Below are 45,817 nucleotides of genomic sequence, written 5' to 3' on the forward strand. Positions count from 1 at the left end.
GGTAGGGGCGCATTATAGGGATCTTCGACATGCTTGCAAGGCTTTAAAGCTTTTAAATTGCTAAAAAGTGCGATTTATTAGTTATTCATATCAACGCACAGCTTTTATACAAACTTATCCACAGAATCTGGTTCTGGATTGCTAGAATGGCCGAAAACAAGGAGGCCAAGATGGACTTGCGACTGAGACCCTACAAGGGAAAACGCCCACAACTGGGCAAACGGGTATATATAGATCCCTGCGCAACACTGGTGGGTGATATCGAGCTGGCCGATGATGCCAGCATCTGGCCCATGGTAGCGGCGCGGGGCGACGTGAATCATATCCACATCGGCGCCCGCAGCAATATTCAGGACGGCACAGTGCTGCACCTGACTCGCAAGAGTGCCAGCAACCCTGATGGTTATCCGCTGCTGATCGGTGAAGATGTCACGGTCGGTCACAAGGCGATGCTGCACGGCTGCACCATCGGCAACCGGGTACTGGTCGGCATGGGGGCCATTATTCTGGACGGGGTAGTGGTCGAAGATGATGTGATGATTGGAGCAGGTTCGCTGGTACCACCGGGCAAACGACTCGAATCGGGCTTTCTATATATAGGCAATCCTGTCAAGCAGGCTCGCCCCCTCAAACCCGCCGAAATCACCTTTCTCAAAACCTCGGCCGACAACTATGTCCTGCTCAAGGATGAGTATCTGCAAGAGGCTTGATGGCAGGGGCAGAAACAGGAAGCCCGGCAGGGTGCCGGGCTTCTCTTCTTATATAGCTATATATAGCAACCGAACATGGCGGATCAGTGGGCCTGATCCCAGTTATCGCCAGAGCCCGCTTCGACCAACAGCGGCACATGCAGATCGGCCGCCGCTGACATCTTCTCCTTGATGATGGCGGTGTACTCCTCCAGCTTCTCTGCGCGGATCTCGAACACCAGTTCATCGTGTACCTGCATCAGCATACGGATCGACTCATCCTCGATGCCGCGGATCCAGCTGTCCACGTTGATCATGGCGCGCTTGATGATATCGGCGGCGGTGCCTTGCATCGGGGCATTGATGGCTGCCCGCTCGGCGCCCTTGCGCAGACCAGCATTGCGGGACTTGATATCCGGCAGATAGAGGCGGCGACCAAACAGGGTCTCGACATAACCCTGGGCTTCCGCCTGCTGGCGGGTGCGCTCCATATACTCCAGCACCCCCGGGTAGCGTTCGAAGTAGAGATCCATGTACTTCTGCGCTTCGGCGCGACCGATCCCCAACTGCTTGGCCAGACCAAAGGCACTCATGCCGTAGATAAGGCCGAAGTTGATCGCCTTGGCACTGCGACGCATGTCGGTAGTGACCGCATCGAGCGCCACGCCGAATACCTCGGCAGCCGTCGCCTTGTGGATGTCCTTGCCCTCGGCAAAGGCAGTCAGCAAGCCCTTGTCACCGGAGAGGTGCGCCATGATACGCAGCTCGATCTGGGAGTAGTCCGCCGCCACCAGCTTGTAACCAGCGCTCGGAATGAAGGCCTGCCGGATCCGGCGCCCCTGCTCGTTGCGCACCGGAATGTTCTGCAGGTTGGGATCAGACGATGACAAACGACCCGTGGCCGCCACCGCCTGATGATAGGAGGTATGCACCCGCCCGGTCTGGGGCTTGATCATCAGCGGCAGCTTGTCGGTATAGGTGGACTTGAGCTTGGCCAACCCACGATGCTCCATCAGGAGACGCGGCAGCTCATAGGTCTCCGCCAGCTCGGCCAGCACCTCTTCTGCGGTGGATGGTGCACCCTTGGGAGTCTTTTTGATGATCGGCAGCCCCAGCTTGGTGAAGAGGATCTCCCCCAGCTGCTTGGGCGAGGAGAGGTTGAACTCCTGCCCGGCCAGCTCATGGGCCTGACGCTCCAGCTCCGCCAAGCGCAGCTCGATCTCCTGACTCTGCTGGTGCAGCAGCTTGGGATCTATGGGGGTGCCGAGCAACTCCATCCGCGCCAGTACCGGCAGCAGCGGCAACTCTATTTCACTGAATACCTTGGCGAGGCCCGGCACGGCCTCCAGCTGACCCCACAGGGTCTGGTGCAGACGCAGAGTGATATCGGCATCTTCTGCCGCATAGGGAGCGGCCTGCTCCAGCTCGATCTGGTTGAAGGTGAGCTGTTTCACCCCTTTGCCCGCGATATCTTCAAAGGAGGTGGTCTCTATCCCGAGGTAACGCTTGGCCAGCGAATCCATGTCGTGACGACTGGCGGTGGAGTTGAGCACGTAGGATTCAAGCATGGTGTCGTAGGCGATACCTTGCAGGTCGATGTCGTGGTTGAGCAGCACATTGCGATCGTACTTGAGGTTCTGCCCCACCTTGAAACGGGTCGGATCTTCCAGCAGCGGCTTGAGCTTGCCCAGCACCACGGCTTCGGTCAACTGTACCGGCGCCCCGAGATAGTCGTGGCCAAACGGCACATAAGCGGCTTTGCCCGGTTCTACCGCGAAGGAGACACCGACGATGCGCGCCTCCATATAGTCAAGACTGGTGGTTTCGGTATCGAAGGCGAACAGCGGCGCGGCCTGCAGTTGGGCCAGCCAGCCGTCAAACTCGGCTTCGTCCAGAATGCAGCGGTAGTCGGTTTCGATGGCGACAACCGGAGCGGCGCTGTCATCGCCAGCCTCGTCCTGTCCGGCGCTCTCGCTGCCCTCTTCACCACCGGAATCCAGCTCCTTGATCAGGTTGCGCAGCTCATATTCGCGGTAGACCGCCAACAACGACTCCTTGTCGACCGGTTTGAGCAACAGCTGTTCCAGATCCTGCTCCAGCACCACATCAGTCTTGATGGTCGCCAGTCGGTAGGAGAGGCGAACTTGCTCTTCCTGCTCACGGAACTTGTCGGCGAACGCCTTGGAACCACGAAAGCCGAGTGCAGCCACCTTGTCGAGGTTGGCGGCAATTTCGTCGATGCTGCCAATCCCCTGCAGCAGAGCCAGTGCGGTCTTTTCGCCAACACCGGTCATGCCAGGAATGTTATCGACCTTGTCACCCATCAGGGCCAGATAGTCGATGATGAGCTCGGGCGGTACGCCGAACTTCTCGATCACCCCTTCCCGATCGGTCTTCAGATCTTTCATGGTGTCGATCAGGGTGACATGGTCGGAGACCAGCTGCGCCATGTCCTTGTCACCGGTACTGATCAGCACTGGCAGCTGCTTCTCGGTCGCCTGACAAGCAAGAGTGCCGATCACGTCGTCCGCCTCAACCCCCTCAATCATCAAAAAGGGGAAGCCCATCGCCTTGATCATTTGATGGATCGGACCGACCTGGCTGCGCAGATCTTCCGGCATGCTGGGGCGATTGGCCTTGTACTCGGGATAGATGTCGTCGCGGAAGGTCTTGCCCTTGGCATCAAATACCACAGCCACATGACAGTCAGGGTATTGCTTGCGCAGGCTGCGCATCATGTTGGCCATGACACGGACGGCGCCGCTTGGCAAACCGGTCGAGGTGCGCAGATCGGCCTGCTGGGAGGCAAAGAAAGCGCGGTACAGATAAGAGGAGCCGTCGACCAGAATAAGGGGATTGCTAGAGGCCATGAAATCGTCCTGCCAAAGATAAATAGCCGCTAGGATGCCACAGGGGCCCCTTCACACCAAGGGGCGTAATACCACCATAAACGGGTGCTTCAAACGCCCAAGACTGTGGATAACTCTGTGTTCAAAAATAGCCACTTGGATGTTCATCAGTGATCAAGCTGTGCACAAAAATATAAAAAACAATATAAAACAACAGGTTGCAATCTAATAAATAGACCACAACACCGTTAGAATGATCTCGATCAATGTGGAAAAAGATTTAAGGGAGTAGGTAAGGCAGGATCCAAAACGAAACAATCCTAGCACAGCGAGATGACTTGACCAGCGGATGGCGAGCGATAACCATACAAAAGTACAACAATCTATCTTGGCTCACATTTTCAACAACGAGGAGTTTGCCATGAAAAAAGTGGCCGTGATTTTGAGTGGCTGTGGCGTCTTTGACGGGGCCGAAATTCACGAAGCCGTCATCAGCCTGCTGGCGCTGGCCCGTCAGGGCGCTGCCGTACAGTGCTTCGCACCGAACGTGACGCAGCTCCATGTGATCAACCACCTGACCGGTGAAGTGAGCGAGGGAGAGAGCCGCAATGTGCTGGTCGAGGCGGCCCGCATCTGCCGTGGCCAGATCCGCGATGTGGCAGAGTTAGATGCACGCGATTACGACGCCCTGCTGATACCCGGTGGCTTTGGCGCCGCCAAGAACTTGTGCGACTTCGCCATCAAGGGGGCCGAGTGCCAAATCCAGCCCGATGTGCTGAAAGCGTGCCAAAGCTTTGCCAACGCCAACAAGCCAGCCGCCTATATCTGCATTGCACCGGCGATGATCCCGCTGATCTATGGTGCCGGAACGCTGGCGACCATAGGTCATGACGAGGGGACTGCCAACGCCATCGAGGCGATGGGCGGCAGCCACCTCAACTGCCCGGTCAACGAGTTCGTGGTGGATCAGGAGCGCAAGGTGATCTCCACCCCCGCCTACATGCTGGCCAACAATATTGTTGAAGCGGCAGACGGCATCGAGAAAACAGTCAGGCAGCTACTGGCCTTGTAATCCCCAACTCGCCAAAAACAGACGGGCCGCTCATAGAGCGGCCCGTTTTCAATTCTGCCTGATGGCAATGAATTAGATGGTTTCGCCCATCTGCTCCATTTTGCCCAGCAGGGCACGCAGACGCTCCTGCCATGCAACATGTTCGTTGCGCAGCTGATGGTTCTCGTCTTGCAGCTTGCCATTCTGCTCTTTCAGCTCGTCCAGCTCCATTTTCAGCAGGGAGATGTTATCGACGGCGGATTGTACTTTGGATTCGAGTTGCTCAAGGACTTCTAGTGACATATGCATACCTGTTTGTTCAATTGCGATGCCCCACAGAGGGCGATTCAAGCGCGTGAAGCCAGCATACCTCGACCGCATTGGCACAAACAAGCCAGTGCGCTGCAAAATGCGCCTTCCAAAGATGTATTGTCTAAATATGCGTCTATTTTTCTCGCATCCTGCGCCCGATCCGCTACAAGAGTCTGATAACCAGCAAACAACCCCCTGCCAACAGGCCGGCCAAGGGTGAGATCAGTATCGATTCCCCCTCATCCATACAAGGCGCTATAAGCCCCCAACAACAGGCTGGCGATAGCGTACATCATCAGCCCGTAACACAGATTCCAACGCAGGATCAGGGCAGCACTCAAGTTGTAGCGGGAGGCCAACGCGAGGTTGGAGCCCGAGAGCGGACTGGTGCCAGTGGCGAGCCCCCATCCCAGCAGGAAGCACATGCCAAGCAGACTGGGGTCTGGCGACAGCGGCCACAGCAGCGGTGCCACGGCAGAAATAGTGATCAGCGGATGAACCCCGACAATGGCCACCAGCAAAATGAATAGCAGCGTCAGGGAAGCTTCGAGCCAGCCAAAGTGGTTGAACAGCGGTAGGCCGTGACCCATATCGAACTCGACCACCGACAGCGCACTGTTAATGCCCGCCGCCAGCAAACCGGCCCCCAGAAACAGCACCAGCTGACCGCCGATAGCGGGGAAGCGCTCCACCACCTGCCGCTTGAGGGCCGCCTTGCGCCCGACCTTTGGCATAAAGATCAGCGCCAGCAACGGGGCCACCAGCGCGATCACCGCCAGAATGCCAAGCTGAGGCCAGATCTGCTTGATCAGCAGCACCAGCAACGCCAGCGTGACCGGCAACCCCAGCGTCTGCAGTCGCAGCGGATAACCGGCAAAGTCAGCCACCCCGAGGCGCTCCACCTGCCAGGCGGTCAATCCCATCGCCAGCAGCGCAGCGAGGATCCCGAACGGCAGAATATGGGAGAGCTGCAAGCCAGGGGCATAGGTGAGCGCCACCGCCATGGCGACAAAGAAGGGTGACCAGAAAGCGGCGGCACAGAAGATCCGGCTCAGCACCATCACCTGACGCCGCTCCAGCGTCCCGTTACGCTCCAGCCGATCGCCGATGATGAACAGCACCGAGAGATTGATGACCGCCCCCAGCAGATTGAGGCTGGCCATGGTGCTCCACAACCCCTTGCGTCCGGTCCAGGAGGTAGTGCCAGTGAGCAGGCCGGAGGTGGCGAGATTGAGGGTGCTCACTGCGGCAAACATGGTGAGCATATTGATGTTGGGCAGCAGCCAGTCACCGGCAGCGAGGCTAGCCCCCCGCCACCAGGAGAAGATGAGCAGCAACAGGGCCGCACCATAAAGGGCCAGTGCCTGCCGTTTGGCGGCCCCCACCAGCCAAGGCCAGGTGAGCAGTGACGCCCCCCATGCCGCGATGGCCGCTGGCCAGGGGGATAACCCCAGATAGAGATGAAGCAGGTTGAGCAGCCACATCCCCAGGATCAGGTAACCTGACCAGCGCTTGGCCATCGAATTGTCTCGGTCAGGGGATCAGAGGCACTGATCCATATCCAGTGAAGGCTTGTCGCAATCCGGCCGGCCAACGATCTTGGCCGGCACCCCGGCGACTGTGGTGTGGGGGGGCACCGGGTTGATCACCACGCTGCCAGCGCCGATCTTGGCGCCCATGCCCACTTCGATATTGCCGAGCACCTTGGCACCCGCCCCTATCATCACCCCTTCGCGGATCTTGGGGTGGCGATCGCCGCTCTCCTTGCCGGTACCGCCGAGGGTCACGCTCTGCAGGATAGAGACATCATCTTCAATCACCGCGGTTTCACCGACCACGATGCCGGTGGCATGGTCAAACATGATCCCCTTGCCGATGCGGGCGGCCGGGTGCACATCGACCCCGAACACCACCGAGATCTGGTTTTGCAAATAGAGCGCCAGCGAGCGGCGCCCCTGCCGCCACAACCAGTTGGCGACCCGATAGCCCTGCAGGGCATGGAAGCCCTTGAGATAGAGCAACGGGGTGGAGAAGAGATCGACAGCCGGGTCACGCTCCTGCACCGCACAGATGTCAGCCGCGACAGCTGCCAGCAGTTGCGGCTCACTGTGCAGGGCCAGCTCGATCACTTCGCGCAAGACGATGGCCGGCATGGTGGCACTGTCGAGCTTGTTGGCAAGCTGGAAGCTGAGGGCCGACCGCAAATTCTTGTGATTGAGAATGGTGGAGTGGAAAAAGCTGGCCAGCATGGGCTCTTCGGTCACCATGCACTGTGCTTCTTGCTGAATTTTCTGCCAGGTTTTGGCAACCAGTTCATCCATGTTGCAGCCTACTGTTGTTCGGGGTGGGGGCTCTGTTGTTCTTTTGTCAGCACCGAGATGGGGTCCATGTGGATGATGACATCCATCCGCTCGAATGCCTGGCGCACCGCCAGTTCCGCTTCATCGGCGATCTGATGGGCCTGGACCAGCGGGATCTGATCATCAAGCTCCAGATGCAACTGAGCGAAGCGAGTCGGCCCGGATTGACGGGTACGCAGATCATGCACACCATGCACACCTTCTACGGCGCAGCAGAGGGCCATTATTCTCGCTTGTTCTTCGGCTGGCAACTGACGATCGAGCAGCGCCTGCACCGACTCGTAGCCGATGTGTCCTGCTCCCCACAACAGGAACAACCCGATCAGGATGGCAAACAGGCCGTCGGCCCAGTACCACCCCTGCCCCGCCAGCACCAGCGCCAGCAAGACACCGGCATTGAGCAGCAGATCTGAGCGGTAGTGCAGCATGTCGGCCTTGATGGCCACGCTGTTGGTCTTGCGGATGACAAAACCCTGAAAACTGACCAGCAGCAGGGTCAACACGATAGACCCGCCACTGACCCACAGCCCCGCCTCCAGTCGATGGATCGGAGCCTGATTGAGCAGCGACGAGATGCCGTGCATCACCAGCAGCAGCGCCGAGCCCGAAATGAACGCAGACTGGATCAGCCCCGCCAGCGACTCCGCCTTGCCGTGACCAAAGCGGTGCTCGTCATCGGCAGGGGCCAGCGCATAGCGGATGGCAAACAGGTTGATGATGGAGGCACTGACATCCATAAAAGAGTCGGTGAGTGACGCCAACAGAGTCGATGAGTCAGTCATCAACCAGGCGATCAGTTTGCCGATAATCAGCACGGTAGCAGTGGCGACCGCAGCCACACTGGCAAAGGTCACCCAACGGGAATATTGTTGATGGCTCAAAACCGACTTTCCTATGACGGTGAAAAACTTATTATACCCTGACCCCGGCGCCAGTTTGGCGCGAAAATCTGCGGAATAACTCCAGATGAACAGAATACTCCTCGTTGATGACGACCTTGAATTGACCCAGTTGCTTACCGAAATTCTGACCCTTGAGGGATTTCAGGTCACGGTCGCAGAGGATGGTGAAGAGGGACTGCTGCGGCTGACCGAGCAGACTTTTGACCTGGTACTGCTGGATGTGATGATGCCCAGACTAAACGGTTTTGCCATGCTGACCAAGCTGCGCAAGACCCACGACACCCCGGTGTTGATGCTGACTGCGCGCGGCGACAGCCAGGACCGGGTCAACGGTCTGGAGGCGGGGGCTGACGACTATCTGGCCAAGCCTTTTGATGATCGGGAGCTGCTGGCCAGAGTACGTGCCATCCTGCGCCGCACCCAGAGCGCCCCACCCCAGCGTGGCAACGCCTCCGACGAAGTTCACTTCATGGATATAGTGCTGCAACCCGGCTTGCAACAAGCCCGCTGCGGCGAACAGCTGCTGGAGCTGACCGCCACCGAGTTCGGGCTGCTGGAGTGCCTGCTGCGCAACCCCGGCCAGATCGTCAGCAAGAGCCACCTCTCGGAGCAGGTGCTGGGCAAAAAGCTGGAGCCCTTCGATCGCGCTATCGACATGCACCTGAGTAATTTGCGCAAGAAGCTGCCCGATCGTACCGATGACCAGCCCCGCTTCAAAACCGTAAGGGGGCGCGGTTACCTGTGGCTAGAACAAGAATAAAGAGCCCCCGCTCCCTCAACAGCATTTCGACCCACATCTTCCTCTGGTTCTGGTTCATGCTGCTGGCGATGCTGGCCGCCGTGATCAGCCTGCCAACCCTGGATCCCCGCAACCAGATCCCGTTGCCGACCCATGAAGCGGCGCGGATGCAGAATAACGTGCAGGCCCTGCTCAACGCCGCCGAGCCGGATCGGGATTTCGACCTGAGCAGGGTGATGGACAAAATCGCCATGCTGCCGGTGGATAACGTCTACATCCGCGATGAGAAGGGGCAGATCCAGTCCACCGCCCATCCCCGCAAGTTCGTGGTGCGCTTTATGGTGGATGCCGATGACCCGGCCAACCCCATGCTGGGCAACGAGGATCGCAAGGCGATCGCCGGCCCCTTCCTGATGGAGCATCACGGCCACAACTACCACGTCTATTTCGGCCTCAATGCCGAAAACCCTTACCTGTTCCTGTTCATTCAGGTGCTGGACCACCCGATCCGCATTTTGGGCATCTCTATGCTGGTCAGTACCCCGCTCTGCCTGCTGCTGGCCTGGCGGCTGACCCGCCCCATCCTGCAACTGCAAAAATCGGTCTCCCAGCTGGCAGCCGGTAATCTGGAGGTGCAGATCCCCAACCTGGGACGGGGGGACGAGATTGGCCAACTTGCAGATAACGTCAGCCGCATGGTGGAGACGCTCAAGAGCATGATCCAGAAGCAGAAACAGCTGCTTTCTGATATCTCCCACGAGCTGCGTAGCCCCCTCACCCGAATGCAGCTGGCGCAGGCGCTGATCCGCCGCAAGCAGGGGGACAGCGCCGAACTGGCACGGATCGAATCGGAGATAGGGCGGCTGGACAAGCTGATCGGCGATCTGCTGGATCTGTCGCGGGTGCAACAGCACGTAGAGGCGCCGGTGATCCATCCGCTGGCAGCGCTGCTGGAACCCATCCTCGAGGATGCCATGTTCGAGGCGAACCAGAGTGGCAAGCAGCTCAGATTGCAGCCGCTGCCTGCCGAGTCAATCCAGATGTGGCCCGAGCTGCTGGCGCGAGCGGTGGAGAATCCCCTGCGCAACGCCCTCAAGTATGCCCGCGAGTTCATCAAGGTAGACTGGTATCGGGAGGGGCTGGAGTGGGTAATGATCATTCGGGATGACGGGCCCGGGGTACCCGATCAACAACAAGCGCTGTTGTTTCAGCCCTTCTTCCGGGTCGATGATGCTCGCAACGCCAAGACCGGCGGCACCGGGCTCGGCTTGGCCATCGCCGCAGAGGCCATTCAGCGCCATGGCGGCACCATTGCGGCCAGCAACAATCACCCGACCGGGCTGACCATCACCATCCGCTTGCCCATCGCCTGATCCTTTTCATCTGAACGGGCGCTGGGTATGCTGGCGCCCCTTCTTGGCTTTACATCCCTTTGCAGGAGCTCGTCATGCTCGATATCGTCCTCTACCAACCTGAAATTCCGCCCAACACCGGCAATATCATCCGGCTCTGCGCCAATACCGGTTATCGGCTCCATCTGATCGAGCCGTTGGGATTTGAGTGGGATGACAAGCGGGTGAAGCGGGCGGGACTCGACTATCACGAATTTGCCGAGGTGAAGCGCTGGCCGAGCTATGAAGCTTTTCTGGCAGCAGTGGCGCCCAAACGGGTGTTCGCCTGCACCACCAAGGGCCGCACCGCGCACTCGGCGGCACAGTTTGCCCTCGGCGATGCCCTGTTGTTTGGCCCGGAGAGTCGCGGCCTGCCCATCGAGATCATCGAGAGCCTGCCGTTCGAGCAGCGGCTGCGCATCCCTATGGTGCCCCAGAGCCGCAGCATGAACCTCTCTAACGCGGTGTCGGTGTTCGTCTACGAGAGCTGGCGCCAGCTCGGTTACGACGGCGCCATGTAAGCGCCATCACGGATCAGTGGCGGGCGTCGAGCAGTTGCCCGCTGCACTCCAGCCGCCAGCAAGTGACCCCCAGCGACAAACCGCGCCCCACCATCAGCGCCGCCATCGCCGCCCACAAGGCGGCTACACCCCACGACTGACAGAGCCACCAGATCGGGAAGAAGCCGCCAAATGCGGCCAGCATCATGCTGTTACGCATCTCCCGCGCCCGGGTCGCCCCGATAAAGACCCCGTCCAGCAGGAAGCACCAGACCGCCAACAGCGGCATGGCGATCAGCCAGGGGAGTTGGCGGTTCGCCTCTGCCACTACCGCCGGAATGTCGGTGATCTGTTCCACCAGCCAGCTGCCCAGCAGGGCAAACCCCAGGGTAAATGCGGTCGCAATCAGCGCGGCCCAGCCCAGATTGAGCACTATGGCTTCCCGCAGTTTCTGCCGATCCCGCTGGCCGATCGCTCGCCCCACCATGGCCTCCACCGCATAGGCAAAGCCATCTAGCCCATAGGAGATCAGCATCAGGAAGTTGAGCAGCACCGCATTGGCAGCCACCGCCACATCCCCCAGCCGCGCCCCTTGCAGGGTCATAAAGGCAAAGCAGAGCTGCAAACAAAGGGAGCGCAGGAAGATATCGCGGTTGAGGCCAAGCAGCCGCACCATGGGGGCGAGCTGTCGCCAGCGCTGCCAGCCATCCTGCCACACCGTCGGTGCCAGTTGCCGCAGCTGACGGCGCACCAGCCAGATGCCAGCTCCCAGCGCGCAGTAATCCGCCATGACCGACGCTGCCGCCACGCCCCGCACCTGCCAGCCGAGCCCCAGCACAAACAGCGCATCGAGCGCCATATTGACCAGATTGGTGAGGATCAGCATCACCATGGGGCTGCGGGCATCCTGCATCCCCAACAGCCAACCCATGATCACCAGATTGCAGAGCGCCGCCGGCGCGCTCCAGATCCGCACCTCAACATAGTGGCTGGCATAGAGCTGCACCTCTGCCGAGCCGCCACTCAGGGCGAGCAATCGTGGCAACAGGGGAAAGAGCAACAACAGCAGCATCAGCCCCATGGCGATGGCCAGCCCCAGCGCCCGCAGCAGGGTATCGAGCTGGGCGCGGCCGTCGGCGGCGCCGTGGGCCTGCGCCGTCAGTCCGGTAGTCGACATCCGCAGGAAGCCGAGCAGCCAGAAGATGAGATTAATCAGGGTCGCGCCGACCGAGACGCCCCCCAGAAACCAGGCCTGACCGAGATGACCGATCACCCAGGTGTCCACCAGCCCCAGCAAGGGAGTGGAAATATTGGAGAAGACCATGGGCAGGGCGAGAACAAAGACCGCACGGTGACGGGAAGGATCACGCCACCATGGGGCAACCGACTGGGTCATTCTCAGTAGCCAGCCAGCTTCATCATGCGGGAAAAATCAGACAACATGGTGGCCATATGAACCCTTGGCACCTCACCCGGCGCCACCTGCGGGCGGAACACCCCCTGCAGCTTACCCTTGGGATTGATGAGCACGATGGAGGCGGAGTGATCGATCAGGTAATCCTTCTCCCCCTGATTGGCGATGGAGTAAACCAACCCCAAATTGCGCACGAACGGGAACAGCTGGTCGTGGGGGGCGGTGGCCGCCTTGAACTCGGGATTGAAGAAGGCGGTGTAGGTCTTGAGACGGGGAATGTCATCGCGCTGGGGATCTGCCGAGATAAACACCACCTGACTGTTGGGAGCCATCTTCTTCAGCTGGTCATACACGGATCGCATATCTGCCAACGTGGTAGGGCAGATATCGGGGCAGAAGGTGTAGCCGATGAACAGAAAAGTCCAGTGCCCCTTCAGGTTAGCAGGGGTGAACGGCTTGTTGTCCGCATCGGTAAAGGCGAAATCGTTGATATCCCGCCCCGCAGGATAGTAGTCAGCCTGTTGCGGCAGCTCAGGCTGGGTGGCGTAGAACGCCAGGATCAGGCAACCTGTCAGCAGCAGAAAAAGCAGGGGATAGCGGAGCTTCATCATCACAAGAGACCCTTTAAGTTCGAGGTAGATGGCCAGCAGTGACCGGACAAGAGGAGCATTGTACCCCAGCGAGCCAGTAAGGTGGGTCAACCTTGTGTCTCGCACAGTCAGGAACCGACCATTTGGCACAATTGATCGCCAGTTCAGACCATAAAAAAACCGGCCCCTCGGGTGCCGGTTAGGTGTGCGTCTGCTTGCCTCTTCTGCTCAGGGGCGAGTGTTGCGTCCCTGCTGCAACATCTTGCCGATGGCCCGCACTCCGATGGGAATGACCGGGGCCAGCACGCCCTCTTCCCTCTGACGATCGCCATGGCCCCGCTTGAACAGTAACACCAGGCGCACCACCTTCTCCTTCGGGCATCCCAGCCAGAGTGTCCAGTGTGACCCCTTGTGGTGTAGCCAGAGACCATAAAACCAGGTCATCCGGCTCCCTTTGACACAACGGGTGATAGACGATGTCGATGGTACAACTACCACCTCTGAATCCCATGGCGATCTTGATGCCATACCAGTCCTCCTTGACCGACAGGTCATATTGCTGCATCGGCCTGAGCGATCGTCAGGCCCGTCACGACTAGCTGCAACCCTGCGAGTGGTCCCCTCTGCCCGACAGGGCTCGGGATCTCCCCACTCCCCCTTCATATCCCGTGAAGGTGTACTGCGCGATTCTCGTTGTTACCGACCCTCCCATAACGGCTCATTGACGTTGTCCGCATGAGGAGCCGAGCCCCGCCTCGGCGACAGGGCACTGCTCTGAGCATATATCTGAAATAGATGATTGGTAACCGGTCGCGCAGGACAAAAATGCCGCCGCCGACGATCTGTTTGATATGACAGGGAAAGTGCGCCAGAAACAGCACGGCCTCCCGAAGGAGGCCGTGTGGCAAACGCAGTTGGAGGGAAGAATTACATCCAGTCGGCGTTGCGGATCACTCCAACCGCCAGCCCCTCGATAGTGAGCTGCTGGCAGGAGAGATCCACCTCGATGGGGGATAGCTCTTCGTTCTCCGGCAACAACCACACCTGACTGCCCTTGCGCTGGAAGCGCTTGACGGTGACATCCTCATCGAGACGGGCGACCACCACCTGACCATTACGCACATCCTGAGTCTTGTGCACCGCCAGCAGGTCACCATCCAGAATGCCGATGTTCTTCATGCTCATTCCCTGTACCCGCAGCAAGAAATCTGCCCGCGGATGGAACAGGGCGGGATCCACCTGATAATGGCTCTCGATATGCTCCTGAGCCAGAATGGGTTCACCGGCAGCCACCTTGCCGATCAGCGGCAGGCCACTCTCTGCCAGTACCTCTTCCTCTTCGAGCAACAGGCGAATGCCGCGGGACGTGCCCGGCATGATCTCGATGACCCCTTTTTTGGCCAGGGCCTTCAGATGTTCTTCGGCCGCATTGGCCGACTTGAAACCAAGCTTCTGGGCAATCTCGGCACGAGTCGGCGGCATGCCGGTCTCGCTCATGTTTACCTTGATCAGCTCCAGCACTTCGGCCTGGCGGGGGGTAAGGGGTTTCATAGCATTGGCACCTGTTTTTTTATACAGCACACTGGCAGTATATACAGTGTGCTGGCCAAGGCAAGGCACAGCTGACATTTGTCGCAACCCACCCTGCATTTATCACTGTTTTGATCTCGCGCAGCCGACTCATCGTACCTCTCGGCGACAAGGGGCTGCCGATTTGCTATGCTCACGCCGCATTTTTTTGGAGAGCAGACGCACATGTCCATAGGGCAGAAGATATCCAGAGCCATCCTGCAATGGCCGGTCAGTGGCTTGGTCAATCATAAGAGCTTGCCGGAAAATCCCATCACCGAGCTCAAGCTGGACCCGGCCAGACCCATTGTCTATGCCCTGAAAACCAGTTCGATCACCGACCTGATGACCCTGCAGCAGTGCTGTGAGGATCTCGGCCTGCCCGGCCCCTTCACGCCGCTGGAGCTCAATGGCCAGCTGCTGCCGCGCTATGTCTGTCTGGATCGTCCGCCTCCCTTGTTCGGCAAGCGCAGCAAGCCGCTGCCGTTCTTGCAAGAGTTCCATCAGCTGCTGGATCTGCACAAGCAGGATCCCGAGCTGGATATCCAGGTGGTGCCCGTCACTCTGTTCTGGGGCCGCGCCCCGGGTCGGGAAGGGGAAGAGGCCTCCGGCCTCAACATCATCAGCAGCCTGGCACCGAACCGCCTGAAGAAGGCGCTGATCGTGATCCTCAAGGGTCGCGAGAATCTTGTGCGCTTCTCGCCGCCGCTCTCTTTGCGCCACATGGCAGACAAACACGGCACCGACGAGGCCATCGCCCACAAGCTGGCGCGGGTGGCCCGCACCCACTTCAGTCGCCAGCAGCTGGCCGCCACCGGACCGAAACTGCCAAACCGCAACCTGTTGTTCAAGCAGCTGCTCGACTCCGGGGTGATCCAGCAAGCCATTGAAGAAGAAGCCCAGCGCGAGAGCATTAGCCTCGAGAAGGCGCAAAAGCGCGCCCACGGCTACATGGATGAGATTGCCTCCGATTTCTCCTACCGGCTGATCCGCCTTGGCGAGAGCTTCCTCGGCTGGCTGTGGAACAAGCTCTATCGCGGTTTGTCGGTCAATGGCGCCGAGAAGGTTCGCCAGCTGGCGCAGGAAGGGCACGAGATTGTCTACGTGCCCTGCCATCGCAGCCACATGGACTACCTGCTACTTTCCTACGTTATCTACCATCAGGGGATGGTGCCGCCCCATATAGCGGCAGGCATCAACCTCAACTTCTGGCCAGCAGGCCCTATCTTCCGCCATGGCGGCGCCTTCTTCATTCGCCGCACCTTCAAGGGCAACCCGCTCTACAGCACGGTATTCCGCGAATATCTGAACCTGCTGTTTGCCAAGGGTTACTCAGTGGAGTTCTTCACCGAAGGGGGCCGCTCCCGCACCGGCCGTCTGCTGCCACCCAAGACCGGCATGCTGGCGATGACCCTGCAGGCGATGATGCGCGGGCTGGATCGCCCGGTCACCCTGGTGCCGGTCTATCTGGGCTACGAGCACGTGATGGAGGTGAACACCTACCACAACGAACTCAAGGGCAGCCGCAAGGAGAAGGAGAGCTTCCTGCAGGTGCTCGGCATTCTGCGCAAGCTGCGTAACTACGGCCGTGGCTTCGTCAACTTCGGTGAGCCATTGACCCTCAACAGTTACCTCAGTGAACACGTCCCGGAGTGGAAATCCCATATCGGCGAAGAGGATCGCCCTGAATGGATGGCGGGCACAGTCAACAATCTGGCCGAGCTATTGATGACTCGCATCAATGCTGCTGCCGCCGTCAACGGTCTGACCCTGAGCGCGCTGGCACTGCTGGCGGCCGAGCGCCATGCCCTGACCCGCGACGAGTTGCAGGCCCAGCTCAACACCTATCTGGATCTGCTCAAGCAGGTGCCCTACAGCCCACAGAGCACAATCCCGGATGAGGATGCCAAGACCCTGCTGGATCAGGCGATGGAGCTCAACAAGTTCGAGGTGAGCGAGGACAAGCTGGGGCAGATCATCAGTCTGGACCGCTATCAGGCGATCCTGCTGACCTACTACCGCAACAACATCTTGCACCTGTTCGCCATGCCCTCCCTGGTGGCGGCGCTGATCGAGCGTTGCGAGGGGATCTCCCACAGCGAGATCGCAGCCCGCTGCATCGACATCTATCCGCTACTCAAGACCGAGCTGTTCCTGCATTATGAGGAAGAAGATCTACCTACGGTGGTAGACAGCCTGCTCGATGCCCTGCAAGCCCAGCAACTGATTGAGCTGCGCGATGGTGGTTACTGGGTTAATCCGGGCAACCAGATGCGCCTGCTGCTGCTGGCAGAAAGCATTCAGGAGACCCTGCAACGCTACGCCATCGTGCTGACCCGGGTACTGGCCCAGCCGCGTATCGAGGCGGAGCAGCTGGAAGCGGACGGCCTGATGATGGCAGAGCGCCTCGGCACCCTGCACGGCATCAACGCCCCCGAGTTCTTCGACCAGAAGCTGTTCAGCACCCTTATCCACACCCTGCGCAAAGAGGGCTACCTCACCCCCGAGTGCAAGCCGGATCTCGGCCGCTTCCAGGCGCTGGCCGACAACATAGTGCCGCTGCTGAGCAACAAGATCCGCCGTACCATTCAGGCGGGCAACCAGCTCTGATCAGCAACCAGAAACAAAGAAGGCCGCATCATGCGGCCTTCTTTTTATCCAGTTCTACTCAGCGCTCTATCACGCCAGCAGGTAGTCGAGCACCAGACCGGCAAACACCAGCGCCCCCACATAGTTGTTGTTGAGAAACGCCTGGAAGCAGGCTTCCCGCTGCCGCTCGCGAATGAGCCGCTGCTGATAGACAAACAGCACCGCCGCCCCCAGCAATCCCCAGTAATACCAGCCGCCCAGCGTCATCAGATGGCCCACCGCCAGCAACAGCAGCAACGCCGCGAGTTGCAGCGCACCGATGATCCGCTTGTCATGGCGACCAAACAGGATGGCACTGGACTTGAGCCCGAGCTTGAGGTCGTCATCCCGATCCACCATGGCGTACTGGGTGTCGTAAGCCACGGTCCACAGCAGATTGGCGAAGAAGAGCAGCCAGGCCACCAGCGGCAGGGCATTCGCCTGCGCCGCATAGGCCATCGGGATCGACCAGGAGAAGGCCATCCCGAGCACCAGCTGGGGGTTGGAGATAAAGCGCTTCATGAAGGGGTAGCTCACCGCCAGCAGCAGGCCGACAAACGACAGGCCGATGGTGAGCGGATTCATGGTCAGCACCAGCGCAAACGAGATGATCGCCAGCACGAAAAAGAGCGCCAGTACCTCCCACGGCTTGACCCTGCCCGTGGGCAAGGGCCGACCAGCAGTGCGTTTGACGTGGCCGTCAAAGTTGCGATCCGCATAGTCGTTGATGACACACCCAGCCGAGCGCATCAGAAAGACTCCGATCACAAACACGGTCAGCACCCAGAGATTGGGCAGGCCACCAGCGGCCAGCCAGAGCGCCCAGAGGGTTGGCCACAGCAGCAGCAGAGTGCCTATAGGTTTATCGACGCGGGCCAACTGCATGTAGGCAAGTCCCCGCTCCTTGGTTAACAGATTCACTCCAGCTCCTTGTCACAGACGAGAGAGGGCAGAAACAGCTCGTGCACCAGCAGTGGCCACTGCCCCAGAAACAGACGGGAACGACGCCCCCAGACGATAGCTGCCGGGCAGCGGGGATTGTCGGCGATTTCAAAACGGGCCAGTTGCAAATGATCACGACGAGCTGGCTCATGGCCAAATACCCGCTCACCCAGCGGCTGCTCGCCAAGCTCGGCAATGCCACTCCCTTGCAGCGCACCATCGGCAAACAGGGTCCAACCCAGCACCGCGGGCCCTCGATCCCCGTGCAGGATCACTTCGCGGCAGGTGCCGACCGGCGAGGCCGAATCCACCAGCCACTGCTCATCGGCAGTGAGGGCGACCGGGTGATTGCCCAGCCATGCCACCGAGAAGTGGCGATTGTGCTGGCGCAGGCGCCGGGTCATGGAGCCAGGCTCCAGCAGCCAGGGGCGCAAGCTGGCGGGCAACTCGCAACATTCAGGGGCCAGCCAGCCGCTTAATGGCGTGAGGGGAACAGTCAACTCGGAATTCACAGCTTCACCATCCAGAGATTTCCGTGTTCAGGTTAAAATCCGGTTTATTATCCGTAAATCAATAGCGAAATGTAAGAACATCCGTGCTTGACGGCCCCGATGGCAGCATCAAAAATGGGGTATCTCTTGCTGATGAACCATCTATATGAAGATCTTCAAAATTCTGCTGGTGTTGTTACTGAGTTGCGGCGCACTTCAGGTATATGCATCCGGGGGAGAGGAGCCGCCCGCAGAGGGGGAGGCCGCTGCGGCCGCCAAGCCGGGCTTCTCCTACCACGCGCTCGATCCCGACATCATCACCAACTATCTGAGCGATGGCAAAACCCTCGGCTATATCCGGGTCACGGTGGAGCTGATGGCGGAGAACGAGGCCGATCTCAAGCTGCTGGAGCAGCATGACCCGCTGATCCGCGACACCATCATCCGCCTGATGGGCAGCAAGAGCGCCGATCAGATCAAATCTCTGGTCAGCCGCGAAGAGCTGCGCAAGGAGTGCGAGACCAAGGTCAACGAGCTGCTGGTAAAAGAGACCGGCAAAAAAGCGGTGCGCGAGCTCATCTTCACCAAGTTCCTCTACCAGTAATCCCTCCCGAAACAGTCGCTTATTGGCATATCGGCCAATAGGCGAGCTTCGCCGGTTTATTCGAAATGAAAATCGATTACAATACGCCCATCGAGTCGTAGAGGTAGTCGTTATGGGCAGTAAAACCCTGTGTGAGTGGCGCCGTCACGAGATCCCCACCGATCTCAAGGCGTTGCGCAAGATAGTGCGCAAACCCAAGTTTGTCTGCGGCAAGTGTGCCCGCAGTGCCAATGACAAGGGCTATCTCTGCCAGCCGCTGCGGTTGAAAGAGGAGTAACCCCCTCTCAACCAGGGCGTTATTGATCGGTCCAGCCGTGACGCCCCTGATCGAATAATCTGCGCGCCTGGGTATCGTTGGGGCAGACACCGCGATATTCACTGCCGGAGCGGCCAGCCAGATAGAGATGCTCAGGGCGGCAATACCAGGCCAGCCCCTTCTGGCGTCCCTGCTCCCATAGCTCGGCATCCACCTTCTTGCCACACAGATCCTGATGAAACTCGAGCCGCTCACTGGTGAAGCCCAGCTTGCCATCCGCCTCCCCCACCTCGCTCCACACCTTCTCGCAGGGATCATCGTTCGAGACGCAGCCACCCAGCAGGGCAGCCAACAATATGATGGTGAGTCGCATAGTCATCCTTGAGTGTCATTTGGGCTGTTCATTCTACCCAGCAGCCCGGCACTGACCAAGGGCGAACAGTCAACCTTGTGAGCGCGGCAAAAAAATCAGGCGGGCCAAAGCCCGCCTGTTCATTTAATGCTGTGGTTCACTGGTCATCGAAAGTGTCATCATCCTGCCAGCTTTCATCTTCCCATTGATCCAGCTCTTCTTCCCAGGATTCCGGATCCCACTCGTCATCAGAGGAGTCGTAATCCGGCTTGTGTCCACCCATCTTCACTCTCCTTGGATAGTTCACCCGCACTCCAATTTTATCCGGAAATGTCGGGCTCGCCAGTCAAGGGGAGATCAAAGTTTGACCAGGGTGCGTCCGGCGATTTGACCCAGCGTGATGGCCTCGGCGGCCGCGACCACCTGCTCCAGCCCGATCTCGGTGACCGCCTGTGCGAAGAAGCTGGCAGGCAGATCCCGCGCCAATCGCTGCCACGCCAGTTGACGACGCTCAAACGGGCACAACACCGAATCGACCCCCTGTAACCGCACATTGCGCAGGATGAAGGGCATCACGCTGGTCGGCAGATCAAAGCCACCGGCCAGCCCGCAGGCGGCCACGGCGCCGCCATAGTTCATCTGGGCCAACAACTTGGCCAGCACCTGACTGCCAACGGTGTCGATGGCAGCGGCCCACAGCTGTTTCTCCAGCGGTTTGGCGGGCACCAGCAGTTCGCTGCGCGGCACGATGCGGCTGGCGCCCAGCGCAGTCAGCATGGCCCCCTGCTCTTCGGGGCGACCGGTCAGCGCTGCCACCTGATAGCCGAGCGCGGCCAGCAGAGCAACCGAGGTGGAACCCACACCGCCCGCCGCGCCGGTGACCAGCACCTCGCCGCTTTCGGGAGTAATGCCCGCCTCTTCCAGCGCCAGCACGCAAAGCATGGCGGTGAGACCGGCGGTGCCGATGCACATGGCCTGCCGCTCATCCAGCCCGGCGGGCAACGGCACCAGCCAGTCCCCCTTGACCCGTGCCTGTTCGGCCATGCCGCCCCAGTGCCCTTCACCCACGCCCCAGCCGGTCAGTACCACCTTGTCGCCGGGCTGATAACGGCTGTCGGCAGATTCCAGCACGGTACCGGCGAAGTCGATGCCGGGCACCAGCGGCCACTGACGCACTATCTTGCCCTTGCCGGTGATGGCCAGCCCATCCTTGTAGTTGATGGAGCTGTAGGCGACCGCCACCCGCACTTCACCTTCCGGCAACTGGCTTTCGGCCAGCCGGGTCAGAGTCGGAATGGTCTTGCCGTCTTGGTTTTCCAGTAACAGAGCCTTGAACATGGTTGCCTCTTTGATGACGTGTGAAATGGGAGTCAGCTGCTTTGGCGCTTTTGCAGTTGAAAGTCGAGAGCCAGAGCAGTACCGCTCACGGACTCCCCGGCCAGCTGGCGCAGGATCAGCTCGGCGGCCTCCTGCCCCATTTTGCGATAGGGGATCCTGACCGAAGTGAGGGTCGGATAACAGGCCCGCGCCACATCCAGATCATCGAATCCGGCAATGGCCAGCTTGCCGGGCACAGCGAGATGACGCCGCTGGCACTCGAACAGCACGCCCGCCGCGAGCTCGTCGTTAACGCAGATCAGCGCGTCCAGCTCGGGCCAGCGCAGCAGAAACTCTCCCAGCATGGTAGCGCCGGTGCTGAAGCTGGGCCGCTCCGAGGTGTTGATGATGGCATCGGGGGAGAGGTAATTGTCGAGCAGCGCCTTCTGCCAGCCCTGCATCCGCTGTTGCAGCATCCACTGCTCCTGACGGGCACAGAGAAAACCGATATTGCGATAACCCCGCTCGATGAGGTGACGGGTCAGCTGATAACCGGCATCGAAGTTGGAAACCCCCACATTCATGTCGATGGGGCTGCGGGCCATGGCCCCCACTTCCACCACCGGCAGACGAGAGGCTTTCAGGCGGGCCCGGATCGTCTCGCCGAGATCGCCGCCAAACAGCACCACCGCCGCCGGATTGTGCTGCAGAAAGCTGGTCAGCAGGCTCTCTTCCTGCTGCTTCAGGTGCTGGGCATCCCCCAACATGATCTGGTAGCCCTCATCGAGCAAGGTCTGCTGCAGACCGGCGATCATCTCGCCACAACCTGCTTCCGCCAGACTGGGGACGATCACCACAATGGTTTGGGAGGTGGCAGACGCCAACGCCCCGGCCGCCCGGTTGGGAATATAGCCGAGCTCTTCCACCGCGGCTTCGATACGCTCGCGCATCTTGTCGGAGACCATCTCGGGAGTGCGCAGGGCGCGGGAGACCGTCATGGCTCCCACCCCGGCCAGCTGAGCCACATCGTTGAGGGTCACCCGACCGGTGCTACGGCGCTTCTTTGCTTCTGACATCCATCCCATCCTTGACTTGCGGCTGCCCACTTTAAGGCAAAAGTGCGGCACTGACTATTTGCTCAGGGCCGATTCTACCCTCTTTCCCGGATCACGGGGGCAAGATGACTCCCGTTAATGGATGAAGTGATAGCGCTATCACAGTTTCATGTTAGCGCTATCTGATAGCGCTAACTTTCGCGATCAGCCTCACAGTTTCTCATCGGCAAGATGGTTAGATTGGCCCCATCTTAACTAGCCGGATCACCACCATGCTGACTCAACTGTTGACCGAGGATGTCATCCGCATCGAGCCTGCCGCCCGCGACTGGCGCCATGCCATCGAGCTGGCCACGGCACCCCTGCTGGCCAATGGCACCATCGAGCCCTCCTACGTGGCGGCGCTGTTTCGCTCCCACGAAGAGCTCGGCCCCTACTACGTGCTGGGCCCCGGTCTGGCGATGCCCCACGCTCGCCCCGAGGATGGGGTCAACCGGCTGGGTCTGGGTCTGACCGTCATCAAGCAGGGAGTCAACTTTGATTCCGAAGGCAACGACCCGGTCCAGCTATTGGTGACCCTGGCAGCCAGCGACAGCAACTCCCATGTGGAGACCATCGCCCAGCTGGCCGAGCTGTTTATGAATGAAGAGGACGTGGCGGCCATCATTGCGGCCGACACCAAAGACGACATCTTGCGCATTCTGGCGCGCTACTGATCTGCGCCAAGGCGCACCTGACAAAGGAAGAGACGATGAAAATTCTGGTTGTATGCGGTCACGGTCTGGGCACCAGCCTGATGATGGAAATGAGCATCAAGAGCATCCTGAAAGAGCTGGCGGTCACTGCCGAAGTGGATCACCGCGATCTGGCCTCCGCCGGTAGCGAAACCGCCGAGATCTTTGTCGCCACCCGCGACATCGCCGAGCAGCTGCAATCCATGGGCGTCAATGGCCGACTGGTGACCCTCGCCAACATGGTCGACAAGGTGGCGATGAAAGAGCAGCTCTCCACCGCCCTGCGCGAACTGGGCGCCCTCTAAGCATCCTCCATGCGGCCTGCGGGCCGCATCTTCCATTGCCAGGAGCTGACCATGGAATTTTTCAATTTTCTGATGTTTGACGTGCTGTCAGAGCCCGCCGTACTGGTTGGCCTGATTGCACTTATTGGCCTGATCGCCCAGAAAAAGCCGGTGACCGAGTGCATCAAGGGCACGGTCAAGACCATCATGGGTTTCGTCATTCTGGGGGCCGGTGCCACCCTGGTGATCAACTCGCTGGGTGACTTCGCCGTCATCTTCCAGCACGCCTTCGGCATCAAGGGCGTGGTGCCCAACAACGAGGCCATCGTCTCCATCGCCCAGACCTCATTTGGCAAAGAGATGGCGATGATCATGTTCTTCGCCATGCTGGTGAACATCCTGATCGCCCGCCTGACCCCGTGGAAATTCATCTTCCTGACCGGTCACCACACCCTGTTCATGTCGATGATGGTGGCGGTAATCCTCTCTGCCGGTGGCATGAGCGGCGTGCCGCTGATCGCGGTCGGCAGCCTGGTAGTTGGTGTCGCCATGGTCTTCTTCCCGGCGATTGCCCAGCCGTTCATGAGACAGATCACCGGCTCCGATGATGTGGCACTGGGCCACTTCTCCACCTGCTCCTACGTACTCTCCGCCCTGATCGGTGCCAAATTCGGTAACAAGGCCCACAGCTGCGAAGATGTGCAGGTGCCCAAGAGCCTGCTGTTCCTGCGCGACACCCCGGTGGCCATCTCCTTCACCATGGGCATCATCTTCCTGGTGACCGCCGCCTTCGCCGGTCCCGAGTTTGTGACCAGCGTCGCCAAGGGCAAACACTGGCTGATGTTCTCCCTGATGCAATCCATCACCTTCGCAGCGGGCGTCTACGTCATCCTGCAGGGTGTGCGGATGGTCATCGCCGAGATCGTACCGGCCTTCAAGGGGATCTCCGACAAGCTGGTACCGAACGCCAAACCGGCCCTCGACTGCCCCATCGTCTTCCCTTACGCCCCCAACGCCGTGCTGATCGGCTTCCTGTCGAGCTTTGCCGCCGGTCTGGTGGGGATGGCGCTGCTCTACGTGATGGGGCTGACCGTCATCATCCCGGGCGTGGTACCGCACTTCTTCGTCGGCGCGGCCGCCGGGGTATTCGGTAACGCCACCGGTGGTCGTCGCGGCGCCATTTTGGGCTCCTTCGCCAACGGCCTGCTGCTGCTCACCATTCTGCCGGTGTTCCTGCTGCCGGTGCTGGGCGACCTCGGCTTCGCCAACACCACCTTCAGCGACTCCGACTTCGGCGTGCTGGGCATCCTGCTGGGGCTGATTGTTCGCTAATCCCGGCCATCGCCAACAACAAAACGGAGCGCATCGCGCTCCGTTTTTTTATGGCTGACCATCGATAAGGAATGGCCGGATGTGAATGGCCGGGAGTCAGTCGTTTTCCAGCGCCGCGAGGCAGTGAGAGAGAGTGCGGGCCAGCGCCCCCTGATTGCGCAGCACCACGGCGCGGGCCTGCTCCCCCATCTCGCGACGGGCGGTCACGTCGGCAAACAGCTGGCTCACCCGCTCGCCCAGTGCGGCAGCATCGGCCACGATGACAGCGCCCCCCTGAGCCACCAGCTGGCGGGTGATGTCGCTGAAGTTGAAGTAGGCCGGGCCAGTCAGGCAGGGCTTGCCGAGCGCCGCCGGTTCCAGCAGATTGTGGCCGCCGATCTTCACCAGACTGCCACCGACAAAGGCCACATCGGCCGCCGCCAGCATCAGCGGCAGCTCCCCCATGGTATCGCCGAGATAGACCTTATCCTCCGCACTCACCGCAGCACCATCAGTGCGCCGCACACAGCCGTAAGGGGCACACAGCTCGGCCACCCGGTCGAACCGCTCGGGGTGGCGCGGCACCAGGATCAGCAGCGCATCGGGATGGCATTTGAGCAGCAGATCGAAGGCGGCCAGCACCTGCTCGTCCTCACCCTGATGGGTGCTGGCGGCGATCCAGACCGGACGTTCCGCGCCCAACTGCTGACGCAGGGCACGCCCTTTGGCCGGCACCTCGTCACCAAACTGGATATCGAACTTGATGGAGCCGGTCACCGCCAGCCGTGCGCGGCCGATACCGAGGCGGGCGAAGCGGTCGGCATCATCCTGATGCTGACAGAGCAGATGGCTCAGCGGTCGGCTCAGGGCGTCGAAGGCGCCGTGGAAGCGGGCATAACGCTGGCAGGATCGCTCCGAGAGGCGGGCGTTGATGATGGTCACCGGCAGATGGCGCGCCTCGCAGGCGGCCAGCCAGTTCGGCCACAGCTCGGTCTCCATCACCCAGAGCGCGCGCGGCTTGAAGGTGTCGAGAAAAGCCGCCACCGCCCAGGGGTAGTCGAGCGGCGCGTAGCGATGCACCACCAGATCCCCCAGCTTGGCGGCCTGCTCGGCGCCGGTGCGGGTGGTGGTGGTGAGCAAGATCGGCAGATCGGGCCGCTCGGCCTTGAGGGCACGAATGAGCGGCGTGATGGCCAGCGTCTCCCCCACGCTCACCGCATGGATCCACAGCGGCGCATCCTGTCCGGTGGCGGGCAGTCGCCCGAGATGCTCGGCCCAGCGCTCGCCAAAGCCGGGCTTGCCCTTCTTCGGCTTGTAGAGCGCCAGCAGTGCCAGCGGCAATCCCAGATGGATCAGCAGGTTATAGAGCAGACGGTAGGACATCTTACTGGCTCTGCTCCAGCTTCTTGCAGGCATCGACCACCTGCTCCGGCGGCAAGTCGATCAGGCACTTGAGATGGCCGAACTTGCAGGTGCGCTTGAAGCAGGGGCGGCACTCGATGTCGGTGTGGACGATCTCGACCCGATCTGCCAGCGGCGGGGTGTAGAGCGGCGAAGTGGAGCCATAGACGCCGACCAGCGGCCGGTTGAGGGCGGCGGCGATGTGCATCAGGCCGGAGTCGTTGGAGATGACCCGGCTGGCCAGCGCCATCAGATCGATCGCCTCGTGCAAGCTGGTCTTGCCCGCCAGCACATGGCAGTTGGGGCGGGTCAGCAGATTGACCCGATCCCGGATGGTGTTGCCGACCGGCAGATCCTTGTTGGAGCCGAAGATCCACACCTGCCACCCCTCGTCCAGATGCTGCTGGGCCACCACGGCGTAGTGCCCCTCCGGCCAGCGTTTGGCGGGGCCAAACTCGGCACCGGGGCAGAGCACCAGCACCGGGCGAGCGCGATCCAGCCCCAGTCGCTCCAGCGCCTTGCTCTGGTTGATCAGATCGACGTGGAGCGCCGGATGCGGAATGGTCGGGATATCGGCCCGGCTCTTCATCTGCTCCTTGGGATAGGCGAGCGCCAGATAGGCCTCGACCATCAGCGGGAAGGCAGACTTGTTGCTGCGCAGGTCGTTGAGCAGGCCGTAGCGGCTCTCGCCCTTCCAGCCGGTACGGACCGGAATGCAGGCAAACCAGGGGATCAGAGCCGACTTCATGGAGTTGGGCTGAACGATGGCCTGATCGTATTTCTCGGCCGCCAGCTGCTTGCCGAGACGGCGGCGCGCCACCAGCTTGAAGTCACCGTGGCCAAGGGGCATGGTGATCGCCTTGTCCACCTCCGGCATCCGCTCCAGCAGGGCGCAGCACCAGGATGGCGCCATCACGTGCAGCTCACACTCCGGGTGGTTGGCCTTGATCGCCTTGTAGAGGCTCTGGGACATCACCATATCGCCGACCCAGGAGGGGCCGATCACCAATATTTTCATCACGCGTCTTCTCTCGGGGCAGGCCCGACTGTTAATCATCACTGGGCGAGATTATGCCCCAAGAATGGTCGGATAAATAACAGAAGATCCTTGCCAATCCCCCCAGCAACCTCATTTTTCCAGCAGTGACCCTCTTCCAACCGGGCGAGACGAAACGCCAGCGAAGCAGGCAGAAACGGGCAATGGCGGCTCTCTCTTTGGCCCGTTTTTCCGTTAGAATGGCCCATCAATACCCATTCGCCCCACCAGCCGGGCAATAACCATGAGCCCAATTTTGTGAAAAAACCGACTCTGGCTGCCGTTCTGATCGTCAAGAATGAAGCCGACAACCTGCGCAAGTGCCTCGCCTCCCTCGACGGACTGGTGGACGAGATCGTCATTCTGGACTCCGGCAGTCAGGACGAGACCCCGGCCATCGCCGCCGAATTTGGCGCCCGTTTCTTCGTCAACGAAAAGTGGCCGGGCTTTGGCAAGCAGCGCCGACTGGCGCAGTCCCATGTGCAGTCCGACTGGGTGTTGTGGCTGGATGCCGACGAGCGGCTCACTCCCGAGCTGAAAACCGCCATCGCCAATGTGATGACCCATCCGGCCAGCGATACCATCTACTCGATCCCGCGCCTCTCCTGGGTGTTTGGCCGCTTTATCCGTCACAGCGGCTGGTATCCGGATCGGGTGCTGCGTCTCTATCCCAAGGCACTCACCAGCTACAACGAAGCGCTGGTGCACGAGAAGGTGGAAGTGCGGGCCAACATGAAGATCGTCAATCTCCATGGCGACCTGCTCCACTTCACCTATCGGGATCTGGAGCACTATCTGGTCAAATCCTCCGGTTATGCCCGTGCCTGGGCCGATCAGCGCACCGCTCGCGGCAAGAAGGGTTCCCTCAGTCAGGGGCTGCTCCACGCCGTCGGCTGCTTCCTCAAGATGTACCTGCTAAAAGCCGGTTTCCTCGATGGCAAACAGGGACTGCTGCTGGCGATCCTCTCCGCCCACTCCACCTTCGTCAAATACGCCGACCTCTGGGTGCGCCAGCAGCCACAGCAGCCGGAATAACTGCCATACGAAACAGGGCCCCGCGGGGCCCTGTTTGCATTGCTGGATACCTTACTTCTGCCAGAAAGGCGCCGCCCAGCGGGCCATCTCCGGTACCATGGCCTTGGGATCGAGCTGGCTCATATCCTCCGGGTGGTCGCTATCCTCCGGCGGGCTGAAAGCGAGGTGACGACCTTCGCTGTTGAGGGGCTTCCAGCGCAGCGGGGTGGCGGAGCGGCGCATCGGGAAGAAACCTATGGTCGGCACATCCAGCGCACCAGCGATGTGGAGCGGCCCGGTACTGCCTGCCACAAACAGCGCGGCGTTGGCCAGCACCTGACAGAACATCGGCAGGCCGTCGCTGGAGCGGTAGATCCAGCCGTTGCCGCCGTGGGCCAACAGCTCGGCAGCCAGCTGTTCGGCGATCTTCTCCTCACCCGGACCTGCGGTCAGCACGCACTGCAGCTCGGGGCAGGCCTGATTGAGCTTGATGATGATGCGGGCGTACTGCTCGATGGAGAGGTTGTTGGCCGAACCGCCGCTACCGGCGTGCACCATCAGCCAGGGGCGGTTAACGTCGAGCTTGAGCCTGAGCGCCAGCTGTTCGCGCACCTGCAATAGGGTTGCCGGGTCGAACTGCAGGAAGGGGGTCTTGGGCTCCACCATGGCCACCTGCTGATCGGCCAGGAAACGGCGGATCAGCTCCAGGTTGTACTCGGACTCCGGCTTTTGGGAGCGGGAGCGACGCTGCACCAGCCGCTGGTTGTAGAGCACCTGCGCCAGCTTGGTCGCCGGGGCCAACCGGTAGGGGATGTGCGCCTTCCACACCAGCATGGCGTTGCGGGAGTTGGAGAACAAGCAGATGGACGCATCGAACGCCGCTGCCTTGACTCGGGCCAGCAGGGCGCGCTGTTGCTCCTTGTCGGCACCGACGCCCGGATCGATGATCACCTCGTCAATCCAGGGGCAGAGCCGGGCCAGCGGCGCCGTGTAGGCTGGAACCAGCGCCGTCACATGACACGCCATGGATCCTTTGAGCATGGCGAAGCTCGGCCATGCCAGCATGAAGTCACCAATCTTGTCATTGCGAACGACCAGAATACGTTTCATAAAAATCCCTTTGCTCCCTGTCACCACTGCAAGGAGGCTTGATGCGCGATGGGCGTATTCTTGCCTGATGCAGGGCTATTCTCAAGCGAAGAGACCTGCTGACATGGATTAAAACCAGCAAAATTTACCTCGGACACCGCGCAGCGAATAAATTCTGAGGCGTCGGCTGTCGCGATAACAGCCAAATCCCCCCTATAATGCGACCAAATTTACAGGCTGCAGGACTGCAAACATGACTACCAGGGTAATTTATCCCGGGACCTTTGATCCCGTGACCAATGGCCACGCTGACCTGATCGGCCGCGCCGCCAAGCTGTTTGACGAGGTGGTGGTCGGCGTTGCCAACAGCCCGAGCAAGCGCCCGCTGTTCGATCTGGCAGAGCGGGTCCAGCTGCTCCAGCAAGTGACCAGCCAGTTGCCCAACGTCAAGGTGGTGGGCTTCTCCGGCCTGCTGGTCGATTTTGCCAAAGAGCATCAGGCCAACGTGCTGATCCGCGGCCTGCGCGCCGTCTCCGACTTCGAGTACGAGTTCCAGCTAGCCAACATGAACCGCCGCCTGATGCCGGAGCTGGAGAGCGTATTCCTCACCCCGGCGGAGGAGAACTCCTTTATCTCCTCCACTCTGGTGAAAGAGGTGGCGCTGCACGGCGGTGATATCCGCCAATTTGTCGACCCTGTGGTAGCCCAGGCCATCGCCACCAAGCAGAAAGGGTGATCCCCTTCCACACTGGCAATTCCCGACGGCAACAACGCACAAGGGCTACCCGCGGGTAGCCCTTGTTGTATCTGTCTCGTTATGGAGAGGTCCGCCTGCTTGCCGGTTACTGACGGGCAAACTGCTCGGCCATCTCCTGCACCAGCAGATCGAGCCACTCATAGCGGCGCCGGTACATGGCCCGCTTCTTGGAGGCGATCTCCTCCAGCGGCTTGCGCGGCTGGGCTTGCAGGGCGACAAAGTTGGCGTCCACATCCCGGGCGTCGAACTCCTGCCACAGCTCGTCATAATCGGCCTGCAGGTTGGCTTTCTGCTTGCTGCTATAGCGCTTGGCCTGAAACACATGGGCCCGCTTGCGCACCGCCCGCACCTCCGCCGCCCCCATGGTCTGCGCCAGTTGCAGCACCAGCTGCACCAGCAGGGATTTGGGCCGCAGGCCGTGCCCCTCTTTGGTCAGCTCGCGCACCCGATCCTGGGCATTGTCGACCGCGGGCTCCGGCCCCTGCATGGAGCCGATCATCAAAATCAAACGATCCTTACTGCCCGCCAGCGAAAAGGCGCAGCTGTAGAGGCGCTGCCCCTCGGGATTGACGATGGAGAGCGCCAGCTCGGCCTCGCGGCGGAAAGTGCCATCGTAACGCAGCAGGATGCGGCAGCCGCTCTGGGGATAGTGTCCCAGCCCGATCCCCTCTCCCAGATAGAGCGGGTCAATCAGCTGCGGGTAGCACTCCAGCTGCAACCGGTAGTGGTTTTCCAGCATCTCGGCCCGCTGGCGAGCACTGGCACAGGCGAAGCGATAGGGGCGCATCGGCTTGTCGAGCAGCTCGGGATACATCGCTGGCAGCGCCTTGAGCGAGTCGCACTGAAACAGACTGAAAACCCGGCTCAGCGACTTGCGATAGAGCAGACTACGCAGCACGAACTTGCCGCGATTGAAGGTTTTCCGGTCATCCCCCTCCGGGTAGAGGAAGCGGGCCATGGATTTTGCGCAATAGCGCTCCTGCCGGGATAAATATTCCCAGTCTATTGATTTAACTGTCATTTTTATATTCTCAAACCGCCTGAACGGTCGGGATACTAGTGACAGCTGTGCAAATCTTCAACAGCGTGGCAATACGCTGTTACAACTTCCCCCGGATCGGGGCAAAAAGCGCGCTCAGCGCTGGCAATGACTGCAAAAAACCGTGGTGCGCTGCCCCATTCTTATCTCGCTCAGCAGGGTGTGACAGTGGAAACAGGGCTGACCGCCACGGCCATAAACCTGCAACTGCTGCACGAAATAGCCCGGCTTGCCATCGGCGCTGGTGAAATCCTTGAGGGTGGTGCCCCCCTGACGGATGGCCTCGGCCAGTACCCGCTTGATCTCGGCCACCAGGGTTCCCAACCGCTCGCCACTGATATTGCCCGCCGCCCGTTTGGGGTGAATACCGGCGGCATAGAGCGCCTCGTTGGCGTAGATGTTGCCCACCCCGACCACCACCTGATTGTCCATCAGGAACTGCTTGATGGCGGTGCTGCGCCCCTTGGCACGCTCGCGCAGGTAATCGGCATTGAAGGCGTCGGTGAGCGGCTCGGGCCCCAGCTTGGCCAGCAGCGCGTGAGCTTCAGCCGGTTCACGGGTCCACAGCAGGGCGCCGAAGCGGCGCGGATCGTTGAGCCGCAGCAGCTTGCCATTCTCCAGCTCGATATCCACGTGGTCATGCTTCTCGGCTGGCGTGCCGATATCCAGCACCCGCAGGCTGCCGGACATCCCCAAATGGAGGATGGCGGTGCCGAAATCGGTCTCCAGCAGCAGGTATTTGGCACGGCGACGCACCCGATGGATGGTGAGGTCCACCAGCTCCTGAATTTCACCGGGGATCGGCCAACGCAGGCGGCCATCCCGCACCACCACGCGCGTCACCTTGATGCCGGTGAGCCAGGGGGAGATCCCCTGACGGCTGACTTCAACTTCTGGCAATTCAGGCATTGGAACCTCGTAAGAAAAAGGAACTCAGGGAGCGGGACGCAGCAGATCGCGATACTGCTCGGCTGTCAGAGAGAGCCAGAGACCGGATGGCAGCTGGGCGCCATATTGACCACTGTTCTGATAGAGGCCGATCTCGACCGGATCGTTCTGGCCGGCCAGCCATACCTTGATGGTCACCGGCGTACCACGCACCGCCTCGCCGGGGGGCAACAACCAGCTCTGCCAACGGGCCAGACGGGCAGCCAGCTGCTCACTGTTGAGCCCCAGCTCCGCCCCACTGCGCCAGCCCTGGCCAATCCGCTCTATCTGCCAGCTCGGCCCCTGCCAGGTGAGCACTACGGCCGCATCAGGCAGCAAGGGGCGAGCACGTTTGGCGCTGTTCTCCTGCTGGGCACTCTCCATACGATGCAGCAGAGTGATCACGATCAGCACCACCACGATGATCACGTTATTCCAGCCTTTGCGGCTCAATTTGAACATGGCAAGCCTCCTTTCGCTCCGGCAGTGTACTGAATTCCGCCCATAAAAAAACCCGGCACGAAGCCGGGTTTTTGGGAATGCAGCATCAAGTAATTACTTGATTTTGCCTTCCTTGTAGATCACATGCTGACGAATAACGGGATCAAACTTTTTGATCTCCATTTTTTCGGGCATGGTGCGCTTGTTCTTGGTAGTGGTATAGAAGTGACCAGTACCGGCGCTGGAGTTCAGACGAATCTTATCGCGAATACCTTTAGCCATGATCTAATTCCTTATACCTTAACACCGCTGGCGCGCAGTTCAGCCAGAACCACTTCAACGCCACGCTTGTCGATAATACGCATGCCTTTTGCGGATACGCGCAGGCTTACGAAGCGTTTTTCACCCTCAACCCAAAAACGGTGAGTGTGCAGGTTCGGCAGGAAACGACGCTTGGTAGCGTTGTTTGCGTGCGAACGGTTGTTACCAACGGCCGGACGCTTGCCGGTTACTTGACATACTCTAGACATGTCCGTCTCTCCAAATCTTACTTCAATTGCTCGAGCAAATGTCTGCCCCGCTGGCCTTCGATTGCGGGGCAAACAGAAGGCGGCATTTTATACAGCATCCATGATCAAAGATCAACTAATACGGAGCCGGAGCACAGTCATAACCAACCGCGCTCGGCAAACGAAACCGTGATGCCATCACCGATCACCAAGTGATCCAGCACTCTAATATCGATCAGGGCCAAGGCGGCCGTGATCCGATCCGTGATCTGGCGGTCGGCCCTGCTGGGCTCGGCGACGCCGGACGGGTGATTATGCGCCAGAATCACCGCTGCTGCATTATGTTTGAGCGCGATCTGCACGATTTCTCTGGGCCAGACGCTGGCCGAATCGATTGTGCCGTAAAAAAGCTCAACAAATTGAATGACTCTGTGCTGGTTATCGAGCAATAACAGCGCAAATACCTCTCGCGGCCGATCTCGCAGCTGAGCCTGCAGGTAATCCCGGGTTAGCTGGGGCGAGCTGAGGGCATCGCCCCGTTGCAGCTGCTCGGCCAGATGACGTCTGGCCATCTCCAGCACCGCCTGCAACTGGGCATATTTGGCAGGGCCCAAGCCGTGCGCCTCGCAGAATGCGCGCTGATCCGCCCCCAGCAAGCTGCGCAAAGAGCCGAATTGATTCAACAGGTTGCGCGAGAGATCCACCGCACTCAGGCCATTGACGCCAGTGCGCAAAAAGATCGCGAGCAACTCGGCATCGGAGAGCGCAGCGGGCCCCTGACGCAGCAGCTTCTCTCTGGGTCGCTCATCCTCCGGCCACTCCTTAATGCTCATTTGTCTCTCCCTCATCCCTGTTGAGAGAAAACATAGCAAAAAATTGCGCGCACCCGACCACACCCCTTGATGCCAACCCCTGTCGTCATCCATTGCCTGTGGTATCTTAGCCGACCAGTCAGAATGAGCCGGATAGAGAAACAGCAGATGAGATTGGCCGATAAACGCATCCTGTTGGGTGTCAGTGGCGGGATCGCCGCCTACAAGAGTGCCGAGCTGGTACGTCGCCTGAAAGATCAGGGGGCCGAAGTTCGGGTGGTGATGACCCGCTCCGCTAAAGAGTTCATTACCCCGCTGACCCTGCAGGCGGTCTCCGGTCATCCGGTGGCCTACAGCCTGCTGGATCCCTCTGCCGAAGCAGGCATGGGCCATATCGAGCTGGCCAAGTGGGCCGATCTGATACTGATCGCCCCCGCCAGCGCCAACCTGATGGCGCGGATGGCCGCCGGCATGGCCGACGAACTGCTGACCACCCTCTGTCTGGCGACCCCGGCACCCATCGCGCTGGCACCTGCCATGAACCAGCAGATGTATCTCAACGCCGCGACCCAGGCCAACCTCAAGACCCTGGCCAGCCGCGGCATTCTGCTGTGGGGGCCGGATGCCGGCAGCCAGGCCTGTGGCGATGTCGGCCCCGGCCGGATGCTGGATCCCCTCGATCTGGTCGATCGCTGCTGTCAGCAGCTGGCCGCCGAGCCCTTGCTGGCGGGCGTCAGGCTGCTGCTGACCGCAGGTCCAACCCGCGAGGCGCTGGATCCGGTGCGCTACATCAGCAACCACAGCTCCGGCAAGATGGGCTATGCCATCGCTCGTGCCGCCCGTGAGGCGGGTGCAGACGTGACGCTGGTGAGCGGGCCGGTGGCACTGGCGACGCCTGCTGGCGTTACCCGTGTCGATGTGGAGAGCGCCGAGCAGATGCATCAGGCGGTGATGAGCCGGGTCGGCGAGTGTGACCTCTTCATCGGCTGCGCCGCGGTGGCCGACTATCGCCCCGAGCAGGTGGCCAGCCAGAAGATCAAGAAGACCGGCGACAACGACCAGATGGTGGTTAAGCTGGTGAAGAACCCCGACATCATCGCGGCCGTCGGTGCCCTGTCAGACAAACCCTTCACCGTCGGATTTGCCGCCGAAACCGTGGATGTGGAACAATACGCCCTCGACAAGTTGCAGCGTAAGCGGCTGGACATGATCGCCGCCAACGACGTGTCCCGCGAGGGGCAGGGCTTCAACGCCGATGACAACGCCCTGACCGTGTTCTGGCAAGGAGGCCAAGCGCCTCTGCCGCTGGCCGACAAGCTGACGCTGGCCCGTCACCTTATTGCCCTGATTGCGCGCCACTACCGGCGCTGAGCGTCCCGATAACGCAAGACTCATGACGCCCCGCCTTGCCATGCCAAGAGGGGGCGCCGACACAAGATCCAACTGAACAAGCGATTCATGACAACACAAATTGAACTGAAGATTCTGGATGCCCGTATCGGTACCGAGTACCCGCTGCCCGCCTACGCCACACCGGGCTCTGCCGGTATGGACCTGCGCGCACTGCTGGATGCGCCGCTGACCCTGGCCCCAGGCGATACCACGCTAGTGCCGACCGGTCTTGCCATTCATATTCAGGATCCGGCTCTGTGTGCCACCATCCTGCCCCGCTCCGGCCTCGGCCATAAGCACGGCATCGTGCTGGGCAACCTGGTCGGTCTGGTCGATTCCGACTACCAGGGCCAGCTGATGGTCTCGGTATGGAACCGTGGCAAAGATGAGTTCACCATGCAGCCTGGCGAGCGTATTGCCCAGCTGGTGATAATGCCGGTGGTTCAGGCCAGCTTCCAACTGGTCGATGAGTTCAATCAGAGCGAACGGGGTGAAGGCGGTTTTGGTTCTTCTGGTCGTCAATAACAGACCACACCAGCCCTTTGGGCGGTGTCTAATAATAGAATCAGGCCATTGTTTTTTTAGGGGAATCCATGGCAAGCAGTAATCAGAAACAGAGTCGGCGCGATCAGATCCTGCAAGCGCTCGCCCACATGCTGGAAACCAGTCCGGGGCAGCGCATCACCACGGCCCGTCTGGCGGCCGAGGTCGGCGTATCTGAAGCAGCCCTCTATCGGCATTTTCCCAGCAAGGCGCGGATGTTCGAGGGGCTGATCGACTTTATCGAGGATTCCCTGCTGTCACGGGTCAATCTGATCATGGCGGAAGAGAAGGACACCATGGCACGCTGCCATCACATCCTTCAGCTGCTGCTGGTGTTTGCCGAGCGCAATCCCGGCATCACCCGCATCCTCAACGGCGATGCCCTGCTGGGTGAACACGATCGCCTGCGGGATCGCATCAGCATCCTGTTCGACAAGCTGGAGACTCAGCTCAAGCAGGTACTGCGCGAGAAGCGGCTGCGCGAAGGTCAGGGCTTCCAGCTCGACGAGACCATGCTGGCCAATCTGCTACTGGCCTACACCGAAGGTCGTATCAGTCAGTTTGTGCGCTCCGAGTTCAAGCTCAAACCCACCGCCGGGTTTGAAGACCAGTGGCAATTTATCCGCAGCCAGTTGCTGCAGAGCTGATGGTTTTTTAGCGTCATTCAGCACAAAAGAAGGGAGGCCAAGGCCTCCCTTCTTTTTTGTGTCAGTTTTTTATGGCAGAAAAGAAGTACCAGATGCGACCCGGACTGTCGCGCTGCGGTGTTAGATTTATCCACCATGAACCTTTTAGAACCTGACAGGACATCCTATGGAACCCGAAATCATTACCGAAGCGCAGACCTGGCTGGTCAATAATCAGGGACTGCTGATCGAATACGGCGTCAATATCGCCGCCGCCCTGCTGACCCTGCTGGTCGGCTATATCGCCGCCAACCTGCTCAGCGGCGGCGTGGTCAAAGTAATGCAAACCCGCAAGCTGGACACCACCGTCACCCACTTCGTCGGCAGCATCCTCAAGTACGCCATTCTGGTATTCGTGGTGATCGCCGCACTGGGCCGGGTCGGGGTACAGACTGCCTCCTTCGTCGCCATTATCGGTGCCGCCGGTCTGGCCATCGGTCTGGCGCTGCAGGGCTCGCTCTCCAACTTTGCGGCTGGCTTCCTGCTGATCATCTTCCGCCCCATCAAGGCGGGCGAGTTTATCGAAGTAGCAGGCACCAACGGGGTCGTGCAATCCGTTCAGCTCTTTACTACCACCCTCACCTCCGGTGACAACAAGATGGTGGTAGTGCCCAACTCAGCCATTCTCAATGGCACCATAGTCAACTACTCACGGATGGATACCCGCCGCGTCGACATGACCTTCGGCATTGGCTACGGCTCTGACCTGCGCAAGGCCAAGCAGATCCTCGAGCGGCTGGTGAATGAAGAGCCGCGCATCCTGAAAGAGCCGGCCGTCACCATCGCCGTCGCCGCGCTGGCCGACTCCTCGGTCAATATCGTGGTGCGCCCCTGGGTGAACACCGCTGATTACTGGGGTGTCTGGTTCGACTTCCACGAGAAGGTGAAACTGGCCTTTGATGCCGAAGGCGTCGAGATCCCCTTCCCGCAGATGGTGATGCACATGCAAAAACCGCAAGCATGATCGCGGTTCTGCTGCGATACACAATGCCAGCCTTCGGGCTGGCATTGTCGTTTCTGGCCCGGCCCATGGCCGTTGCGATGCATAACCAAGCCAACCGGATGAAAACAATTTCAGGCCATCGGGGTGGCCCCAATCATGAGCAAGCGCAAGATCCGCCTTGCTTTCGTGACTCATAATCCCAATGTTCTGGTTGTATGCTCCCGACCGTGACCCACTGCGGTAAAAGACAATCGGTAAAAATCTGTTACACGGGCCGCCCGATCGGCTCGCTATAATGCTCGGATAATAAGGTTTGGCGGGACCTTGCCTGCAAGGTTCAAACACAACTTGGCATTTCAGGAATCCTATGAAAAATATCAATCCAACCCAAACCCAGGCCTGGCAGGCACTGGCAGCCCACTTTGCAGCAAACAAAGAGACTCGACTCAAGGATCTGTTCGCGCAGGACCCGAAGCGCTTTGACAAGTTTTCCCTCACCTTCGGCGGCGATATTCTGGTTGATTACTCAAAGAACCTGATCACCGAGGAAACCCTCAAGTTGCTGGTTAATCTGGCCAAAGAGACCGATCTTCGCAGCGCGATCGATGCCATGTTCAATGGCGAGAAGATCAACATGACCGAAGGCCGCTCGGTACTGCACGTGGCCCTGCGCAACCGCTCCGACCGCCCCGTTGAGTGCGACGGCAAGGATGTGATGCCGGAAGTGAACGCCGTGCTGGCCAAGATGAAGGGCTTCTGCGAGAAGGTAATCGGAGGCGAGTGGAAAGGCTACACCGGCAAGGCGATCCAGCACGTGGTCAACATCGGTATCGGTGGCTCTGATCTCGGCCCGGTGATGATCACCGAGGCACTGCGCCCCTACAAAAACCACCTGCAGATGCACTTCGTCTCCAACGTCGATGGCACCCACATCGCCGAAACCCTGAAGAATATCGATCCGGAAACCACCCTGTTCCTGGTGGCCTCCAAGACCTTCACCACTCAGGAGACCATGACCAACGCCCTGACCGCCCGCGACTGGTTCATCAACATCGCCGGTGACAAGGCCCACGTTGCCAAGCACTTCGCTGCGCTCTCCACCAACGGCAAGGCCGTGGCCGAGTTCGGCATCGACACCAACAACATGTTCGAGTTCTGGGACTGGGTTGGCGGCCGTTACTCCTCCTGGTCTGCCATCGGTATGCCCATCGCCCTCTCCGTCGGTTTCGAGCACTTCGAAGCCCTGCTGCAAGGCGCCTTCGAGATGGACATGCACTTCGCCACGGCCTCCTATGAACAGAACGTGCCGGTGCTGCTGGCGCTGATTGGCCTGTGGTACAACAACTTCCATGGTGCCGAGTCCGAAGCCATTCTGCCGTACGATCAGTACATGCACCGCTTCCCTGCCTACTTCCAGCAGGGCAACATGGAATCCAACGGCAAGTACGTTGATCGCAACGGCAAGCCGGTTGATTACCAGACTGGCCCCATCATCTGGGGTGAGCCGGGCACCAACGGCCAGCACGCCTTCTACCAGCTGATCCACCAAGGCACCAAGCTGATCCCCTGTGACTTCCTGGCGCCAGCCATCAGCCACAACCCGATCGGTGACCACCATCCGAAACTGCTGGCCAACTTCTTCGCCCAAACCGAGGCACTGGCCTTCGGCAAGAGCAAAGAGCAGGTCGAAGCCGAGTTCCTGGCTGCTGGCAAAACCCTGGAGCAGGTCAAGGATCTGGTGCCGTTCAAGGTGTTCGAAGGCAACCGCCCGACCAACAGCATACTGTTCAAGAGCCTGACCCCGAAAACCCTGGGTGCCCTGATCGCCATGTACGAGCACAAGATCTTCGTACAGGGCGCAATCTGGAACATCTTCTCCTTCGACCAGTGGGGCGTGGAGCTGGGCAAACAGCTGGCCAACAAGATCCTGCCGGAGCTCAACACCGCCGAGGCTGTCACCAGCCACGACTGCTCCACCAACGGTCTGATCAACACTTGGAAAGCGTGGAAAGCCTGATTTATCCAGCCTTTCTGAATGCAAAAGCCCCGCTCGATGAGCGGGGCTTTTTATTTTTCACCCTTCTCCCACTGGGAGAAGGGTTGGGGATGAGGGGACATTAACCGCCAACAGCGATACGTTTCATGTCCTTCATGTAACCACGCAGTACCTGACCGATCTTTTCGATCGGGTGGTTGCGGGTCGCCTCGTTGGCCGCCAGCAGCGCCAGGTTGTCGACGCTCTGCCCTTCCGCCTTGCTGGCACCCAGGTCGCCCGCTTTCAGGGTCGGCATGAAGTGCTCGCGCAGCAACGGCACAGCGGCGTTGGCGAACAGGTAGTTGCCGTACTCGGCGGTGTCGGAGATAACCACGTTCATCTCGTACAGACGCTTGCGAGCAACGGTGTTGGCGATCAGCGGCAGCTCGTGCAGGGATTCGTAGTAGGCAGACTCCTCGTAGATACCGGAAGCCACCATGGTCTCGAACGCCAGCTCCACCCCTGCCTTGACCATGGCCACCATCACCACGCCATTGTCGAAGTACTCCTGCTCGGCAATCTTGCCAGCGAACGCCGGGGCGTTTTCGAAGGCGGATTTGCCGGTCTCTTCGCGCCAGGTAAACAGTTTGACGTCATCCTCGGCCCAGTCGGCCATCATACCGCGGGAGAACTCACCAGCGATGATGTCATCCATGTGTTTCTCGAACAGCGGGCGCATCAGGGTGCGCAGTTGCTCGGAGAGCTCGAAGGCACGCAGTTTGGCCGGGTTGGAGAGGCGGTCCATCATCAGGCTGATACCACCCTGCTTCAGGGCTTCGGTGATGGTCTCCCAGCCAAACTGGATCAGCTTGCCGGCGTAGGCCTTGTCAGTCCCTTCGGCAACCAGCTTGTCATAACAGAGCAGAGAACCGGCCTGCAGCATGCCGCAAAGGATGGTCTGCTCGCCCATCAGGTCAGATTTCACTTCCGCCACGAAGGAGGACTCCAGCACCCCGGCACGGTCGCCGCCGGTAGCAGAAGCCCACGCCTTGGCGATGGCCATGCCTTCACCCTTGGGATCGTTCTCCGGGTGAACGGCGAGCAGGGTCGGCACACCGAAGCCGCGCTTGTACTCTTCACGCACTTCGGTACCCGGACACTTGGGCGCGACCATCACGACTGTGATGTCGGCGCGGATCTGCTGACCCTCTTCCACCACGTTGAAGCCGTGGGAGTAGCCCAGCGCCGCGCCCTGCTTCATCAGCGGCATCACGGTTTTCACTACATCGGAGTGCTGCTTGTCCGGAGTCAGGTTCAGCACCAGATCGGCGGTCGGGATCAGCTCTTCATAGGTGCCGACCGCGAAGCCGTTGTCGGTGGCCTTCTGCCAGGAGGCACGCTTCTCAGTGATGGCGGCCTTGCGCAGGGCGTAGGAGATATCCAGCCCGGAGTCACGCATGTTCAGACCCTGGTTCAGACCCTGGGCACCACAGCCCACAATCACCACCTTCTTGCCCTTCAGCACGTCGCAACCGTCGGCGAATTCCGCCCGCTGCATGAAACGACACTTGCCCAGTTGGGCCAACTGCTGACGCAGGTTCAAGGTGTTGAAATAGTTAGCCATGGTGATTGCTCCGTTCAATTGATTCCATGCCGGGTAGCGGCGTTGTCTGAACCACTATAGCGCGGGACACTTATTGCCTGAACTGATATATTCGAAACAGTACGTTGCAAGAATTGAAAGATGATTCTTGGCAATTTAACACCATGTGACTCCCCATTTCAGCAAAATTGCCGCTGAATTATCCGGGGACGCGGTTGCCCGAGCCGGACGGTTCGGCATGAATTTATGCCCTGACTGCAGCAGGAAATGATCAATGGACCTTCGCAATCTCGAGCTGTTTCTCCACCTCGCCGACTCCCTTCATTTTGGCAAGAGCGCCGATGCCATGGCGGTCAGCCCCTCCACCCTGAGCCGCGCCATCCAGCGACTGGAGCAGGAGACCGGCTGCATCTTGTTCGAGCGGGACAACCGCTCGGTACGGCTCACCCCCGCCGGCGAGAAGCTGCGTGAGTTTGGCGGCGGCCTGCTGCAGGAGTGGCGTCAGCTCAAACAGGAGCTCAAACGCAGCGATGAACCGCTGCAAGGGCGGCTGCGGGTCTTCTGCTCGGTTACTGCCAGCTACTTTCTGCTACCCGAGGTGCTGGAGCGCTTTCGCCGCCGCTACCCCCAGCTGGAGATCAAGCTGGAGACCGGCGACCCGGCGCTGGCGGTGGACAAGATCCTGGCCGATGAAGCCGATCTGGCCATCGCCGCCCGCCCCGATGCCCTGCCCGCCAAGCTGGAATTTGCCAGCTTGCAGCTGGTGCCGCTGGTGTTTATCGCGCCGCGCAACGCCCCCCAACTGAACCAGTGGTTCCGCCAGGGCGAGCCGGACTGGGAGCAGCTACCGCTGATCCTCTCCGAGCAGGGATTGGCCCGCAAACGCAGCGATCAGTGGTTTCGCAACAAGGGAATCGCCCCCAACATCTATGCCGAAGTGGCGGGTAACGAGGGGATCGTCGCCATGGTGGCGCTCGGTTGCGGCGTGGGGCTGGTGCCAGCGGCGGTGATCGACCACAGCCCGCTCGGCGACAAGGTGCGGATCATCGACCTCAAACCCGCCTTCAAGCCATTTGATGTGGGGATCGGGGTGCTCAAGAAGCGGCTGGAAGAGCCGCTGATCCGCGCCTTCTGGGACACCGCGCAGAATCAGGGGTCACTGCGCTAACCCCGGTTTATAGATAAGGGCCGGATCGGCCATCATGATGCGACTGGCCTGGGGTAGATCAGGGTTGTGCAGCTCGAGGCGCACCCGCTCATCCAGTTTCAGCCGCCGAATGGTGCTGCCAAATCCCGCTTCAAAGACCCGGTCAAAAGCGCCCGATTGCCGTGCCCGCTGCAGGCCAAGCTCGATGCGCTGCGCCAGCTCCGGATATTTGGGCGAGACGAAAAACAGCAGCGCCAGCGGATAGCGAAACACCAGTCGTGGCTCGATGGCGAGATCCGGATGCTGCTTGAGTTCATCCTCGACCTCGATGACCGAGCGCAGGAAGCAGTCAAAACGCTTCTTGCGCAGCATGTTGAAGAGCGCCTCATAGAGGTTGCCCACCGTCACCTTGAGGCCGTTGGCCTTGAGCAGCTGGGTATCGGGCCAGGATCTGTGCTGACCGATGGAGAGCCCGGCGCTATGCCAGTCCGCCAACGACCCGATCGCGGCAAAACGCCCCTCATCCCCCTGCCGAACCAGACAGACCCGCCACCCCAGCAACCCCTTGGCCAGCGGAATGTGCACCGCCAGCAGATCCCGCTCTCGCTCACCATCGGGGGCAAAGACACCGACCTGAACCAGCTCGCCGCTACGCAGCTCCTTCACCGCCCGCCCCTGCTCCATCTGCGGACTGGAAACCAGTTGGTAGGGACCATATTCGGGCACAGTCAGATCGAGGGAAAGGCGCAGCAACTGGACGACGGCGGGGTTGGGGTGATCCAGCAGCAGATTCCAGGCGCGGATAGGCTGCTCGGTTGCCGATGCGCCAACCGCCCACAGTGCCATACACCACCACCAGACTCTGATCATCCTGCGCACCATCCGTGCCTCATGCTCCTCGCCATACTATAACGCCAGCCAACGCCTCAACGGTGCCCTCTCTGAAAGATGTGTGAGCGCTCTCGTGTCAAATCTCATGTCAGAAGTGACAATAGGCAAACCCGGCAGCTCATCGCAGACTGGGCGTTCATCAACAAACGCCAAGGCGCAGGGAGGAGAGCCATGAAACAGCATCTGGTAGAGATCAAGGGTTCAACCCTGTTTGACGAGTATCTGCAAAGCATGGGGGTGCCCAGCACGGCGCTGGACCGGGAGCAGGATATCTATCTGCAGGAACGCCACCTGGGCGCCATTCGCCGGGTGCAAGGCGAACTGCGCTTTTATCTACGCGCCAATGCCCTGAACAAACGGTGATCAGGATCCGGTCACAGAACCCGCAGCAAAGGCGTATTAGACTGGTATCTTCCCCCTTTTGACGGGAGTGCCCATGAACGCAAGCGGTCTGGATCGGCTGTTTAAACCCCAATCAATCGCCGTGATCGGCGCCTCGACCGACCCGCTCAAGGCGGGTCATGTGATCGTGCGCCACCTGCTGGCGGGCCAGTTCAAAGGGCCCATCCTCCCCGTCACCCCGCGCAACAAGGCCATCGCTGGCGTGCTGGCCTATCCCGATATTGCCAGCCTGCCGCTGACTCCGGATCTCGCCATCATCTGCACCCGGCGGGAGCGGGTCTTGCCGTTACTGGAGGCGCTCGGCCAAAAGGGTACGGGCGCCGCCATCATACTGGCCGCCGACTTTTCTCCCGAAGAGCGGCTGGAGCTGAAACGGGTCTGCCAGCAATATGGCATTCGCCTGCTCGGCCCCAACAGCATGGGGATGCTGCTGCCCGGCCAGGGGATCAACGCCAGCTTTTCACCCATTGCAGCCAAGCCTGGACAGGTCGCCTTTCTGTCGCAATCCGCCGCCGTCAGCACCACCATTCTGGATTGGGCCAAGCAGCATGAGCTGGGCTTCTCCGCCTTCATCTCCCTTGGCGATCACTGCGATATCGACTTCGGCCAGCTGCTGGATCAACTCTCCCGCGACAGCGTCACCCGCGCCATCCTGATCTACATGGACAAGCTGCACGACGCCCGCCACTTTCTCTCGGCGGCGCGGGCAGCCTCGCGCAACAAGCCGATCCTCGTGCTGAAAAGCGGCCGCCACGATCCGGCCCACGGCCTCGACAATGTCTATGATGCCGCCATCCGCCGCGCCGGTATGCTGCGGGTGCGAGATACCCACGAACTGTTCGCCGCGGTCGAAACCCTCAGCCACTCCATGACCCTCAAGGGGGAGCGGCTCGCCATCATCTCCAACGGCCGCGGACTGGCCAATATGGCGGTGGATGTGCTGCTGGAGCGCGGCGGCAAGCTGGCGCGCCCGCCGCTCGATATCGGCAGCGATGCCACCATCACCACCTATCAGGAGGCGCTGGACAGCGTGTTGCAGGAAGATGGCATCGATGCCATCCTGATCATCCACGCCCCCTCGCTCACGGCCCCGAGTGCGCCGCTGGCCAGCCATCTTATCGCCCACCTGAAACAGCACCCCAGAGCGCGCCGTTTCAATATCCTCACCAACTGGGCGGGCGAATACTCGGCGCAGGAGGGGCGCAAACTCTTTACCGAAGCGGGCTTCCCGACCTACCGCACGCCAGAAAGCGCCATGGCGGCCTTCATGCACATGGTGGAATACCGCCGCAACCAGAAGCAACTTATGGAAACCCCGGCGTCACTGCACGGCAACCAGCTCAATGTCGAGCTCTGCCAGCAGCTGATCCGCCAGGCGCAGGAGCGCAAACAGCTGAGGCTGGATACCCATCTGGTGCACCCGATTTTACAGGCTGCCGGCCTCTCGACCCTGCCAACCTGGATCGTCACCGACGCCATCGAGGCGACCCTGACCGCCGAGCAGATCGGCTATCCGGTGGCGGTGAAACTGCGCTCACCCGACATCCTGCACAAGTCCGCCGTTCATGGTGTGGTGCTCAACCTGCGCACCTCGGCTGAAGTGGCGCAAGCGGCAGATGCCATTCTGGATCGGGTCAGACAGCATGATCCGGGCGCCCGCATCGAAGGTTTGCTGGTGCAGCGGATGGCCCGCCGCAGCGGCGGCCTGGAGCTGCGGGTGCGGATCCAGCAAGATGCCATCTTTGGCCCTGTCATCCTGCTGGGTGAATCGGGCGCGGAGCAGCAGGAGATGGTAGCGGCCTTGCCACCGCTCAATCAGGCGCTGGCTCGTTACCAGATCATCGGAGCCCTCAAAAGCCGCAAGATCCGCGAACAGGCCACGCCGGAGCGACTGGATATCGATGCCCTCGGTCAGGTGCTCTGCCAGCTCTCCGAGCTGCTGCTCGCCTTTCCGGAGATTCAGGAGCTGGATCTGCATCCGCTACAAGCGTGCGGTACCGAGATGGTAGTACTGGATGCCAGCCTCACGCTGGCAGACCCCGCCATCCCGACCAGCAATCGACTGGCGATCCGCCCCTATCCTACCGAGCTGGAGGAGGGTGCCTGGCTGAAAGACCAGCGCCACATCCTGCTGCGCCCGATCCGGCCGGAAGATGAACCGGCTCACAAACAGTTCGTACTGCAAGTATCCGATGAAGACAGGTACAAGCGCTTCTTCGCCGATGTCGGCGAGCTGGGCCATGAAGAGCTGGCTCGCATGACCCAGATCGATTACGACCGGGAGATGGCCTTCGTTGCTGTGGGTCAGGATGGCGAGCTGCAGGATCAGATCCTCGGCGTGGTACGCGCCATTTCGACCCCGGATCTGAGCGATGCCGAATTTGCCATTCTGGTGCGGTCGGACTTGAAAGGGGTCGGCCTTGGCAAATTGATGATGGAGAAGATCATCCGTTACGCCAAAGAGCAGGGGATTGGCCAGTTATCCGGCATGACCATGCCGAGCAATCGCGGCATGGTCAACCTCGCCAAGCGGCTTGGCTTCAAGATCGACGTGCAGATGGAGGATGGGGTGGTCAATATGGAGCTACTCTGTAGCCAGCATGCGGCAGAAACCTGATTTGACCGACAGTGGCTCCATTAAAATGGTTGTGAATTGAGCAAAAAAGGCCGAGGTATAGCTACAAAAAGGAGGGAATTGCAGGCTTTTTGGCCCTCTTTCGGCAGGAAAAAGCCAGACGCGGGCTGTATGACAAAGCCCGGTCGAGAGGCCGGGCTTGGTGTTCGCTCTGGTGTGAAAACATCGGGTTCAATGGACAAAATCCGCCCATAGCAAAAAGGCCTTCCCAATCGGGAAGGCCTTTAAAATTAGT

General features: G+C 60.3%; 48 protein-coding genes. 21 read left to right on the top strand and 27 right to left on the bottom strand.

Annotation, left to right across the window (positions count from 1 at the left end):
• Nucleotides 1-146 precede the first annotated feature (146 nt).
• Nucleotides 147-710 (top strand): gamma carbonic anhydrase family protein, encoded by a 564-nt coding sequence (locus CF137_RS01955; RefSeq protein ID WP_240037911.1) that lies wholly within the window; start codon nucleotides 147-149, stop codon nucleotides 708-710.
• A gap of 83 nt (nucleotides 711-793) precedes the next feature.
• On the opposite strand, the gene polA is transcribed toward CF137_RS01955, so the two are convergent.
• Nucleotides 794-3,559, bottom strand: a complete 2,766-nt coding sequence (gene polA / locus CF137_RS01960; protein WP_139717549.1) for a DNA polymerase I — start codon at nucleotides 3,557-3,559, stop codon at nucleotides 794-796.
• Between the two features lie 400 nt (nucleotides 3,560-3,959).
• Here polA and elbB point away from each other — a divergent pair, with 400 nt between their 5' ends.
• Nucleotides 3,960-4,610, top strand: a complete 651-nt coding sequence (gene elbB, locus CF137_RS01965; protein WP_139717551.1) for an isoprenoid biosynthesis glyoxalase ElbB — start codon at nucleotides 3,960-3,962, stop codon at nucleotides 4,608-4,610.
• A gap of 72 nt (nucleotides 4,611-4,682) precedes the next feature.
• On the opposite strand, the gene CF137_RS21945 is transcribed toward elbB, so the two are convergent.
• The 4 genes from CF137_RS21945 to fieF all read right to left on the bottom strand — a co-directional run bounded on the left by CF137_RS21945 (nucleotide 4,683) and on the right by fieF (nucleotide 8,142).
• Nucleotides 4,683-4,892, bottom strand: coding sequence for a cell division protein ZapB (locus CF137_RS21945; protein WP_042022687.1), 210 nt, complete (start codon nucleotides 4,890-4,892; stop codon nucleotides 4,683-4,685).
• A gap of 248 nt (nucleotides 4,893-5,140) precedes the next feature.
• Nucleotides 5,141-6,421 (bottom strand): hypothetical protein, encoded by a 1,281-nt coding sequence (locus CF137_RS01975; protein WP_139717553.1) that lies wholly within the window; start codon nucleotides 6,419-6,421, stop codon nucleotides 5,141-5,143.
• Between the two features lie 21 nt (nucleotides 6,422-6,442).
• Entirely contained in the window at nucleotides 6,443-7,222 is a 780-nt protein-coding gene (cysE, locus tag CF137_RS01980) for a serine O-acetyltransferase (RefSeq protein WP_042022685.1), read from the bottom strand.
• A gap of 8 nt (nucleotides 7,223-7,230) precedes the next feature.
• Complete coding sequence (gene fieF / locus CF137_RS01985; RefSeq protein WP_101319384.1) at nucleotides 7,231-8,142, bottom strand: cation efflux pump FieF; 912 nt, start codon at nucleotides 8,140-8,142, stop codon at nucleotides 7,231-7,233.
• Nucleotides 8,143-8,227: 85 nt separating this feature from the next.
• Here fieF and CF137_RS01990 point away from each other — a divergent pair, with 85 nt between their 5' ends.
• The 3 genes from CF137_RS01990 (at nucleotide 8,228) to trmL (ending at nucleotide 10,814) form a co-directional block, all read left to right on the top strand.
• Nucleotides 8,228-8,923, top strand: coding sequence for a response regulator (locus CF137_RS01990; RefSeq protein WP_098971311.1), 696 nt, complete (start codon nucleotides 8,228-8,230; stop codon nucleotides 8,921-8,923).
• 56 nt (nucleotides 8,924-8,979) lie between these two features.
• Nucleotides 8,980-10,275, top strand: coding sequence for an ATP-binding protein (locus tag CF137_RS01995; protein WP_414731090.1), 1,296 nt, complete (start codon nucleotides 8,980-8,982; stop codon nucleotides 10,273-10,275).
• Between the two features lie 74 nt (nucleotides 10,276-10,349).
• Entirely contained in the window at nucleotides 10,350-10,814 is a 465-nt protein-coding gene (gene trmL / locus CF137_RS02000) for a tRNA (uridine(34)/cytosine(34)/5-carboxymethylaminomethyluridine(34)-2'-O)-methyltransferase TrmL (protein ID WP_101319386.1), read from the top strand.
• A 13-nt stretch (nucleotides 10,815-10,827) separates the two neighbouring features.
• Here the strand turns inward: trmL and CF137_RS02005 are convergent, their stop codons facing one another.
• The 4 genes from CF137_RS02005 to lexA form a co-directional block, all read right to left on the bottom strand.
• The gene (locus CF137_RS02005) at nucleotides 10,828-12,189 is read right to left on the bottom strand and encodes an MATE family efflux transporter (RefSeq protein ID WP_139717555.1); all 1,362 of its coding nucleotides are present in this window, start codon (nucleotides 12,187-12,189) and stop codon (nucleotides 10,828-10,830) included.
• A 2-nt stretch (nucleotides 12,190-12,191) separates the two neighbouring features.
• Nucleotides 12,192-12,818, bottom strand: coding sequence for an SCO family protein (locus CF137_RS02010; RefSeq protein ID WP_162515791.1), 627 nt, complete (start codon nucleotides 12,816-12,818; stop codon nucleotides 12,192-12,194).
• A 207-nt stretch (nucleotides 12,819-13,025) separates the two neighbouring features.
• A complete protein-coding gene (locus tag CF137_RS02015; protein WP_139692704.1) occupies nucleotides 13,026-13,241 on the bottom strand; it encodes a hypothetical protein in 216 nt (71 codons plus the stop codon).
• Nucleotides 13,242-13,724: 483 nt separating this feature from the next.
• Nucleotides 13,725-14,348, bottom strand: a complete 624-nt coding sequence (gene lexA, locus CF137_RS02020) for a transcriptional repressor LexA (protein WP_042022677.1) — start codon at nucleotides 14,346-14,348, stop codon at nucleotides 13,725-13,727.
• Nucleotides 14,349-14,552: 204 nt separating this feature from the next.
• On the opposite strand from lexA, the gene plsB reads away from it, so the two are divergent.
• Nucleotides 14,553-16,976 carry a glycerol-3-phosphate 1-O-acyltransferase PlsB gene (gene plsB / locus CF137_RS02025; RefSeq protein WP_139717558.1) on the top strand — a complete coding sequence of 808 codons (2,424 nt, stop codon included), beginning with the start codon at nucleotides 14,553-14,555 and terminating at the stop codon, nucleotides 16,974-16,976.
• Nucleotides 16,977-17,045: 69 nt separating this feature from the next.
• Here plsB and ubiA read toward each other — a convergent pair whose 3' ends face one another.
• Both ubiA and CF137_RS02035 read right to left on the bottom strand, forming a co-directional pair.
• A complete protein-coding gene (gene ubiA, locus CF137_RS02030) occupies nucleotides 17,046-17,915 on the bottom strand; it encodes a 4-hydroxybenzoate octaprenyltransferase (protein WP_139717560.1) in 870 nt (289 codons plus the stop codon).
• The gene (locus tag CF137_RS02035) at nucleotides 17,912-18,448 is read right to left on the bottom strand and encodes a chorismate--pyruvate lyase family protein (protein WP_139717562.1); all 537 of its coding nucleotides are present in this window, start codon (nucleotides 18,446-18,448) and stop codon (nucleotides 17,912-17,914) included. The genes ubiA and CF137_RS02035 overlap by 4 nt, the downstream gene beginning before the upstream one ends.
• Before the next feature lie 145 nt (nucleotides 18,449-18,593).
• On the opposite strand from CF137_RS02035, the gene CF137_RS02040 reads away from it, so the two are divergent.
• On the top strand, nucleotides 18,594-19,031 hold the full coding sequence (locus CF137_RS02040; protein ID WP_101319398.1) for a flagellar basal body-associated FliL family protein: 438 nt from the start codon (nucleotides 18,594-18,596) through the stop codon (nucleotides 19,029-19,031).
• Nucleotides 19,032-19,143: 112 nt separating this feature from the next.
• Nucleotides 19,144-19,308, top strand: a complete 165-nt coding sequence (locus CF137_RS22055) for a hypothetical protein (protein ID WP_098971330.1) — start codon at nucleotides 19,144-19,146, stop codon at nucleotides 19,306-19,308.
• A gap of 19 nt (nucleotides 19,309-19,327) precedes the next feature.
• On the opposite strand, the gene CF137_RS02050 is transcribed toward CF137_RS22055, so the two are convergent.
• From CF137_RS02050 to CF137_RS02065, 4 genes are all read right to left on the bottom strand, one after another.
• Nucleotides 19,328-19,660 carry a DUF2799 domain-containing protein gene (locus CF137_RS02050; RefSeq protein WP_162515787.1) on the bottom strand — a complete coding sequence of 111 codons (333 nt, stop codon included), beginning with the start codon at nucleotides 19,658-19,660 and terminating at the stop codon, nucleotides 19,328-19,330.
• A 136-nt stretch (nucleotides 19,661-19,796) separates the two neighbouring features.
• Nucleotides 19,797-19,922, bottom strand: coding sequence for a hypothetical protein (locus CF137_RS22375; protein WP_256029019.1), 126 nt, complete (start codon nucleotides 19,920-19,922; stop codon nucleotides 19,797-19,799).
• 74 nt (nucleotides 19,923-19,996) lie between these two features.
• Nucleotides 19,997-20,977 (bottom strand): acrylyl-CoA reductase (NADPH), encoded by a 981-nt coding sequence (gene acuI / locus CF137_RS02060; protein WP_139717566.1) that lies wholly within the window; start codon nucleotides 20,975-20,977, stop codon nucleotides 19,997-19,999.
• Nucleotides 20,978-21,009: 32 nt separating this feature from the next.
• Nucleotides 21,010-22,032, bottom strand: coding sequence for a LacI family DNA-binding transcriptional regulator (locus CF137_RS02065; RefSeq protein ID WP_068979333.1), 1,023 nt, complete (start codon nucleotides 22,030-22,032; stop codon nucleotides 21,010-21,012).
• Nucleotides 22,033-22,283: 251 nt separating this feature from the next.
• Between CF137_RS02065 and CF137_RS02070 the strand changes: the two genes are divergently transcribed.
• From CF137_RS02070 to CF137_RS02080, 3 genes are read left to right on the top strand one after another with little or no spacing between them, the layout of a single operon-like run.
• Entirely contained in the window at nucleotides 22,284-22,727 is a 444-nt protein-coding gene (locus CF137_RS02070) for a PTS sugar transporter subunit IIA (RefSeq protein ID WP_042022661.1), read from the top strand.
• Nucleotides 22,728-22,762: 35 nt separating this feature from the next.
• Nucleotides 22,763-23,050, top strand: coding sequence for a PTS sugar transporter subunit IIB (locus tag CF137_RS02075; protein ID WP_042022659.1), 288 nt, complete (start codon nucleotides 22,763-22,765; stop codon nucleotides 23,048-23,050).
• 51 nt (nucleotides 23,051-23,101) lie between these two features.
• On the top strand, nucleotides 23,102-24,361 hold the full coding sequence (locus tag CF137_RS02080) for a PTS ascorbate transporter subunit IIC (RefSeq protein WP_101319438.1): 1,260 nt from the start codon (nucleotides 23,102-23,104) through the stop codon (nucleotides 24,359-24,361).
• 96 nt (nucleotides 24,362-24,457) lie between these two features.
• Here CF137_RS02080 and waaA read toward each other — a convergent pair whose 3' ends face one another.
• Entirely contained in the window at nucleotides 24,458-25,723 is a 1,266-nt protein-coding gene (waaA, locus tag CF137_RS02085; RefSeq protein ID WP_139717568.1) for a lipid IV(A) 3-deoxy-D-manno-octulosonic acid transferase, read from the bottom strand.
• 1 nt (nucleotide 25,724) lies between these two features.
• Complete coding sequence (gene waaF, locus CF137_RS02090) at nucleotides 25,725-26,759, bottom strand: lipopolysaccharide heptosyltransferase II (protein ID WP_139717570.1); 1,035 nt, start codon at nucleotides 26,757-26,759, stop codon at nucleotides 25,725-25,727.
• 276 nt (nucleotides 26,760-27,035) lie between these two features.
• Here waaF and CF137_RS02095 point away from each other — a divergent pair, with 276 nt between their 5' ends.
• Complete coding sequence (locus CF137_RS02095; protein WP_139717571.1) at nucleotides 27,036-27,812, top strand: glycosyltransferase family 2 protein; 777 nt, start codon at nucleotides 27,036-27,038, stop codon at nucleotides 27,810-27,812.
• A gap of 51 nt (nucleotides 27,813-27,863) precedes the next feature.
• Here the strand turns inward: CF137_RS02095 and CF137_RS02100 are convergent, their stop codons facing one another.
• Entirely contained in the window at nucleotides 27,864-28,901 is a 1,038-nt protein-coding gene (locus tag CF137_RS02100; RefSeq protein WP_139717573.1) for a glycosyltransferase family 9 protein, read from the bottom strand.
• 232 nt (nucleotides 28,902-29,133) lie between these two features.
• Here CF137_RS02100 and coaD point away from each other — a divergent pair, with 232 nt between their 5' ends.
• Nucleotides 29,134-29,616 carry a pantetheine-phosphate adenylyltransferase gene (gene coaD / locus CF137_RS02105; protein WP_139717575.1) on the top strand — a complete coding sequence of 161 codons (483 nt, stop codon included), beginning with the start codon at nucleotides 29,134-29,136 and terminating at the stop codon, nucleotides 29,614-29,616.
• Between the two features lie 106 nt (nucleotides 29,617-29,722).
• Here the strand turns inward: coaD and CF137_RS02110 are convergent, their stop codons facing one another.
• The 6 genes from CF137_RS02110 to radC all read right to left on the bottom strand — a co-directional run bounded on the left by CF137_RS02110 (nucleotide 29,723) and on the right by radC (nucleotide 33,386).
• Nucleotides 29,723-30,658 (bottom strand): VirK/YbjX family protein, encoded by a 936-nt coding sequence (locus CF137_RS02110; protein ID WP_139717577.1) that lies wholly within the window; start codon nucleotides 30,656-30,658, stop codon nucleotides 29,723-29,725.
• 114 nt (nucleotides 30,659-30,772) lie between these two features.
• Entirely contained in the window at nucleotides 30,773-31,585 is an 813-nt protein-coding gene (gene mutM / locus CF137_RS02115; RefSeq protein ID WP_101323277.1) for a bifunctional DNA-formamidopyrimidine glycosylase/DNA-(apurinic or apyrimidinic site) lyase, read from the bottom strand.
• A 24-nt stretch (nucleotides 31,586-31,609) separates the two neighbouring features.
• Nucleotides 31,610-32,065: a hypothetical protein gene (locus CF137_RS02120; RefSeq protein ID WP_042022642.1), complete on the bottom strand. Its 456-nt coding sequence runs from the start codon at nucleotides 32,063-32,065 to the stop codon at nucleotides 31,610-31,612.
• A gap of 93 nt (nucleotides 32,066-32,158) precedes the next feature.
• Nucleotides 32,159-32,326 (bottom strand): 50S ribosomal protein L33, encoded by a 168-nt coding sequence (gene rpmG / locus CF137_RS02125; protein ID WP_005323752.1) that lies wholly within the window; start codon nucleotides 32,324-32,326, stop codon nucleotides 32,159-32,161.
• Between the two features lie 11 nt (nucleotides 32,327-32,337).
• Nucleotides 32,338-32,574 carry a 50S ribosomal protein L28 gene (gene rpmB / locus CF137_RS02130; protein ID WP_005321271.1) on the bottom strand — a complete coding sequence of 79 codons (237 nt, stop codon included), beginning with the start codon at nucleotides 32,572-32,574 and terminating at the stop codon, nucleotides 32,338-32,340.
• 137 nt (nucleotides 32,575-32,711) lie between these two features.
• Nucleotides 32,712-33,386: a RadC family protein gene (gene radC, locus CF137_RS02135; RefSeq protein ID WP_068979342.1), complete on the bottom strand. Its 675-nt coding sequence runs from the start codon at nucleotides 33,384-33,386 to the stop codon at nucleotides 32,712-32,714.
• A 147-nt stretch (nucleotides 33,387-33,533) separates the two neighbouring features.
• On the opposite strand from radC, the gene coaBC reads away from it, so the two are divergent.
• The 5 genes from coaBC (at nucleotide 33,534) to pgi (ending at nucleotide 38,946) form a co-directional block, all read left to right on the top strand.
• Nucleotides 33,534-34,736, top strand: coding sequence for a bifunctional phosphopantothenoylcysteine decarboxylase/phosphopantothenate--cysteine ligase CoaBC (gene coaBC, locus CF137_RS02140; RefSeq protein WP_139717579.1), 1,203 nt, complete (start codon nucleotides 33,534-33,536; stop codon nucleotides 34,734-34,736).
• 87 nt (nucleotides 34,737-34,823) lie between these two features.
• Nucleotides 34,824-35,282 carry a dUTP diphosphatase gene (gene dut / locus CF137_RS02145; protein ID WP_033113594.1) on the top strand — a complete coding sequence of 153 codons (459 nt, stop codon included), beginning with the start codon at nucleotides 34,824-34,826 and terminating at the stop codon, nucleotides 35,280-35,282.
• Nucleotides 35,283-35,350: 68 nt separating this feature from the next.
• Nucleotides 35,351-35,947 (top strand): nucleoid occlusion factor SlmA, encoded by a 597-nt coding sequence (gene slmA, locus CF137_RS02150; RefSeq protein WP_033113593.1) that lies wholly within the window; start codon nucleotides 35,351-35,353, stop codon nucleotides 35,945-35,947.
• 166 nt (nucleotides 35,948-36,113) lie between these two features.
• Nucleotides 36,114-36,950: a mechanosensitive ion channel domain-containing protein gene (locus CF137_RS02155; protein WP_139717581.1), complete on the top strand. Its 837-nt coding sequence runs from the start codon at nucleotides 36,114-36,116 to the stop codon at nucleotides 36,948-36,950.
• Nucleotides 36,951-37,296: 346 nt separating this feature from the next.
• Nucleotides 37,297-38,946, top strand: coding sequence for a glucose-6-phosphate isomerase (pgi, locus tag CF137_RS02160; protein ID WP_139717583.1), 1,650 nt, complete (start codon nucleotides 37,297-37,299; stop codon nucleotides 38,944-38,946).
• A 100-nt stretch (nucleotides 38,947-39,046) separates the two neighbouring features.
• Here the strand turns inward: pgi and ilvC are convergent, their stop codons facing one another.
• Nucleotides 39,047-40,528, bottom strand: coding sequence for a ketol-acid reductoisomerase (gene ilvC, locus CF137_RS02165; protein WP_101323273.1), 1,482 nt, complete (start codon nucleotides 40,526-40,528; stop codon nucleotides 39,047-39,049).
• Nucleotides 40,529-40,781: 253 nt separating this feature from the next.
• Here ilvC and ilvY point away from each other — a divergent pair, with 253 nt between their 5' ends.
• A complete protein-coding gene (gene ilvY / locus CF137_RS02170) occupies nucleotides 40,782-41,675 on the top strand; it encodes an HTH-type transcriptional activator IlvY (protein ID WP_042022630.1) in 894 nt (297 codons plus the stop codon).
• Here ilvY and CF137_RS02175 read toward each other — a convergent pair.
• Nucleotides 41,664-42,524, bottom strand: a complete 861-nt coding sequence (locus CF137_RS02175; RefSeq protein ID WP_139717586.1) for a type 2 periplasmic-binding domain-containing protein — start codon at nucleotides 42,522-42,524, stop codon at nucleotides 41,664-41,666. The two genes, ilvY and CF137_RS02175, sit on opposite strands and share 12 nt — an antisense overlap.
• Before the next feature lie 192 nt (nucleotides 42,525-42,716).
• Here CF137_RS02175 and CF137_RS02180 point away from each other — a divergent pair, with 192 nt between their 5' ends.
• Nucleotides 42,717-42,908, top strand: a complete 192-nt coding sequence (locus tag CF137_RS02180; RefSeq protein ID WP_005339486.1) for a hypothetical protein — start codon at nucleotides 42,717-42,719, stop codon at nucleotides 42,906-42,908.
• Nucleotides 42,909-42,981: 73 nt separating this feature from the next.
• The gene (locus CF137_RS02185) at nucleotides 42,982-45,564 is read left to right on the top strand and encodes a bifunctional acetate--CoA ligase family protein/GNAT family N-acetyltransferase (RefSeq protein ID WP_139717588.1); all 2,583 of its coding nucleotides are present in this window, start codon (nucleotides 42,982-42,984) and stop codon (nucleotides 45,562-45,564) included.
• A 61-nt stretch (nucleotides 45,565-45,625) separates the two neighbouring features.
• On the opposite strand, the gene CF137_RS22160 is transcribed toward CF137_RS02185, so the two are convergent.
• A partial coding sequence (locus CF137_RS22160) for a hypothetical protein (RefSeq protein ID WP_204787356.1) occupies nucleotides 45,626-45,817 on the bottom strand: 192 nt, incomplete at its 5' end.

This window comes from Aeromonas sobria (assembly GCF_006243315.1).
GTDB lineage: Bacteria > Pseudomonadota > Gammaproteobacteria > Enterobacterales > Aeromonadaceae > Aeromonas > Aeromonas sobria_A.

Excerpts from the sequence above, each read along its gene's own strand:
- CF137_RS01955 (WP_240037911.1), top strand. The coding sequence starts at position 147 with ATGGCCGAAAACAAGGAGGCCAAGATGGACTTGCGACTGAGACCCTAC.
- polA (WP_139717549.1), bottom strand. The coding sequence starts at position 3,559 with ATGGCCTCTAGCAATCCCCTTATTCTGGTCGACGGCTCCTCTTATCTG.
- elbB (WP_139717551.1), top strand. The coding sequence starts at position 3,960 with ATGAAAAAAGTGGCCGTGATTTTGAGTGGCTGTGGCGTCTTTGACGGG.
- CF137_RS21945 (WP_042022687.1), bottom strand. The coding sequence starts at position 4,892 with ATGTCACTAGAAGTCCTTGAGCAACTCGAATCCAAAGTACAATCCGCC.
- CF137_RS01975 (WP_139717553.1), bottom strand. The coding sequence starts at position 6,421 with ATGGCCAAGCGCTGGTCAGGTTACCTGATCCTGGGGATGTGGCTGCTC.
- cysE (WP_042022685.1), bottom strand. The coding sequence starts at position 7,222 with ATGGATGAACTGGTTGCCAAAACCTGGCAGAAAATTCAGCAAGAAGCA.
- CF137_RS01990 (WP_098971311.1), top strand. The coding sequence starts at position 8,228 with ATGAACAGAATACTCCTCGTTGATGACGACCTTGAATTGACCCAGTTG.
- CF137_RS01995 (WP_414731090.1), top strand. The coding sequence starts at position 8,980 with ATGCTGCTGGCGATGCTGGCCGCCGTGATCAGCCTGCCAACCCTGGAT.
- trmL (WP_101319386.1), top strand. The coding sequence starts at position 10,350 with ATGCTCGATATCGTCCTCTACCAACCTGAAATTCCGCCCAACACCGGC.
- CF137_RS02005 (WP_139717555.1), bottom strand. The coding sequence starts at position 12,189 with ATGACCCAGTCGGTTGCCCCATGGTGGCGTGATCCTTCCCGTCACCGT.
- CF137_RS02010 (WP_162515791.1), bottom strand. The coding sequence starts at position 12,818 with ATGATGAAGCTCCGCTATCCCCTGCTTTTTCTGCTGCTGACAGGTTGC.
- CF137_RS02015 (WP_139692704.1), bottom strand. The coding sequence starts at position 13,241 with ATGACCTGGTTTTATGGTCTCTGGCTACACCACAAGGGGTCACACTGG.
- lexA (WP_042022677.1), bottom strand. The coding sequence starts at position 14,348 with ATGAAACCCCTTACCCCCCGCCAGGCCGAAGTGCTGGAGCTGATCAAG.
- plsB (WP_139717558.1), top strand. The coding sequence starts at position 14,553 with ATGTCCATAGGGCAGAAGATATCCAGAGCCATCCTGCAATGGCCGGTC.
- CF137_RS02040 (WP_101319398.1), top strand. The coding sequence starts at position 18,594 with ATGAAGATCTTCAAAATTCTGCTGGTGTTGTTACTGAGTTGCGGCGCA.
- CF137_RS22055 (WP_098971330.1), top strand. The coding sequence starts at position 19,144 with ATGGGCAGTAAAACCCTGTGTGAGTGGCGCCGTCACGAGATCCCCACC.
- CF137_RS02050 (WP_162515787.1), bottom strand. The coding sequence starts at position 19,660 with ATGCGACTCACCATCATATTGTTGGCTGCCCTGCTGGGTGGCTGCGTC.
- CF137_RS22375 (WP_256029019.1), bottom strand. The coding sequence starts at position 19,922 with ATGGGTGGACACAAGCCGGATTACGACTCCTCTGATGACGAGTGGGAT.
- acuI (WP_139717566.1), bottom strand. The coding sequence starts at position 20,977 with ATGTTCAAGGCTCTGTTACTGGAAAACCAAGACGGCAAGACCATTCCG.
- CF137_RS02065 (WP_068979333.1), bottom strand. The coding sequence starts at position 22,032 with ATGTCAGAAGCAAAGAAGCGCCGTAGCACCGGTCGGGTGACCCTCAAC.
- CF137_RS02070 (WP_042022661.1), top strand. The coding sequence starts at position 22,284 with ATGCTGACTCAACTGTTGACCGAGGATGTCATCCGCATCGAGCCTGCC.
- CF137_RS02075 (WP_042022659.1), top strand. The coding sequence starts at position 22,763 with ATGAAAATTCTGGTTGTATGCGGTCACGGTCTGGGCACCAGCCTGATG.
- CF137_RS02080 (WP_101319438.1), top strand. The coding sequence starts at position 23,102 with ATGGAATTTTTCAATTTTCTGATGTTTGACGTGCTGTCAGAGCCCGCC.
- waaA (WP_139717568.1), bottom strand. The coding sequence starts at position 25,723 with ATGTCCTACCGTCTGCTCTATAACCTGCTGATCCATCTGGGATTGCCG.
- waaF (WP_139717570.1), bottom strand. The coding sequence starts at position 26,759 with ATGAAAATATTGGTGATCGGCCCCTCCTGGGTCGGCGATATGGTGATG.
- CF137_RS02100 (WP_139717573.1), bottom strand. The coding sequence starts at position 28,901 with ATGAAACGTATTCTGGTCGTTCGCAATGACAAGATTGGTGACTTCATG.
- coaD (WP_139717575.1), top strand. The coding sequence starts at position 29,134 with ATGACTACCAGGGTAATTTATCCCGGGACCTTTGATCCCGTGACCAAT.
- CF137_RS02110 (WP_139717577.1), bottom strand. The coding sequence starts at position 30,658 with ATGACAGTTAAATCAATAGACTGGGAATATTTATCCCGGCAGGAGCGC.
- mutM (WP_101323277.1), bottom strand. The coding sequence starts at position 31,585 with ATGCCTGAATTGCCAGAAGTTGAAGTCAGCCGTCAGGGGATCTCCCCC.
- CF137_RS02120 (WP_042022642.1), bottom strand. The coding sequence starts at position 32,065 with ATGTTCAAATTGAGCCGCAAAGGCTGGAATAACGTGATCATCGTGGTG.
- rpmG (WP_005323752.1), bottom strand. The coding sequence starts at position 32,326 with ATGGCTAAAGGTATTCGCGATAAGATTCGTCTGAACTCCAGCGCCGGT.
- rpmB (WP_005321271.1), bottom strand. The coding sequence starts at position 32,574 with ATGTCTAGAGTATGTCAAGTAACCGGCAAGCGTCCGGCCGTTGGTAAC.
- radC (WP_068979342.1), bottom strand. The coding sequence starts at position 33,386 with ATGAGCATTAAGGAGTGGCCGGAGGATGAGCGACCCAGAGAGAAGCTG.
- coaBC (WP_139717579.1), top strand. The coding sequence starts at position 33,534 with ATGAGATTGGCCGATAAACGCATCCTGTTGGGTGTCAGTGGCGGGATC.
- dut (WP_033113594.1), top strand. The coding sequence starts at position 34,824 with ATGACAACACAAATTGAACTGAAGATTCTGGATGCCCGTATCGGTACC.
- slmA (WP_033113593.1), top strand. The coding sequence starts at position 35,351 with ATGGCAAGCAGTAATCAGAAACAGAGTCGGCGCGATCAGATCCTGCAA.
- CF137_RS02155 (WP_139717581.1), top strand. The coding sequence starts at position 36,114 with ATGGAACCCGAAATCATTACCGAAGCGCAGACCTGGCTGGTCAATAAT.
- pgi (WP_139717583.1), top strand. The coding sequence starts at position 37,297 with ATGAAAAATATCAATCCAACCCAAACCCAGGCCTGGCAGGCACTGGCA.
- ilvC (WP_101323273.1), bottom strand. The coding sequence starts at position 40,528 with ATGGCTAACTATTTCAACACCTTGAACCTGCGTCAGCAGTTGGCCCAA.
- ilvY (WP_042022630.1), top strand. The coding sequence starts at position 40,782 with ATGGACCTTCGCAATCTCGAGCTGTTTCTCCACCTCGCCGACTCCCTT.
- CF137_RS02175 (WP_139717586.1), bottom strand. The coding sequence starts at position 42,524 with ATGATCAGAGTCTGGTGGTGGTGTATGGCACTGTGGGCGGTTGGCGCA.
- CF137_RS02180 (WP_005339486.1), top strand. The coding sequence starts at position 42,717 with ATGAAACAGCATCTGGTAGAGATCAAGGGTTCAACCCTGTTTGACGAG.
- CF137_RS02185 (WP_139717588.1), top strand. The coding sequence starts at position 42,982 with ATGAACGCAAGCGGTCTGGATCGGCTGTTTAAACCCCAATCAATCGCC.